A 57,671-nucleotide genomic window follows, 5' to 3' on the forward strand; every position below is an offset into this window, starting at 1 on the left:
CAAACCTGAAAGACGATGTAGTGTAAACACTCATCAAGGGCTCGTAGGCCTTATGCACCAGGTCGATATATCTTGTATAGACAACAATATAAAGACCCGGATTTAATAACAAAAATTAATCTTGATAATAAATCATTGCAAACGTAAAAGGGCTTTTGTTTGTTATTCTTTATACCACAGGGTTTCGCGGCGCTAATGACGATAAATGTACATTATGTTCCATTCGCTCTGCTTCACCCTGTGCTTTTAAATATCGCCCTTTTGACCGTAGGGAATCCGTATGGACGGGCTGTACGTAAAGAGTTTATCCGATTTTTCAGCTGGACAATCTTTATTGTCGCTAGTAAAAATGCAAATGACTCGCAATCTAAAGGAGAAATCCTTACAATTAGTTTTCTACCACTATTTTCTGGGTCGCCTTCTCATAACCCGTTTCAATGGTGATATAATACATCCCGCCATTGACAATCTGTTCTATTTCCTTTGAATACGTATTTTCACCAACTTTCAAATTTTTAAGCGTCGTATTCTCTATTAGCCTACCATTTGCATCTTGAATGTTAATTGTAACATCTGAACTTTTTTTAAGATTAAATTTCACAATAAAGTTGCCATTATTTGGATTGGGATAAACCTGCATGTGAAGTGTACTCGTGCTTTGCTTATTCAACTCGTGAATGCCTACGGGAGAATTTTTAATAACATACACTTTAAATATCTGACTGCTTGCGCTGCTTTGAGTGCCGTCATTTGTAAAAAAGATATTAGCGGCTGTGCTGCTAATACCACCGTATATATACCCCACCAGGGTGGTGTCGGCAGTAAAATCATCCAATTTCAACACTTCATTATTGAATTGTGGTATGTTTGCAGCGGGAATAAATTCAGACCCTGCTCCGAGAAACGCAGGCATTTCAATAGGCAATTTATACTCGGCCATTGTGCCACTTGCGTCTCGTGTAACACGGGCAATGGTTTTTACAAAAGGAACATTGTCGTCCTGTACAAGCTCACCATCGCTTTCATAATATTGTGCAATACCACCAAAAAAGACGGTATGCATTTCATTATTTTCAGCACTATACAGCGGTATATGCGCACAATGGTAATGATTGTAGTATTGCGAAAAATCATTGTTAACCGTATATCCGTTAATGTCAATGTTTACACAATTTAGGAAAGGCAAGTCAGCATCTACTTGAAAAACGCCCGAAAACACCGTTAATCCTTCTTGTCCTGACGGCATAATTTGAGGCACAACATTTAAATCTCTTCTGTGCAAATTTGTAGCATCATAAATTAACGGCAGATGAGAAACTGAAAGGTTAACGCCATCATCTAAAATTGTAAATCTTCTGATAGAGTTAGAATAATTCTGAATAAAACCCGGACCATGATCTGGCCCCATTGGGTTGTATCTGCCCATAAATTTCTGACCGCCCGTTAGGTAAAATATGTCATTAATTTTACTGAGATATCCACCTGTAACTGCAAACATTGTATCTGTTATTTGGCGAAAGCCAGAAATGATTGAAGCCCCATTTACAATAGCGTTTATTACGTCAGGAACATGAACTGCGCTAAGCTTTGAGTATGTAATGTGATCGCCAGCGGTATTGCTGTAGCCGTAGCCACCAAGGATGTATAAATAATCTCCTTGCTGATAAAACTCCATATTGGTAGAGCTCAATTGTTCGCGCAAACCAGTTGGTAGTGACGCTAAAGGAGCCGACCATTTTTGTTGTGTTACAGGATCAACCACAGTGATCTGCGTATTAAGCCCGGCCACATCAAAAGCAGCAAAGGGTTGCCTGCGATGCAATCCATCCAGTCGACCACCAATGATTAACCACTTGCCATTATCCTGGCCAAAGGCATAAGCTTGCAAACCACCCAAGTCGGGTATATCCATTGGCTCGATGGCAATTTGAAAGGGTGGTGTTTGCGCATAGCTATTCGCAGTGAAGGCTATTAAAAGAAATGCTAAAATTTTAATTCTGATCATTTGATGTTTTTTAAATTAAAGAAGGCTATTCCAAGCCATACTACTGATATTGTCATTGCTATTGCGCCTACTAATACCAAGACTGGCGGAAGCCCTAAATACACTTCTGACAAAATGCCAAGTGGCATAAGCAGCCCTATTAAAGCCAACCACGAAATAGTTGTGACATGCTTTAATTTGTCGTTAAATCTGATGAGTAAATAACCAATAAGAATATTTAAAAAGGCGAATAAATTTCCGTGTACGTGAGCTAACCTGGTTTCAAAATGTTTTCCAAATGAATACGAGTTAACCCATTCTTCTTTTCCAGGCGCAAAATCTCTAAGGTAGATAAGTAAGAATCCAAAAGCCATAAAAAAACCCATTGAAAGAAACCCGATTGCGATGTTGTTCTTACCTTTCATGCTGTTTAGGTTTTTGGATTATTCAATTGTTAATGAACAATTTGTATAAAAGTAAACTTTGTATTTATCAACTTAGGTGACAAATATTACACAGCTCCTATTCTATTAAATGGAATCACATTTTTTTATTTGAATGCAGATATTTGATTTACCATTGAAATTAGGCTCTGTTGATTATCCACTTTTAAAACTTACTATTTCAGCCTAAAGCATACTTTGCTGTTTTGTACAATTTATTCTTTCTTCAAATTAACCGTTGGAATATTGACAATCTCGAAGGTAGCAGAAGCCAGAACGACTTTTCCATTGGTTTCCATAATTTTCTTGCCAATTTCTTCATTTAGAAGATTCTTAGTAAACCTTCTCTTTTTGTAATCGACTATGTATCGCAAGTTAAATTGAACCCAATTGTCAGTCATTGTGATAGCCAGAGTGGGATCAACCTGTGCATCTTCAATGTAATACTTTGCCACTACGTTTTTCCAGCCTGCCATTGACTCCTCAACGTAGCTAGCCAAATTTTTTTTGCGCTATTGAGATTACGATTGATTTGGCCAGATCAATATCTGAACCATATCTTATTGGCAGATTAAATTCGTCCCATACAAATGGAAAATCGTAGGAGTAGTTGTAAACCGGCCCTTTAAAAACAAATGCATTGCTTAATTTCACTATTCTGCCTGTGTAATTATCGCTGGAGACCCACTCGCCAATTTCCATCATGGTTGTGTATATACTGTCAATGGCAATTACATCACCTTTTATACCGTTAATTTCAATTCTTTCTCCGGGCTTATAGACTTTAACAAAAAAGATATAGAAAGATCCTGCTATACTTAAGACTAGCTCTTGGAGCGTAATGGTTATACCCGCAGTAAGTAAGCCAATAGCAAGCCCAATATCTTTAATACTTCCGGTAAAATAAGTAACCGTAATGAGTGCCACAATTATGTAACCAATTATTTCAATTGCCTTCTGAGACTTGTATTTTACTTCGTTGCTCGGAAAGCTCCTTTTCAACCATCTTTTTATCACCACAATAAGGATAAAAACCAATACAATCCATACCAAATACTTTATGACATTTGCTGAAATTGGATGATCTATGAACCATTTTTCTAAATTTTCCATCAATTTTTGTTTGGTTAATATTCCGCTACGGTTAACTTTTACCATGCGCTGATTTGAATGGTTGGACTAATCACAAGATCATTGTTTCAAATTTAACTCAATTTTCGTGACAACTCTAAATTATCCGAAAGCATTTATTCAATCTTTCTTTGAACTCCCAACCCAAAAAAATGCCTCATAGATTTAGTGAATTCGGGAAATTCGTCGAATTCTTTTGTCAGTCCAAAATAATTGGAATACTGAGGTGATATCGCCACCTTATCTGATTTATTGAGATCGTATGCAATCCTTCCACGCAGTCCAAAATAGGCTTTGGCATTATACCTTTTGTTCTTGTCATTTAAATCGTAACTAAACCCGTTTGTACCAATACTCCAGCCACTAGAAGTTCCTACAATATTTTCACTAATCAGCGCTCCAGCTTCAAAACCAACGTTTATATCTATCCTGTCTATAATTCTGAAATTCAAGGGGAACACGCCCACCGAAATGATTGACTTATCAATTTCAGCCTTTGATGTAACTCCTCCACCAAGTCCGCCATCTCTTACGTTAATGGAGCCGCCATACTGTTCGTAACCTAGAGTAAATCTCCATTTCACGGTATCTATTCTAATGTTTTCTATTGCAATCTGAAATGAATAACCATACTGGGAATCATAAGCTGAATTGAAATGACCCTCATCTTTCTCATAATCAAAGAATTTGTTTTTATTCATCCCTCCTATCAATTCCACGTTTTGAGAAAATAAAGTGAGATTGAATAGTATAAGAAAGATTGTAAATATCGGCTTCATTTGTCAATGAATTAAGTGTTTATTCGTCTGCTTCTTGTAGGTTTTATTCTGAATTCGTTCGGGTCTTTAATTTCGTTCTTCAAATACAATTTCAAATTTGATTCCATCAAGATCCTTAAAAAAGAGGGCATAGTAATTTTCTCCATGCTGGGGATAAAACTGCGGTGGGTTCACAATTATAGCTCCGGCTTCCTTAATTTTAGGAAATATTTGGTCTATCTCTTCACGAGAACTCGCCTTAAAGGCCAGATGATGCAGAGATCCCGGTTTTCTTCGATGCACAGTCTCGCTTTTAAAAACTTCTCTTGGAGAGTTAATGGCGAATATCAATAAAGGATGAGAATATTCAATAACATTGAAATCATGTTCCGCTACTGTCCCTTTTGATTTTCGATTTAAATCAAAACCCAAAACAGGCATTAATTTGTCATAAAACGATTCGGCAAGATTGAGATTTTTTACAGTAATCTGGATATGGTCTATAATGGGTTTCATTTTTTATTTATTCTTTCTAACACACAACCAAAGCCTTTTAAAATATCACTTATTCCTTGCAGTTTCAATCCTAAATTATTTTTAGCTGTGTTTTTCTTTCAATAAATTAAAACAAAATTTTAACAGACTCAAAATATTCTCTCCGCATTTATCATAAGCGAAAAACCGAAGCTAATCTGCTTCAGCGGTCACAGCTGCCGGTTCACAAGGCTATATGACGAAAGATTAGCTCACCTCTCAAAATAATCAATTGGATTCAAATAAAACATTTTTTCCAGCCCTGACGATCAGAATCCATTCTCCAAACGTATGGAACTGGCGTGAGAATTGAATAGTGAAGATGTGGAGGTTTTCCAGCGGCATTTCCGGTTGCACCTACTGAACCGATTAATGACTTCATATTAACGAAAGACAAGCGAGACGTTTTAATTTCATCTAAATGGGCATAATAATGCAAGCGCCACTTTGGACCCAGAATCAAAACAAAATTGCCACCCAAACTTATTTTTCCGGAATGCAAAACTAACCCATAAGTAGCAGTGTGAATCGCAGTTCCTTTTTTTGCAAAAATATCTACTCCGTTGTGCGTAATGGATTTCCCCCAGGGATAAAACCAAAATGATTGAGTGTGGTAGCTTGATTTACCAGCGCCATCTACAGGCATTTTTAAATTCTGCGGAAGCAGGAAACCGATGATTAAAACGGTAAGTAAGCTAATTAAAATTTTCTTTCTTTTTTTCAATTTGATTGGGCTATGGGTTGTCTTCTACAGGGGTTTAGTCAGAAGATGTCTCCTTTGGAGACTAATTTTCTCTACTTTTTATACTTTGCGTACACGCCATAAGATCCTATTGCCGAGATTAACAAACAAGTGCAGGTAATGATAAGAATGTACTTTGATTTATTGTATGCCCATGAAAAATTGGAATAATCAAACGAGAAAAAGAGGGCGCAAAATAAGCCGGTAACTGCGAAAACAATAATAATTTTTGCGACTTTAAATAAATCCATCTATTGGTATTGTATTATTAAGACTGGATGTAGTATCAATAAGAAGTGATAACCATTGGCTCTTGATGCTCACTATTCTTACCGCATCACTATGTGAATGTCCATGCCTATCTTACCCAACTATTTAATAAATCTCAATCCAACGGATAAATCAAAACGGCTTATATTCTCGTATTCTCCTTCTTCTAATTTTATTGTTTGCTTATTTGTGCCATCGCTAAAGACATATTCTGACAGCGTACCGGCGAGTAATGAAACTTGAAAGCCCAGAGCAAAATTTTCTGACAAGCCGATATCATAACCAATATCAAGGCCAAAACCGACTGTATTCCCAGTCATTTTAAAACTGTCAATGACTACTTTGTCATTTACATAATCCATATATCCAATTGATATAGAAAATAGTAAAGCATTCTTTTTATTATAGTTTAATGTCCTTACCGAAAATGACGGACCAATAAATGAGATCTTTATAGCATCGCTCATTTTACCATAAGTTATATTGCCATCAACATCCTCCACATAAATTTCATCTAAACTATATGAAGATTTAAAAACGTAATACTTAGCGCCAAAACCCAATGATTCACTGAAAAAAAAGCTCGCATCGCCGCCTAAATGGTTGCCCGATTTTAATTCTTTAATGTAATCTCTAAATTCTGAAGGAACTTTATCCGAAATCTTTCCAGTCATATAGCTGAAACCTCCATTTACAGCAATTCTAAACTGGGGATAATCCTTATAGCTCTCGAGCTTTTCTTTGGGAACCTCGCTGGTTATATAATAATCAACCTGATGATGTAGTACTTGAGAAGTGGGCAATAAGGTGTTTCTTATTTCATCTTTATGTTTGAAAGTAAAATATATATTCTCTGCTTTTATTTTAGTTATCTTACAATTGATGGAATCACCGTCGTTTGTTACAATTAAATCTTGTGAATAAGAAATACTTACAGCATAAAGCGACAGGAATATAAGGAGTAGAATTTTCATTGATTCTTGGCATTAAACGATTCGAATTCTGTTTTTCCGGTTTTAAAGTCAATCAAGTCCAGTTGTGGTTTGCCCACAAATGCGCCCATCGCGATTCCACAGCGCAAATAGTATGTTCTTCCCATTTCAAAATCAACTGGTACTTCAGATTTTGATTCGGTTTTTGCCCAGAGCATATTCATACCGTCTTTCTTAATGTGAAGGGTTGTTTTAAAATTATTTTGTACTCGGCAAATTACGGAATCTCCCAGATGTAAATCGTAACTCACTAATGAACCGGCACCTCCGTAGCGATAGACGTTTAAAATTGCATAGTCAACATCCAAAATGGGTTCTTGCAATTCTTTCGCTACAAAATCAGTATCTGTTTTCAGTATGCGTGCGGTAATTCTATGGCAAGTGCTTCCCAGCGCTGATGGTAGTCTGTGTTCAATTATCTTTATTGCATTGCCTCCAGCCTTTCTTGCCGCTAGTTTTGCTTTGTTGATTACGATGTCGTAGCCGCACTTTGTGCTAAACCCGGTATCGGTAATTTTTACCTCTCCAATGTATTCAGAATTTTCGGGCTCTTGCTGGCTCAATCCAATTACTATTACCTCATCTCTGTAATCAAGTGCTGGTAGGGTCTTCGTTAAACTTGTTGAAACCTTGGGATTGCAGGAACTTAAAAGAATTAGTACTGTGATAAACAGTAAACGGTTTAAATATTTCATTATTGATAAAAGTTTATCTGTTCGCTTATTTCATTTCGTAGATGTGAGCATTTGCAGAAAATTCATCATAAATCCGCAAATTCAGACGCCACATTTTACTATCACTATAAAAGTTGATCTTCAGATTGCCAAATATAGCCAAAAATTTAAATTTACAATTTCCTGTTGGAAACTGTAATTATGAAATAAAGGGGAGGTGTATTATGCTCGCGTGTGAGGACGGACGCCGGCATCGCCACCTTTTACAGCGGGTTTGCAGTGCGTGGCTGCGATACAGCGACCAGAGGAAGCTCGTTTCGCAGACTTACGCAATGCACTCGGTGAAAGGTGGGATAAGGCGGTAGGCCGACCCCGGGATTAAATTAAGATGAATTTCATGACTGGAAAATGGAAGTTGATATTCGCGAATTACATTGAAAACCACAGAGCCCGGGGGCACACCCGAAAAAGATAACCGAAATAGATATGTAAGCCTTGCTTGGCAAACGCTGCTGCAAAAACCTTGTTTTTAGTTTATCACAAAGCCAATCATGAAGCCCACTCTGTGCAAATCGGCCGAGCCGGTGAAGGAATGAATATCTGAAAAAGGGAAGGCATAAGACGCCTCGCTGAGATGGATATAGCGGTAGGTAAGATTGAGCAGAAAAGCGAAATGCGGGCCGGTATATGCCGCAAAACCTATGCGACCGCCTATAAAACCGCCTTTCTCATAGTTGTATTGGTAGTAGTTGCCACCGTATTGTTCGTTTTGAAGTGGAATCAAAAACCCGCCATTGATACCCACCAAGGGACTAAAACTTCCTTCCGAAATGTGGTAGCTATAGTCTGCATAAATGGGCGCATACCAGCTGCCTACATGATTTTCGAGACCCAGCCCAATACCCGCATGATGGCCGTTTAGCTTGTATCCGTTTACCAAATTAAAGGCAAAGGTAATTTGGGTATTGTTGTTTTGGCTATTGCCAAACTGCGGGCCTGCGAGGGTATTGTTGTAGTAGCCCTTTGATTTGATATCAAAATTCTTCTTGATTATGCTTGCTTCGCCTACATTTAAGCTGAGTATATTTTCGGCTTTTACGCTTATTATTCTACCGTCGAGAAGTTGTATGGTAGCATGATCTTCTGGTATGTATTCGGTGATATTTCCTTTGAAAAAGGAGCCATCTTTGAGGTTGATAATGTCGTAGGCTTCCTGGGCGCTAACTAAGGTGGCGATGAAGAAAAGGAATAGTGTAAATATCAGTTTCATAGATCGTTAGTTTACGGGAATGAGGCTTAGTTCTTCAATATTCAGCGGATCGGAGTAATCGTACTGGTAAATGCCTTCTTTTGCCGACATGATGAGCACATCGTTATACGGAATGACATCAAAAGTATTGATTTGCTGATAATGCGAAATGAGGTGATCTGTAATGGTCATATCATCTGCTGCATCAAACACTTTAAGGCCGGCGCTGCCATCGCAAATAAACAAGGTGTTTCCATCTATTCCCAGGCCGTGGGGATTGGTGAGATTGTATTCTGCGAGTAAAGCCGGAGCATTGTAATCGGAAATATCAATTACCATCAGTTGGTTTATAAATCCCTGACAGGCGGTGCCGCTGCGGACGGTTACATAAGCTCTATTGTCTTGAACCACCACCGGATCGCAGGCGGTAAGGTGCGAAATGGCGCTCACATATTCGGGCGTAGAGGGATTGTTGAGATTAAAAATCATCATTCCCGACGAGGTGCCCAAAAAGAGGTGATTGTTGTAAGGAAAAATCGTTTCGGCATTCCATCCCACCGGAGTTACAGAGCTCTGCTGAGGGCAAAGATCGGAGCCCAGATTAAATGATGTAATTGACGCAGGACGAAGCACGTAAAGGAAATTTCCGGTAACGGTGAATTGCGCCATGCTTCCGCCAATACCAGTAGAGCTACCTATATTAACGGCTGCATCATTAATGGCCCCCATTCCAGTTCCAATTGCTGTTTCAAAATCATTATTGAAATTTATTGATTCATACCCTACGGCATCGCGGCTAATTTCTTTTTGAGACCAACTAACAATCACCCCTTTTGCAGGATCTATTCCCGTAAAGGGAAGATCGTCCTGATAACCCTTTATTAAAGTCCAATTGTCAAAATCGAATGCATCAGCAATGCGACATTGCAAATCAGGCTGGGCAGGATCGCTTATATCGAATGAAAGTAAATCGTAATACGAATCTACGTAAAGGGCATTGTTAAAAACGGCTAGGTCAACGCATCCCGGGATGGTTAAAAATGCCAGGTTTTGCGGTGCGGCGGGGTTGGCATTATTTAAAATATGCACCCCTACTCCTCTTTCTACAATGAAAAGATAATCCTGATAGATATAAATTTTTCCCGGTTCAGATAAGTCACGCGGATTTTCTGCGGCTATGTCCATAGCTCTCCAGTCGTCCAGATTCATATATTCAGGCACATTGGCGGTGTAAGATTCGGTAAATTTGTCGTTGCAAGAACTCAATGCGCCGAGCGCTATGGCCATTATAAGCAGGAGAGAATTGTTTTTCATGGTTTAAGATTGTTGTGTACTATGATGATGCAGGTTTTTAAAAAATGGTTGCATGGATTTTTGATTTCAGATTGATGATTTCAGATTGATGATTTATGATTTGAGATTTATGATTTGAGAATTGTGGTTTGAAATTTTTGATTTCAGGTTTTTGATTTCAGGTTTATGATTTCAGATTTATGATTTGAGAATTTTGGTTTGAGAATTGTGGTTTGAAATTTATGATTTTGAGATTTACAAATAAGCAAACCAACAATCAAAAAGAAATAAGCGCTCCAAACCGCATCCCTGGCCAAAGGTTTTGCTGGCTGTAAAAATTGCTACCGGTTATGGAATAATACCGCATGAGCGACCCTTCGGCAAAAAGGCCGAGATGCTTAGTGAACTTAAAACTCATTCCAAGACCAGCATATAAGTTAGCCTGATTGCCTTTTGGTTCATCGCTCACACTGCGGCTTTCGGTAGTTTGACCATCAAAAAAAGTCTCCGTAGTTTTTTGCCAAATCAATAAATCTATAGCATTGCCGGCGGTTGTGTAGGCCGTGAATTTGGGTTTATCGACAAAATTAAATTTGAGATAAACCGGAATAGAAAGGTATTTCGATTCTGTCTCCTTGGCTAGTGTTTGAAGTCCATACTTACTTTCAGCTGTGGTTTGCATGCGCAAATAGCCGAGGCCTAAACCGGCAGAGAGGCGTTTCCAAAATTTAATTTCTCCATTTACACCGTAATAAATAGGTGTTGAGTATGTTAGAGACGTTGGAACTGAACTGTCGGCAGTGCCAATTTCACTCCCCGGACTGAAGCCAGAAGCCACATCAAAGTTATTTGCTTCAGCCATATCCATGTCGCCGCTTCCGGCAAATGCGAGTTGAGAACCGGCGAGTATCGCAAATTGATTTTCTGAAGTTGTCTCGGTTCCGTCATAAAACGGAGAGCTTTTTTGTTTTTTATGATCGGCAGATAGATTTGCGGGTTCCACAGTTTTTATTTCGCCGGCTAAAGCTGCCGTGAGAACTGGAAAGTCTATTTCCGGATCTATTCCAATTATTTTCGTGGGCAATATTCTTTTAACACGAGTGGGCGTTTTGGAAGTATTTCCATTCACCAGCCCATTTTCGGGAATAGTCAATTCCGTTTCTCGTCCGGCTATTTTTTTATCGGCTAAGCTTACTTGGCCGGTACTTCCAGAATGGGCGTTATCTGGTCTGCTATTGCTTTTTTCGCTTTTAGGTTTGTTTGTGGCGGTTGTTATTGAGGTATTCGCTTCCGCGGATGTTGAATTTGATTCGATATTGTTAGTTTCCGACCCAATAGATTCGGTGTCCGGTTTGGCAGTTTCAGAATCTTTTTTCACATCCATTCTTGTTTCGGAGTGCTTACCGGCAATCTGGCTTTGATTTTCAGGCGCATTAAATTGCAGAAAAGCGAAATATCCAAACAGCAAAACTGCAGCCGCGGCTCCATACCACCACCAGCCAGCAAAGCGCTTGCGGGATGACGGTCGCAGAGTAGCTTCTATTCCACGCCAAACATTCCGTGAAGGTGAAACGGAGTGTGCTGAAAATTTCTCACCCAAAAATCCGACGCCACTTCCCGAAGGAATACGCGCCGAGATAGCATCCCAATTGGTATCGTCAACGGGATAAGAAAAGTCTTCAAACTTCTTGTTCAGATTGCTATTTTGAGATTGCTCTTTCACTTATTATATTTTCTTTTTCAATCATTTCTCTTAGTATTGCTTTGCTGCGGCTGTATTGCGATTTGCTAGTTCCCTCGCTAATGCCCAGTTTGCTTGCTATTTCGTGGTGCTTAAAACCCTCAATGGCGTAGAGGTTAAAAACGGTTCTGAAACCAATAGGCAGGCGCTGTAAAATAGCCATCAATTCATCGGCAGCCATTCGGCTCAATACATCTTCGCTTACTTCGCGCAGGTGCAGGTCTGTATCTTCCACATGCAAAAACTGCACATTTTTACTTTCGCGGTAGCGCTGCAGAGCAATATTTATCATAATCCGCCGCATCCATCCGCCCAGAGCGCCCTGCCCTGTATATGAATTAAGGTGGTGATATACTTTTATAAAACCATCTTGAAGAATATCTTCGGCATCGGCCACGCAGGAACTATACCGCATACAAATCCCCATCATCTGTGGAGCATACAGTTGATACAGTTTCTTTTGGGCGCTATAATCGCCATCTATACACGCCTCTACCAGCGCTTTGTCATCCATTGGCTTTCGATATTCTTCGTATGTCGTCTATAAAATTTGCTTTCTGCACGCAGTTTTATTCAGATGATAGTTCGCTAACTAACCAAGATATTGATGCATACCCGCAGACTCTATCCACAATCTTTATAAATATACTAAGTTAATGATGCAGATGAGAATGAAAGGGTTGCACGGACGGGGTAAAATTTTAGAGGAATATTATTGAATTACCTATTTGCCATTTTCTTAGTTTGCTCATAGCAGTTTGAATAGCTTGCGTTTTTACATTTTAAAATGAGCATTATTCAAGTCATGTCCATTTTAATTTATTGCTAATGTCTTCGTTTTTAGCACTATTCGCTAGATGCACATTATTGCTGGCAATAGTTATTTATTGAAAACCAAATCCCAGGTAGAAAGGGCTTGCTTCTCAATTCCATCCTCATTAATAATACCTGTGCTTATCCATAATTTCCCCAAATCTTTAACTTCTTCCGGAAAGGATTCCCATAATTCATTATAATCTCTATGCGCCCACCAGATTATATACTTGTAGTCATTTTCCTGCGCATTTATTAGCAAGGTTTCTAAGTATTCATTTTGTTCATACTGGCTTCCCAGAATATATATATTTAATGACTCAACGCTTAGCGTTTCTGATAAATGGCTTGTTTCGGCAAATGCTATAGGTTTATTGATTTTCTGATGCAAGAAATCGAAAGCCTCCTGAAAGTCATCTTTAGTTTTTAAACCTTTGAAGAAGGGATAAAAACTTATAGTCACAAATCCCAGAGAGTTAGCGTAATCAGCTATTTCAGCAATGTACTGCGCAGAGTCTGGCACATCTGGTTGATAAAAATTGTGCAATGTAACCGACTCAGAAAGGATTAGTGACGGAAACTCCTGCATTATTCTTGCCCTTATATTAGCCATAAGTAGCTTATATGAATCCCATTTTTCAGGCGCATTTTTAAATAACTCGTTCACTTCAATGGCCATTACAAGGTAATCGGGATTTAATTGATTGGTAATATATTTAAGATGCTCAAAATAGGCATCCTCAATATGAGCGTCATTGATTGCAGTATAATTTGGAATTGTTCCATCAAAATCAAATGCAAGTTCATCTCTCGAACTATTTAATAAACTCACCGATACCGTCAATTTAGCATTTGGAATTTTTCGTGAAGCTTTGGATTCGATCTCATTAATAAATTCTGCTGGTAAAGGCAAACCGTTAATCCAGGCATCCCAAGGGATGCTGGAATCAATATGCTCAGAATATACATCACCGTTATTGCTCATAAACTGATAAGTTGCATCAACAGACTCAACAGTAGGTGCATATGGCCAGGTACTAAATCCCATCTCAAAACTGCGCGATGTGTACTCACTGAAAAAACTACTTTTGGAAGAGTCCTTTGGCTGATTGTCCTTCTCCTTCTTGCAACCGATGAAGAAAAATGTCATGGTTAGTACCAAAAGTAAATGTATTCTATTTTCGTTCATTGTTGCGGTAATTGTAGCAATTAGAGCCAACGGCCAGCGGGACTTTCTTATAAACTTTGATTATATAAAGCTACATAAAAATTTTAAGATTGGATGAGTAAAACCCGTATCAATACTATGGAACATATCTGCTGTTTTGGCAGTTGGTGTGTTTTTGAAACTAATTTAGATAGGTTCTGATTTCAGGTATTTGATCATTATCTTCGGCTAAGGCATCTTCTATAATAAGTGAAGTTTCACTCAACTCAATGATTTTCCAATATTCAACTACAGAACCTCTCCCTTCACCAGAAAATTTGTATTTCATTCTCAACACAGTTAAATCATCAATAATTTTCCATGTGTCACCTACTTTATTTAAGTCATTTTCAAAACAATTTAAAACACCATCTTCATAATTGAATTTGGTGGCGTCTTCAAATAATAATATGTCATCCAAATCACAATCGTTAGTAATATCTACACCACCTTGTGTTCTTGATGTTAAATGCCAATTCTTTTTGGTTAAAAGCTCCAAATCTTCAAAATCGTCAGTTTTATTACATCCCGTTAAGAGTGGTAAAGTTATTAGTGACAAGAAAACAAACCAATTTTCTAAAAATGGTTTGTTGCGAATTAAAGTTCTTTTTTCTCTATTCATGGCGTATTACTTTTAGAATCAAATGTATGTCGCTTTCTGGTATTGTGCACGACACCCTACAGCGAGTATAAATTTAGAGCCGACTTTCGAAGGGTTAACTTTCAATTTACTGTAGTGTTTGTTGCTTGAAAGATAATCAATTTTGGAGGTATGGCCATTATAATGCTTATATAATGTGGCCAGTCGTGCTTATTTTCCGACGGCCTCTAATTTGCTTTTATATTAGCTTTTAATTCATCGAAAGTTATATTTTGAGTTTCAGAACTAACTGATTCTTCATTCAACGATGTGCTTAAAATGAAGCTTAAATTTGCAGTTGTCTAAGATATTCGTTTCCAATCAATCCACAACCTATCGCGTTTAGGTATGGTTTCACTCAAGGTTCAAACATCCTATAAAGTTAGAGAATGAGTTTTATTTTTTCAATTTGCTACTTCAAATTTACGCTAGAAGCTAGGCACTAACAAAACGAGTACTCTTTACAATTTCAATAATTTATTCATGAGGTCAGGTAAAGAAATGGCGGTAACATCTTGATTCATTTTAAATGTGTCCTGGCCAGCATAAACAACAAATTTTTGGCTGGCTTTAATGTCATCACAGGCCACATAAAACCCTTTCGAAAGGCTTGGTGCTGAACTTCTTTTAATCTCTATCGCCCAGAGCTCGTCCATACCTAATTCAAGTACTAAATCGATTTCAGCACCTCCGCTGGTTTTATAAAAATACGGTTTTGTGGTACGAGGAATCACTGATAGAATATTTTCTACAACAAAGCCCTCCCAACTGCCCCCAACCACAGGATGGCTCAGTAAGTTGTTGTAGTCGGCAATATTCAACAAAGCGTGCACAACCCCTGTATCCCTTACAAAAACTTTGGGTGCTTTGACCAATCTCTTGCCAATATTAAAAAGATAAGGCTGTAGCCTTCGTACCAGCAATAAATCCACCATCAGATCAAGGTACCTTCCAATGGTAAGGCTACTTACCTCTAAGCTACGAGCCAGTAACGATGCGTTAAGTATTGTACCTTGTCTATGAGCCAGCATAGTCCAAAACCGCTCCAGTGTCTGTGCGGGAATCCGTGGCCCCAATTGCGGAATATCTCGCTCCAAATAAGTTTTTATGAAATCTTGTCGCCAGGTCAAACTATCGCGGTCAGTCACGGATAATAAACTTTCAGGAAACCCACCACGAGTCCATAGCAGATTCGTTTTTTCCATACTGTTTCCGGCGTATTCCAATACATTTATCGGAAAAAGTTCCAGATATGAAATCCGCCCGGCAAGCGACTCTCCCGATTGCTGTATCAAATCTATGGATGCAGATCCTAAAAAGAGAAATTGCCCCTTCTTGTTCCCTTTCCGTCTTTCTTTATCGATGATGCCTCTGAGCTGAAGAAATATTTCAGGCAAGCGTTGAACTTCATCAAGTATGATTAGTTTGCCGCTATTTTCTGCCTGAAATATGGCGATATCCCTAACCTTGATTAGATCCAGGCTGTTTTCAAGATCCAAATATACCGAAGAGTCTTTCTCAGCTACGTAAAGAGCCAGTGTGGTTTTGCCGACCTGCCGCGGACCCAAAAGTGCCACTGAGGAGCTTCGGTTTAGGGCGATTTTTATTGCGTCTTCTAAAATACGTTTAATCATCCATGCAAATTTAACATTAAACTTTAAATATGCAAGGTTGTTTCTGTTTTATTGATCTATATTGTAACACTTTAGTTTTGTCTTAGCCTATATGCCATTACTAGGTTTCGCACCTGTTTACAACCAATAAATTAGATTTCGATCAATTATCCACAAGCAAAGAAAATTTCCTCTTATACACTGACTCAGCTCAGCAAACAGATTCGTGGCAAAAAAACATGTTATCATTTTTAAAATGAAATCAATCGACAACCAGAAATTCACAATTCGTAATTCGTAATTCGTAATTCGTAAACTTAACCTCTTGATTTCAATTTGGTTTCAATGTTTCTGGATACTTTAATTTTAAATAACTTATTGTTTCGCTCATCACCTCTTTTAGTACGTTGAGGTCTATATCCTCTACTTTTTTGATATAAATACAGGCCTTCCCTTTTCTGAATTTTCCGAGGTTTTGTACCAAGTGTTCGTGCTCTGCCATTCCGGTAAATACATACAGCGAAAATTCTTTTTTTCTTGGTGAAAACCCAACCAGTGGGCCTTCTCCCTCGTGTCCACTGTCGTATTTGTAATGGTAAGAACCATAGCCAATAATTGAAGGTCCCCACATCTTAGGTTTATATCCGGTGTGTTCCTGCATTATTTTCAAAAGAGCAAAGCTGTCTTCTCTCTTTTGTTCAGTATCTGCAAGTGCGTTTATAAATTCTTCAACACTCGCTGCCGTTTCCGATGTTTTATTCTTCGCCATTTTTTATAATTATATAGTTTTAGCAACCAAAGCGGTATATTTCCAATTAGACGGAATCAGGCAATTTTAGACCGGTTAAAACTCTAAACAAATTGAAATAATAGTTACAAAAACAATACGGTGTTCTTTTATTTGGTTGTTTTACCACCCATTTCAGTAAACACTTTGTCGACAGGCTCCCAAAGTTCGATTTTATTTCCTTCAGAATCCATAATGTGAACGAATTTTCCATATTCAAACGTTTCGATCTTATCTAATACAGTCACTCCGTTGGCATTTAGTTTTTCTACTAATCCCTCTATATTTTGAACGCGGTAGTTAATCATAAAGTCTTTTTTAGAAGGTGAAAAATAGTTACTTCCCTTTTTAAACGGACTCCATTGCAGATAATTTATTTCATCGGGTCGGTGCGTATTTCTGAATTCAAAGCTTGAGCCCCATTCATTCACGTCAAAACCCAAATTATCAGCATACCACTTCTTGATATCATTGGGGTTGTCTGAAAAAAAGAATATTCCACCAACGCCGGTTACCTTTGGAGTTGTGTAATCTGGCTTAATGCTATCTTTTTTTGCTTTTTTCGAATTTTCCATTTTTTGCATTTAATAGTTTTATGCTGTAGTGTTAATTAAAAACCGGATATATTATCATATTAAAACACGGTAATTCATTTGAGACATATTCCACAATTTTTGGCTGTCTGGAATGCATTTTCCATCTAAACTACTAATCTTATTCTGTTTTTCTTAATTGTACAAAGATTTTTAAGAACCTGGAATTCTTATTCGTGTTCGTTTAAAATTATCGTTTCGAAACACTCAATTACAGTCCTTATTCATTATTTCCCACGTCTGCCACTATGAGCACCACATTCCCTGTTTTCTGGCCGGATTCTACATATTTATAAGCCTCAACAATTTGCTCTAGCTTGTACTGCCTGTCAATTACCGGCGTATACGCTCCATTTTCTATTAGCGCTTTCAAAAAGTTTACAACCCCCTTGTCAAATGAAGGAATAGGAAAAAGCACTTTCTTACCACCGCCCAGTGGAGTTATTAGCGCCAGAAAAACGTTTTCTCCATTCTTGCCAAGTTCTGTAGATATATAAATGCCTTTTTTGGTGAGTAATGGTTTACATTGCTTAAATGAACTTTTGCCAACGGCATCAAAAACAAAATCAAACTTCTGTTCCGTTTTTGTAAAATCCGTGGAGGTGTAATCTATCACCGTATCGGCGCCAATCGATTTCACCAATTCCATATTTTGGGTGTTGCATACCGCCGTTACCGTCGCACCAAAATACCTAAGCAGCTGAACAGCCGCCGACCCGATTGCACCTGTAGCGCCATACACAAGCACTTGCTGGCCGCTTGCCACCCCTGCTGCACGAACGATGCTCAATGCGTAATGCGCTCCCTCTGTTATGGGTGCAGCCTGAGAATAGCTTATACTTTTGGGCATGGTAGCCACTGCATCTGTTTCAGCCAAAGTCATATACTCGGCGTGGCCGCCAAATTTTACATCATTATAGCCAAATACTTTATCGCCAGTTTCAAAAGAATTTACGTTTTTTCCAATGGCCTCTATCTCTCCGGCAAATTCGCATCCAAGTGTTTTGTATTTGGGTTTTAATAATCCGCTCCAAAATCTTGAAATAAAATATTCCGCACTCCGAAAACCACAATCTGTTCTATTTACTGTAGAGGCAAATACTTTGATTAATATTTCATTATCTCTGGGAACTGGCTTTTCAATCTCGGTTAGTTTCGCAACTTCCGGTGGTCCGTATTTGGTGTGTACAATGGCTCTCATGAATTGGCTAAAGCTTTTACCGCTAGATTTATTTACTGATTTACGATGTTAAAATGAATGAGAAAATGAGAAGATTTATTCATTGCAGTTTCATATTTCCAATCTCTGATGTTCATTGAGCTTACGAGTAAATCAAGACAAGGTATTATTTTTCTTCCTCCCACTTCAGTGGAACATCTGCAACAGATTGATCTACAATTGTTAACAACAGTTCTGCAAATGCCTTATCGTCAAGAGGCTCTTTTTGGTTTTTTAATAATTCCCAAAGGTTTTGAAAGGTCACAATGCCTCCGTTTTCGTAAATATTGGCAGCAGCCATATGCCACCGGCATTGATACCAGCCATAATTTTTAGGATATTGCTTGCCAATTAACTCATAATTTGCCTCGAGTTCATTTAAGGTGGTATATTTTAAATCCTCCTTATTTGTAGAATTCACCACCATGGTTGGAAAAACCGTTAATGCGGGCAACATTTCGGGTTCTTTTGTAGCTATATACGTATGCAGAAATATGTTGGCAAATAATTCTCCCATCCAATTGCGCTGCATTTTAAGGCCACCTTGTATATGAAATGCGTGCCCTAGTTCGTGAATTGCCAGCAAATCAAAAAAAGCTTGCATGGTTAATTCGCCCTTCTGATCTGAATAGGTGCTTGCAATTTCTTGAGAAAGTGATGGACGCAAGATGTCTAATGGCGGTATAAAGCTTTTCCAAAAGGTGTTGTCTTCAGAGGCTACTACAAGAAATTGTGGATCGTTGTAATGAGGCATTCCATACACCGGAAAATCGGTGTACTTGGGCCAATCGTCGGGCGACAATACCAATAAGGTAACGGCAGGTTTAAAATTAATAAGCGCATAGTAAAAAGAGATTACACTATCGCACCTTACGGCCATTGTTTCTGCCTGTACTTTGGCTCCAGTGCTGTAGTAGGTTTTTGTGCTATGACCTTCCAGACTATTTAGATTTTCAAACGTTTGGGCTTGTGCTGGAGATATAGCTATAAATAGCATTACACTTAGCATCAGAAAGATAGCTTCGCGGTGAATGATCTTTGTTTTCATGGGTTGGTTGGTTAAGGTTAGTCATTAAAAAGCAATTTTCATCCGAATGCAGCCCGTTTTCAAACGCGAAATACACGTATAAAACTCCATTGGGAATATTAATGCAGTAGATTATGATAAAAATATGAATAATATTGGCAGGTTGATTCTCCTGAAATAAAAAAGCATCAGATTTCTTATGTGGTTTGTTTTTGGCAATTTCAAATCTACACTTATATACTTCTGAAAAGTCAAAAAAAATGACAAGGGTCTCCAAGTTCGTCTATTGGTAAAAAGCGAAGCAATAACAAACACATTAAAAACTAACAAGAAGTGAGTAAATGCGTTAGCAATAGTAACTAGACGAAGTGGATAGAAAAAAAGCTGTAAAAATCTTCTTTTCGTCAGCCAAAAATTTTAAGCAGGATTTCTTTGTTGAGTGGTTTTTCTAGAAAATCTATAACGCGCGGATTTGAATTTGCTCGATTCATGTCGCTTGGGTCAATAGATGAGGAGAGGATGTAAATATTGTATTGATCCTTTATTGATGCATCGAAAAGCTCAAACGCTTTCAAGAACTCCCATCCTGATATTATAGGCATATTGATATCGAGTAAGAGAATTGTTTTTCCATTAGGAGAGTTAGGGCTTGTTTCAGATTTTATAAATTCCAATCCTTCTTCAGGAACAGTAAAATCGTCAATGTGCACTTCGTTAAATGATCTTTTCAGTAACACTTTATTGATGAAATTGTAATTCGGGTCATCGTCAACGAGGAGGAACCGTTTTGTTGCGTGTGTCATTCTATTTCAATTTCAGATTTAAATTGCAAATGCTATGGTAAATTCAGTTCCTTTATTGGGTTCACTTACAATTGTGATTTTCCCTCCGAGTGATTCTACTTGAGTTTTTACCATAAATAGTCCCATGCCTTTGCCTTCCATATGTGAATGAAAGCGCTTGTAGAGGCCGAAAATTTTATCGCCTTGTGTTTTCATATCAATGCCTAATCCGTTGTCTTTAAATATGAGCATTATTTTTCCATCTTCTTTTTTGCTTTTTATTTCAATCAGCGTCTGTTCATTTGGCTTACTGTATTTAATGCTATTGCTTATAAGGTTGTAAAAAATGCTGTACATATACACTTTGAGTGAGTAGATTTCATCCACTTCTGTAAAGTCTGATCTCATGCGTACGCGATGTTCGTCAACAAGGTTGCCAAAGCTTATTTTGACATCGTTAATAAGTTTTGAAAAGATGATCACTTCTTTTTTCTCGTTGACTTCACTTTTTACCTGCAAGATGCTGTTCATGTCTCTGATAACGGAATCGAGTGCAGTCACGGATTTAGAAAGACCCTGAAGAAGTTCTTTTTGCTCCAATAGATTGATGGTTTCATCCTGTAAAATTTCTGCGAAACCAATAATATTAGCTGTGGGGGCGCGAAGGTTGTGTGATACGATATAAGAAAACTGCTCGAGATCGCTATTGCGCTGAACAATATCAGAAATCATTTTTTCTTTTTGATGCTGTTCCTCTTTTTCTTTCGTAATGTCATAAACAAAACACGAAAGCCCAATAATGGTTTTGTTTGCCCAAATTGGGTAAATAGTGAAGCTGAAACAATTATAGACTTCGCCAGTAGTAAATTCTTTTTCAAATTTAACAGTTTCACCTTTTAGGGCTTTTGAATATATTTCATTCCAGCCTTTTGCTTCTTCGGGTTCTAATTTTTTGAGAAAACTCAATGTATTGTCACCTATTTTTAATTCTATACCGTATGTCTGTTGTACCAAATTGTAAAGGCTTTTGTTGAAAGCGATGTACTTTAATTCAGTGTCGAGCGAATAGATGGTAGCTTCTGTATTTTCTATAATGGCTTGCAGGTTCAATTGTGATATGCGCAATGCTTCTGCGGCTTTTTTACTTTCAGTAATATCCTGGCAAGTACCAATTGCAATTATAGGCGAACCCTGTTCATTTCTGGTAACGGACCAATTTTCTTCTACCCATTTTTCAATACCCTGCAAGGTAATAATTCGGTGTTCCACACAATTAGAACCGCTTTTGGAAAGTGAGTCCTGAAAGACTTTATCTATCATTTTTCTGTCTTCCGAATGAACAAAACTTTGAATGGGTGAATAGGATGGTTCAAAATTATTAGGATCTGTTCCATAAATACGGTGCATTTCTTCTGACCAGTTTACTTGCCACGTTTGCAAATCTGTTTCCCAACTGCCTACTTTGGCTTCTGACTGCGCTGTAACCAAACGTGTTCGTTCTATCTCTAATTCGGAAGCCAGTTTGCGGTACTTTTGCTCACTTTCTCTAATTTTTATCTCGGCATTTTTACGTTCCGTAATGTCTTGGAAACTACCATGTATCCTTAAACATTTCCCATTTAAAAATTCTCCTTCACCGATAGTACGCACCCATTTCTCGTTTCCTTTAAAAGTGATTATCTGCAATTCTTCATCCCATGGCGTGCCATTTTCTATACATTCCTGTACTTTTTGGCTAATGGTATCTCTATCAATACCTTCCTTAAAATAACTTATTCCCTCACCTAATATCGGAACATAATCTTTATCCACTTCACGTATTTCTTTTGTAATGTCTGACCAAAAAACGGTTTCGGTTACAATATCAATTTCCCAGCTACCAACTGCTGCGAGCCTGTTTGATTTTTCTAAAAGATCTTCTAAATGTTTCTTTTCGGTAATATCTGAAACCATTCCCAATGACCCTTTAAAATTTCCCGTTTCATCAAAAATGGGATTGGCCGACACCTTAGTGAGAACTCTTTTTCCGTTTTTAGAGATAAAACTATAGTCAAGATTTTCAGCTATTCCTTCTTTTCTTCTTATTAATGCAGTTAGCGCTTTTTCCTTTCCACCTTTATCCATAAAATAAAAATTCTCTTTCCCCATCATTTCGTCTTCAGCGTATTCAAGTATCTCGCACATCTTTTTATTTACAAAAGTTGTCCTGCATTTTTCATCGATTTGCCAAATTCCCTCGTTTGCCGTTTCTACAATTTGGCGGTATTGCTTCTCGCTTTTTTCTATTTCTTTCTGGGATATTATTTGTTCGGTAACGTTATTTATAAAAAAGAAAACGCCTTCTATATCTCCTTTGCCGTTTCTATAGGCCTGGTAAACGAAGTCGATATAGAAATCTGTCATTTCACCGTTTCCTTCTGTATCTACCTTGACCAAAATCTCATTGCCAGTGTACGATTCGCCGGTCTGGTACACCTGATCTAAAATCTCTACGAACCCTTGTTCTACGACTTCAGGAAGCGCTTCGGCCACTGTTTTTCCTACAATATCTTTTTTGCCGGTCAATTTTAAATAAAGTGGATTCGCCATTTCAAAAACATGATCGGGGCCTTTCAACATCCCAATAGCCGATGGAGCTTTTAAAAACATATCGTAAAACTGGTCTCTTTCATCTTCTATAGCCTTCTCCAATCTTTTTTTATCCGTTATATCCTTCGCTATGCAATACATTAACTGGAGTTTTTCATTCCAATTAACTGACCAAAGCAGCGGAACTACCCTTCCACTTTTGTGCACATACCTGTTTTCAAATATTGGAATCCGGATCCCGTTAAACATTTTTTCAGCTGCTTTGGAAGTCATATCCACATCTTGATCATACACAAGATTCATGAATTTGCTACCGATAAGCTCTTCAGGTGCATAACCCCAAACCTGTTGTGATGCAGCACTTACATTTACAAACTCTCCATGTACATTAACGGTACAAATAACATCTAAGGAAGAATCCAGTATTTTATTGAGATCAGTAAGTGTTTTTTGCAACTCGACGGAAGTAGTGCTGAGGTTATTTTCAGCTATCTTTCTTTCGGTAATATTTTGATGCGCGATAACAACTTTATGCGTATCGCCTCCAAAATTTTTGACGCTAAGTGTAAACCATCGCTTCTCATCAGGAGAATGACAGGGATATTCCATTTCAAAGTATGCCCTTTCTTCTTTAAAAACAGACTGAATGCCGGCTAATGCCTGCGCTGCATCACTATCTCCATTTTCGATGGATCGTTTGCAAACATCAAAGTAGTTGCTTCCTTTTGAGACTTGATCAAGTGCTGTTAGCCCATTTGCATATGCGAAATCATCCCATGCTTTATTAACGGCTATGAGGTTCCCGCTTTCATCTATAACGGTAATGTGTGAACTGAGGGAAGAAAGCACTCCCTTGTTGAATACTTCGCTTTCGTGCAGTAGCTGCTCCGCTCTGTTTTTCTCCATAGCATTTACTACTGCCTGCGGCAATCGATGCAAGCGGTCTTTGAGGATATAATCGTCAGCCCCGGCTTTCATTATTTCTACAGCATATTCATCAGATACAGTTGCTGTAACCAGTATGATAGGAATCTTTAGTCCTTGTCGCTTGATCATTTTTATAGCTTCTAATGAATCAAAGGAAGGAAGCGTGTGGTCGGAAATGATGATGTCAGGAGCAAATTCTTTAAGTGCCTTTTCAAAGGCTGTTTTATTGCCAACGACCAATTTCTCAAATTGAATATTGGCTTTTTTCAATTCTCTTTCTACCAATTCTGCGTCAGTAGGCGTGTCTTCGAGGTGAAGTATTTTTAATTTCGTTTTCAATTTTTCAGCAATTTTGTTTGTTTAAACAGGGGGTTGATTCTTAAGCAACCAATAAAAACCAAGGTCTGTTACTACTTTTGCAAACTCATCAAACTCAACAGGCTTTACAATGTAGCTGTTAGCACCAAGCGCATAGGCGCGCTCTATATCCGGATGCTCGTTGGAAGAAGTGAGTACCACTACAGGAATTGCTTTTGTGTGTTCGGTTGCCTTTATCTGTGTCAGAACTTCAAGCCCGTCCACTTTCGGCATTTTAAATCGAGCAGTATGACTTTTGGTTTTTTGCTAATGTCTCTGCCTTCAAACTTTCCTGTTCCAAAGAGAAACTCAAGTGCTTCAGCTCCGTTTTTAAGATGGATAAGTTTGTTGTTGAGATTGCTTTTGCGAAATGCACGAATGGCTAGCTCTGCATCGTTCTTATTATCTTCTATGAGCAGTATTTCGACTATATCATTTTCCATGATTAATTGCTTTAAACTATTCGTTTTCAAATGTTTGTTCACCCATGTCGGGTAAACTGAAAAAGAAGTTTGCTCCTTCATCCTCTTTCCCTTCTGCCCATACCTTTCCATCGTGCTTCTGAATAATGCGCTGTACGATTGCAAGCCCTACACCTGTGCCCGAAAATTCATCATCGGAATGAAGTCGCTGAAACACCCCGAAAAGTTTATTTACATAGTGCATATCGAAGCCTACCCCATTGTCGCTAATAGAATAAATAAGTTCCCCATTTTTACGCTCCGATTTTATTTCTATCAGCGGGTTTTCTTTTTTAGACGAATATTTAATCGCGTTTGAAAGAAGGTTGGTAAATACGTGCTGCAATAAATTATAGTCTGCAACTGCGGGAAGCAGATTGCTAAACTTTATTTTGGCGCTATGTGTAGTACTTTGAGTGATTTCTGAAACCACAGTTTCTACCAGCTGATTTATATCTACTCTTGACTTTGTTATTCCTTTTCTACCCAACCTGGAAAATGTAAGAAGGTCGTCTATCAGCACACCCATTTTTTTTGCATTGCTTCTCACTTCACCCAACAATCGTTTTCCTTCGCCATCAAGCACGGTATCGTAATCTTCTTCCAGCATTTGTGCGTACCCATTTATGGCACGAAGTGGTGTGCGTAAATCATGCGATACCGAATATGAAAATGATTCTAAATCTTCGGTGCGCTCTTTTACCCGCTGTTCCAATTCGTCAACCTCTTTGTTAGAATCTATCAATTCAACGGCTCTCTTTTTCTTTTCCTCTTTTTGAAAAACGAGTTCTTTGTTTGCAATGATTAGTTCTGCTGCCCGTTTTTCTTTTTCCTCTTTTTGAAAAGTGAGTTCTTTGCTGGCGATGACGAATTCAGCCGCGCGTTTCCCTTTACCCTCGTTTTGAAAAGCCAGTTCTTTAATAGCAATGACGAGTTCTGCTGCGCGTTTCTCTTTTTCCTCGTTTTGAAAAGAGAGTTCTTTGTTGGCAATGACGAGTTCTGCTGCGCGTTTCTCTTTTTCCTCGTTTTGAAAAGAGAGTTCTTTATTGGCAATGACGAGTTCTGCTGCGCGTTTCTCTTTTTCTACGTTTTGAAAAGCGAGTTCTTTATTGGCAACGACGAGTTCTGCCGCGCGTTTCTCTTTTTCCTCATTTTGAAAAGCGAGTTCTTTATTGGCAACGACGAGTTCTGCCGCGCGTTTCCCTTTTTCCTCGTTTTGGAATACGAGTTCTTTGTTGGCAAAGATGAGTTCTACTGATTTTGCTTTTTGACCCATTCTGTTTTTTTATTATTCTTTCTGTTTTAAGAACTGGACTTGGTACCCAATGAATAAATGAAGTGTGATATACGCTATGTGATTGCCATACTTAACTTCTTACGAAGATTTTGAATTAACGTTAAGTGTGTTTTCTATGATGCTCCAAAGGTCGTCATTAAAGATAACATTTTGGTTTTAAAAAGGTTTGGTGGTGAAAGGATAACAAGCAATAGGTCAGACCGAGTATTGACATTATTGCCGAATAATAACAAAATTAGTTGGTCTCTATATAAAATGGTTTCCTTTTAATTGATCGCCTTTAAGTGGTTGTTGCCACGTCGGCTAAATTGTTCTTAAAACTCTTAAAGGCAGATGGTTTCCGAAATTCTAGGAATTTCAATCTTACAGGCGATTGTGGAGACATATTGCGCAATTCTAAATATTATTCATATCAGTGTGCAGGGTGCATTTTCAGACAGTTTGTTTCTGGCGAATCAAATGCTGCTGCCTAAAGTTCTTCTTCCTTTCTAAGGTTTAATGTTGCGGCTATATGTTCATCACATCAACTGGTGATTTGTGTAGCCATTACATTTTATAATGTAACAACTCTTTGATTAAACAGTATTATGATATTAATAGCAAATAAAGTTAAAATAGCAACATATGAAATTAATATCATTTGCTTTTTTAATCCTCCTTTTGTATCCCACTTATTCGAACGGGCAGGTACAAAACAATGGCAACTTGAGAATGCATGAAGGGTCTGACATAGGGTTTTTTGGAGATTTCACAAATAATGGAGTTTTCACCAATAATCGAGGTACGCTTAATGTTGTAGGTTCAAATTCTCAAAAATTTAACGGAACGAGTATAATTCATGCCAACAACTTAGTTATTAACAAAGCAAGCAATTCACTACAGCTAGACAATGAATTGCAAATTGCTGGCGTCCTCAATTTCACAAAAGGCCTAATACTTACTGATCGCGTAGATATTGACACTGAATTTGTCAACTTTCTGGATGGAGCTACCTATACCGGTGCTAGCAACACAAGCCATATTGATGGCGTTATTCGCAAAACCGGAAAAGATGCATTTGTTTTTCCTACCGGGGACAATACTCTTTTGAGAACAATAGGCATTTTAGCCTCAGGCGCTGACACCAATCACTTTACGGCGTATTATATCGAAGATAATCCCGACGGGCTCTACAGCAGGGCTTCGCTCGCTGCTGGTTTAGACCATGTTAGCGCTTGCGAATATTGGACATTAAACCGAACTGGGGGTAATTCTGAAGTACCGGTAACATTATCCTGGGCTTCTAATTCGTGTGGTGTCGATTACTTGTGCGATTTGGTGGTTTCGCAATGGGATGGAAACAAATGGACATCTGCAGGAAATGGAGGCGCCACCGGTACTGCAATGTCAGGAACCTTGATATCAGGGAAAGATTGCTCAGCTTCGACTTCTGTAAAAGGCTTTGGCCCCTATACCCTAGGCTCAATTTCCAGTTTTAACCCATTACCTATTACCCTGGTTTCATTTGAGGCTCAAGTTTGTGGAAACTCGGTTTGTTTATCGTGGCAAACAGCATCAGAATTCAATAACGATTTTTTTACTGTAGAAAAATCAGATGATGCATTGATCTGGAAAAAAGTTGAAGACGTAATGGGTGCAGGAAACTCACACACTATTTTAAATTATAAGACCATCGATAATTATCCTTTTGCTGGTCTTTCCTACTATAGGCTAAAGCAAACCGATTTTAATGGCAACTTTCTGTATTCTTCAGTAGAATCTGTTCATTTTAAAAACCACGGTGATAAGGGGTTGATAATTTACCCGAACCCGGCTAGAGATAATACGACAATAAAAGGCCTCTTATGTGAAGTATGGAAGATTCATATTTATAATTTAATTGGACAGGAAGTCACCCCTTATGTGAATATCACAAGGAGTAGTGAGTCAAGTTTACAACTTGATATTTCACGTCTAAAACCGGGAATTTACCATGTAAAAACTGACAACACTTTTAGTTCATTCATCAAGCAATAGCGATGGATTATCTCAACTTCTGTTGCACAAATAAAAAAACGCAATGATTAGCAAAAATTTTATTAATACCTCACTGTCATGAAATTCTTACCCGTTTTATTCTTGCTTTTTTTAACTCTTGGGGCACAAGCTCAAGTAAAAATAGGTGATGATCCAAACACCATTAATCCGGCCTCAATTTTAGAGATAGCGGATACAACGCGTGGTGTTTTGATACCACGAATGACCACTACTCAACGTGATTCTATTTCATCTCCGCCGGATGGGTTACAAGTTTACAACATCACAACCAACACCATGGACGTATACCGCAGTGATAATTGGGCGTCAACAGCATATACCAAGCCCGATGATAGGCTCGTGTATGTCTATTCGCTGGCAGATCTTCCAGCTCCATCTGGCAGTACCATAACGCTCGATGCCAACTCTATGTATATTTTTAAAGGTATTGTTGATATCACGCCTTACTATCTGGAATTGAATGGTGCCAATTTGCGGGGCATTGATCCCGCACGTGATGGAGTGACATCAGCCGTTGGCGGCGCCATCCTTAGAAGTACGGATGTATCCGTGTTTATGCAAGATCTGGTTGTAATTCCCTTAAGTGGCAGTACGAAGGCTTACGATTTTAGAGATGCCACAAAAACGAAGTTTTGCAACCTGTTTTCGGGTAATTCAGTGGTTGAAATCGGTATCCCCAGCTTGGGTGTTGGTCAGATTAGTGGCTTTAAAGCCGCAACGATCGTCAAAAACTACTGGAGCTGCTCTGACGGTTTAAAAGTAACCGGCAACATGGGTAAATTTGCCTGCGCTTTCACTTTTATTACCAATGTTACTTCAGGTGCAGGGATTGAATTTTTGGGAACCTTGGTGATTGATGACATTGACCTTTCCAACAACTACTTTGTTTATAATGGACAATCAGGAGTGAAACTCAATGCTGGGGCTGTAGTTGACCGTGGTCGCATGACAACGAATATGTTCAGAGATGTTGCAACGCCTTTAATGGGTCTAGACTCTTATACTGCTGGATGGAGCATGAGACAAAACACCAATATACCAGACTCCAGAGCGTTTAGTTTTATTTACTTTTCGGGTAATTCAACTGTTACATCTTTACCGAGCGCTTACCCTTTTTTTTATAAAATTGCCGGAGCTACCACCACAATTGACGAAAAGCGGTTTTCAGCAAGCGATAATAAAATTACATACAATGGTGTAGATCCTTTATCAGGAAAAGTTTCGATAGTCATTAGTGCAAAAGCGCCAGCAAATAATTCTGATTTTTCAATTGGTCTTGGCAAAAATGCAGCTGCGCTAATAGCACCTGTATCATCTATGGCCGCTGCATCTAATGGGCAATCATTTCAAATTATTTTGAATGCCGAAGTGGATTTAGTTTCTGGCGACTATCTCGAAGTTTATATTACGAGAAATAATAATAATACCTCGTCAATTAAAGTTGAGGAGTTGCAGTTTAGAGTAACTGATTAGAGTTTTTTAGCTCTGTATTATAGCCGTTTGTTAGTCTTCAGAAAATACTAAATGTTGAGTCACTGATTATTTCTGAAACCATATAACTATGGTTATGAATAGGGTTACCCATTCAAGTCGCATAAAATATAATTCACCCCTCATTCTTTGCAGTTTATTATCACCCTTTTACGTACGCACTCCCCTCCTATCGCAGGGCTTTAGACTGTCACTTTCTCTAATACACAAGGGTTTTCACGTCGCTTCATATTGTTGCACCCTGTGCTATTGAATGGCGCCCTTTCGACTAAAAGGAGTACACATGTAGACCGAAGAGAATTCGTATGGACAGGCTGTCAGTCGTTGATTTGGAAAAATGCAATCACTTCCGTAAGCGCTCCCCTAAATTTCTGCATTTAAAACCATAAAATATGCTACTTTTCTGACATGAAAAGCCCATTCGCTTTGTTTCTGATTTGGTTGATACCGGGCGGAGTTTTTGCTCAGGATGCATCGCTCGTACCCCAAGACCTTCATGAATTTCAGACACTTAAAAGCGATAGTGGCCGGTGTGTGGCACTTATTCATGCCTGCTTTAACAGTTCACGTGCCGCACCTGCTGAAGGAGTTGGTTATGGCAAGAAGGCCATAGTACTAGCTACGGAAGGCGATTTTGAAAAATTGCTTGCCGATGCGCACAACAGTATTGGGCAATGTTACGATACTTATGGAAAAGCCGATAGCGCAATGTTTCATTTCAAAACATCCTTAACCTTGCTTGAAAAATCAGGTTATAAATGTGATATTGCTGCTGTTTACGCAAATATCGGAACAGCCCATCGCCGCATAGGTGAATATACTAAGGCACTTAAGTCTTTCACAAAGTGCCTTGAAATTCAGGAGGATTGCGGAGAACTCGCGAACAGGGGAATGGTGCTTCAGTCGATTGGGTCGAGCTATAATTCACTACAGAATTATGATAAAGCCATCGAATACTTTGATGCCGCCATAGCCATGGAGGAAGCCCATGGAATTGAAAGTCGTCTTGGGCCTATCTACCAAAGCAAAGCCAATTCTTATCTGGGTCTGAAACGTTTGGATGAGGCAACCCGTCTAACAAAAATGGCCATTCTGAGTTTTGCGAAAAGTGGAAATGAATACAACTTGGCATATTCATTTGAAAGCTTAGCTCATATTCAGTTAGAGCAGGAAAAATTAGATAGTGCCATTTATTACGGCACCCGGGCATTAACTATTTTTCAGGGAATGAACGCAACCATTGACATTGTGTACGAGCAGATTTTTATATCAGAACTATTACTCAAAGCCAAAGATTATCAAACAGCAAAATCTAAATTGCTCGAAATACTTCCTATCACAGTATCAGAAAATCTCCCACATGACCGTATGTCCGTGATGGAACTTTTATCAAAGGTTTATGCCGAAATGGGCGATTATAAGTTGGCTTACGAATACCAGTTTAAACAAATGGCTCTCAAAGACAGCCTGAATGTGGATGAGCAAAAAACCGAAATGACGGCTTTGGTCAACAAGTTTGAAACCGATAAGCGGGATAAACAGATAGCACTTGAGCAGGCGCAGAAGGCGCAGATTCAAGCGGAAAGTGATCGTCAAAAGCAACAGAAGTACTTTTTATTGATAGGTGTAATTCTTCTTAGCCTTCTTATAATGGTATTGATAAACAGATATTTGCAAAAGCAAAAAAATGCACGGGAATTGGCTCTTGTAAATGTGCAAATGGGAAAAGAAAAGGCACGAGCCGAACGGAGTGAAAGAATGAAACAAGAGTTTCTTTCAAATATGTCTCACGAAATAAGAACCCCTTTAAATGCCATTAATGGACTTTCGCATTTGCTACTTGATCAGCAACACGACACAAAAACGCAGGAGTTTCTTCAGGCAATTAATCATTCGGGAGAACACCTTATGGTGATTCTAAATGATATTTTGGATGTGGCCAAAGTCGAAGCAGGAAAACTCGACATTCTTCAAAATCCAATCTGTCTCACCGAGGAATTGAAGATGGTGTACACCATTTACCACGAAAAAGCTGCCGAAAAGGGACTATCCCTTACTGTATTTGTGGATGACACGATACCTGATTTATTGCTGGGAGATGCCGCTCGGCTCTCACAAGTACTCGGAAACCTGGTGAGCAATGCGATAAAATTTACCAAAAGCGGAAGGATTGAAGTGCGTGTTGAGAATTCCGGAAACAATACCTTTCTTTTTTCTGTAGAGGATTCGGGAGTTGGGATTTCTGCCGAAAATGTAAAGCGAATTTTTGAGAGTTTTGAGCAGGTCACGAGTACAAATTTCAGTCAGGTAGGTGGTACCGGATTAGGCCTTACCATAGCCCGGAAATTGGTTGAATTAATGGGTGGTAACTTGCACCTAAAAACGGAACCGGGCAAGGGTTCCCAATTTTATTTCAGCCTAAAGCTTGTGCCTGATGATGGAGTATCTGAAAAGATTCCTGAAATTCAAGAGATAGTAGATAAGACGTTTCATATCATTGTGGCTGAAGACAATGAATACAATTTTTGGGTCACCCAAGGGGTTCTTCAAAAGCACTTTCCGAATGCAGCCATTTACCGCGCCAAAACAGGAAATGAGGTTTTAGATCTTTTGGATGAAGATGAGTACGATTTAATAATCATGGATGTTCAAATGCCTGAACTCGATGGCTTGAAAACCACCGAATTGCTTAGACAAAGACGGATTGAAATTCCGGTGCTTGGCCTCACAGCAAGCGTTTTAAAAGAAGAACAGGAAAAATGCCTGACGGCAGGAATGAATGGATTCGTTCAAAAACCGTTTAAAGCAGAGGTAATAACTGGTATTTTATGGCAACTGCTTCAGCCTCATCACCAACCAAAAGTGGGCATTGCTGATGACAGGTCAAAACGAAATGATGACCAGTTCTTGAAGTACATGCCAGAGAATCTGATTAAATTTGAAGAAGGCTTTAAAAAGAAGGAATTGGCAACCATTAAATCAGTTTCTCATCAAATGCGCCCACTGAGCATAGATAGCGGAATGAAAGAGCTGAATGCTACATTGATTGAACTGGAAAATGCCAACCTTTGGGATGCTGAAGTGGAGCGTGAAATCGAAACAGTAATAACGATCATTCGCGCTAAACTGAACCAAACCACTAAAAACACCGAATAAGATGGCGTTAAAAAGTGTAATAATTGATGACGATGCATATATAAGAGAAGAATTGAAAACCATGATTTCAGCTTCTTTTAGTGATGATATCAAACTACTTGGCACATTTTCAGAACCCCGATTAGGCCTTGATTTTATTCGGAAAAACGATGTGGATTTGATCTTTCTCGACATTTTTATGCCCGGTATGTCTGGCTTTGATCTCTTAGATAATCTTGGCAACACCAATGCAGCGATCATCTTTATCACCTCATTTAATGGTTATGCCATTCGGGCCATAAAATATAGTGCTTTAGATTACCTGCTGAAGCCTGTTAAAAGTGAAGAGCTGCGCGCCGCTATCAACCGACTTAACGAAAAAACGGAACGTCAGTTCCTGAATACCCGAATTTCTAATTTGCAACACAATCTTTTGGCAGAGAATGACGCGTCTATGCAGCTGGTTTTGGGGTCAAAACAAGGCGAACATCGATTTTCATTGAATGATATTATTCGCTGCGAAGCAGACTCAAACTATACACTCATTCACCTAAAGGCAAATAAAAAGTTTCTGGCTTCTAAAACATTGGGCGAGATTGAAGATATGCTTTCAGAATCCCGGTTTCTTAGGGTGCATAAATCTCACTTGGTAAATCCCGAATTTATTGATCATATTACGACCTCCAACGAATTGGTTTTGAATGAAGAAAGCCGTATACCCATTTCCCGAAGACGGGCAAGCGAAGTGAAGAATTTCTTAAAGAAATGATGATTTAAATGCCTTCTGAATTAGTTAAAATAAAAACCCCGGCTTTCACCGGGGCTTCGAATTCAAACTAAAACGAAAGGTTTTGGTTAAAGCTTTATCCATTTTTTGGCTCCAAATTGGCCATTGTCGAATTCAATGCGCATAAAATAAGTTCCTTTTGCTTCTGAACTCAAATCAACCGAGTGATTCTTTTCAGAAGTTTTGAGTTTCTCTGAATGAACAATCCTGCCTGCAATATCTATCACCTGGAGTGATATGGGATTTTCTGTTCCATGAAATTCTAGAATAAAAAATTCGCTTCCCGGATTGGGATAGAGAAGAAAACCGGCAGCTTCTTTTTCTTCGATGGTTGTAACAAGTACTTCCACACAATCTGAGACGGAAACACAATCTCCATTGGTGATTTCCAGAGAATAAGAACCACTTTCGGTCACCACATAAGTTGGCCCGGTGGCTTCGTCAATAAATTCCTCTGTGTTGCAATCTATCCAGCGAAAATCTCCGTCATATAGAGAAACCAGGGTGTTGCCATCCAGTGAGATTTCCGCAATATTCTGTACAATGGTCAATTGCAGCGTTACCACCGTATCCTGAAGGTCAATAACATACGTATCACTTTGGTCGAATGTCTGGCCATAAGCCGTATATTCATTGCATGCTGTGACAGTCTCGGTTACCTGCACAGCCGGCAAAGTTACTTTTGAAATGTAAATATTGTCGGCACCGCCTGAAGGGACAGAGCGGGCACTTACAACTAAGAATTTCCCGTCGGTGTACACCACATTAAAGTCTGAGTAAAAGGGCGCAAAAATATTGGTCAGCGCAATTACGCCGGCAGGATCCCACACCAAATCTCCATCAGTTGTTACCTTCTGCGCCATAAATCCGGGAGAGGCTTTGTGAGCGATGCACATGGTATTATTTTCGTCTAAGTCAAATTCAGGGTTTGGAATGTAGGTGTTTAAATCTGCCACTTCCACACCATTTTCTTCCCAAAGAATAACACCGTTTGTAGTGAATTTTTGTGCGTAAATAGCAGAATTGCCCACTACTCCCGGCCGGCTGTCGGCCCACGTGATATAGTAATTGCTTCCTGATTTTTTCCAATAAAAGTTATGTTGATTTCCATCAGCCACACAGATTAGCTTGGTAGTTGCATTCCAGCCTAAGGAGCCATTGGCTGCCAATAAACGACGGGCATAAAGATTTGTACTCGTTCCTTCCGGCCCACTGCCCTGCCAGACAAAAGTGATTCCGGTATTGTCGCCGATGCCACTGTATTGATAATTTAAACCTTGTGAGCCGGCGATAACGGATGTCCAAGCAGTCCATTGATTTACAAGATCGCTTTCGCCTGCTACAAGCATACATTTCATACCTGCACCTGACCCGTTTCCGTTGTTGTGATACACATATAAGCCTCCATTGTTATCAGACGAAATCCCAAAACCGCCAAAACCAGTCATAGAGGTGGGAACTGTTCCGCCATAAGGCCAAAGAAGATCACCATCTCCGTCGAATTTGGAGATTCTCAAAACATTTGCTCCGCCAATAACAGTGGCTTGTGAGGCGAGATAGTAAATTCCTGCCGACTCAACAAAAGCTATATTTGAAATACCATTTGTATAGTTTGAATCACCACGCAGTTTTAAAGTAGTTGACCATACAAAATCACCATTTACATTGAGTCGCTGCACAAAAACTCCATTGCCTGTATTGATCGCGCTGTATTGAACACTCCAGCCAATTAGAAATTGTCCATTTGCAACTGAAAGAATTCGGAAGATGTTGATCTGTCCATCATTATTTATAATCTCTTTTCCTCCTGACTCCCATTGGGGAACCCCTTGCTCGTTGTAATGTTGTCCGTATACATCCCATTGATTATTTCCGGTGCGGGCATCAAGCCAAAAGGTATAAATTCCTCCGGACCCATCGGCAAAAGATTGAACGCCTTTTTGGATACCCGTTTCCGTGCAAACGGCAATTGGTGCGGCCGGATCTGAATTCCATTGTCCAAAAGCGGAGCCGGATAGTAGTGTCAGCAAAATTCCAGTGTATTGTAAAATTGTTTTCATTTGACTTGTTTTTCGTTTAAGATTGATTGAATTCGAGAACCAATTTACCTGATGATAATGGAAGGCTCCTGACTTTTTGAGTTAACGCAACCCATATTGAGCGAACGGTAAAATGAAGATTAGTTGGTTTTTATATTATTGAAGCTATCCACATACTTCACAGAATTTGAAGTGAGATGCTTGTAATAGAGAAATCAAAACTTTGTCAATTTCAAAAATTCGATTGCTTGACCCCCACTCTATTTCCACTTATTCGCGGAAGCTTTTTTCATTTTCAATTTCTGCTTTAACCCTTTTTGTAATATCTGTTTTGGGATTGCTGAAAACGAATATGGTGGTTCTGTACTCTCTAGCCAGCGGGTTTTCTACCGAATCTGCTTTAGAGCCAGTTAGAAAGTAGGGCGTGGTGCGGATTAGTTCTTCATCGGCATCGTTATATTCTTTAACGCGAATTAAATTGTAAATATCCGTTTCGAATGTAAACCAGTTTATATAATCTGCATTAAACGAAAGTGCGCTGATTTTTTTATTTTTAGAATAGTAGTTTATGGCTCCTGCCTGGCCATAGTTATCGCATAATATGAGTGTGTGCTGCTTATTCGGTAATTCATTGTGAGCATCATCAACCTTCTCAGCTAGCTCCTGCCAGCCAAGCATATCGGCAAAATCTTGTGGCAGAGCATGGTTCTTACCATCTTCCCAGAGCAACAGACCCAAATCCCTGTACGCTGATTCTCTTTGGAGAATGTAATCAGGACTTTTTATGGAAAACACCTTATCAAACAAGAGGATATACAACACAATTGGAATGGCTAGAAGAACAGGTTTTAAAAATCGCGCACGCCCTGCACTTAATACATTGCCAAGAAAAACTACACCAAAAGAAATATAAATCGGATACAGCCCAACGGCATAATAACTTTTTGCCTTAAACCAGGTAAATGCAGCAAGAGTAAAGATGAGCGACCAGAAAAACAGACGAAATTTTTTATAAGGTGCATAAAACAAAAAGGCGTATAGCGAAGCAAGAATAGCCGGCAGAGCCCCGATAAAAAAGTAAGATTGCTCTTTAAGAAAATCTATTCTACTCACATTCACCAATTGTTTGGCTGCCAATTCTTTGAGATGATGAAAAACAGGAAATTCATTTTGATATTGCCAGATGAGATTTGGTAGAATGAGTAACATACCCAACGCCAGCGCAAAATAGAACTCCTTTTTTGCAAAAACCTTTCGGTGATAGGTAAGCAGTACCGCCGGAAAAAGGCCAATGAGCAAGAAAGCAATATTGTACTTATTTAAAAAACCCAATGCAAAAACAAGGCTACCGGCATAGAGCCATTTTACATTTTGAGAATTGATGTATTTGATGAGTACAAAATAAAAAGCTGTCCAGCAGAGAATATCTAATGAATTGGGCTGAAAAAGAAAGTTTAAGCGTACCAAAGCCGAAAGCAATAAACAGGTCGCTCCTAAAATCAAAGCGTATAAATTGCCTTTTAATTCTTCAATGGTTTTCCAGGCCAGCCAAATAGTGAGCGCCCCAAAAAGAGCCGGGAAAAACTTTATCCAAAACACACCGTTGCCGAGTATTTTTATAATGAAGGCAATCCACGAGGTAACCGGTGGCAGTGATTGAAAACCCCAGGCTAAATGATTGGCTTGATCTAAATGGAGATATTCATCGCGCTGGAGATCGTAGATGGGATTGTAAAGGATATACTGCATCAGGAATTTCAGCAATATAAAGCCTATTAAAATAGAGGTCTTTTTGGTCATTGAAGGAAGTGGTTAGTCTCGGAATGGTCTATTGGTCTGGTTGATTTTTTATAGAAGCAAATGTATCAGATTCAAAAATAAATCAAAATTTAAGAACATTCTTTTTACAGACGCATATAATTACTTTTCCGTGGGGCGAATCGACTATAAATCCATACTTCTAGATTTTGGATCTGCGATTAAAAATAGTAACTCAGCACCGAAAAATTGCATGTTCATCTCGCGGCTAACCCTCCAGTCCATCAAAATCTTGTTCTTTAAGCTCGATTATTTCATCTGTTTCACCATCTCTCAAGATCCAATCGGTGTAGAGATCAGAGAGTTTAATTATCAATATTATCCTCTTTTTTTTATCTGGGTTTTTTTCTAATAAACCTAAAATAATTGTTCGACCACTTGAGAAATGCGTTGTTGCCGCATTAGGACAGAGATTATTTGTCCATTTAGAATTGTAGAAACAGATAAAGTGGCCAGTAAGATTAATAATGTTATTTTCATTGTTTTGTCATTCAAGATTTAATTTTATTTCTGACCTTGCAAATGAAGCACCTACTGCCTTATACATCTTTGGAAGCGGTAAATTTTAGTCTTTCTCCTTGAATGAATTCTGCTATTGTTGTTGGTTCTCTACCCGTTATATTTTTAAAGCTGTCAGAAATTTCAGGCTCCTTTTGAAGTCTGGGTAAAAAATGAAGAATTGTCATTACCAGCGCAAAGCCCCTTTCAAGTTTTTCCTTACTCTTTTTAAAGTAAAAGAGTATCGGGTTTATATTTTTAAAAGTGATTTTTACACCTGTCAATGCGCTCATTAAATCAGTTACTTCCTTAAAGCTCTTATTTTCTGATCCTGTAACTTCATAAGCCTTGTTCTGATATTTATCAAAAGAGTTTATCAGTATCGCAGTGGCCTCTCCAATATTTTTGACGTCAATCCAGTTAAATTTCGCTTTTCCTGAAGGAAGGGTTATTGTTTTGCTAATCAATATTTCCGGTAGCAATGTAGTTGTCAAGTTTTGCATGAAGTAACCCGGGCGAACAAAAATGTAATTGAATTGAAATGATTTAATAAGTCGCTCAATTTTGTTATGAGGAATAACCCTACTTTTTTCGGCTCCCTGTACCGAAAGAAAAACAATATTCTTTACGCCGTTTTCCTTAGCTGATTCTAAAAGAGGCTTGAAGTATGCTGCAACTTGGGAGATATGTGGGGGTCTTAGAAGAAATAGAATTTCTATGTCTTTGAATGCTGAATGAAATGTATGGGTAGCTTCAATGTCAAACTGCCTAAAACTTAGGTTAGCGTTTTCAGGGATTTTTCTTCTGGCACTCTCAACATTTCGAACGGCTGCAATAATTTCAATATTTGTATTTAATCTGCTTAGATAGTGAATTACTTCTTTTCCAATATTACCGGTGGCACCTGTTATGAGTATTTGCTTCATTTTCATATAGTGCGACCTGTCGTATCTATAACACGCACAAAGTACCACTAATTCTCTTTAATTTTCAAATTCAACAAATAGTCAGTACACCTTCTATTTCTTAATGCGATCACTTAATGCGATCAAAGGTCATTTTTGGGAGAATTTGGTGGCTAGAGTTGATGGCAACATGTAGGCGGTCATTTATTCTTATACAATTCAGTGATCTTATTAAAATCCATTAAATCATCAATTTGATAGAAATAATTCAATTGCCATTTTTGAGTTTGTGTTGCTTGTTTACTTTTCGCTATATCCCAATTGGGGTAAACCCGAAATGCTCTTTTCCCTTCTTTCTTATCGGTTGAGATTATTCCCTTTTTTATAAGCAGCGATTTTGGAAAAACAAATTGACCAAACTCCTTTTCAGTCCGAACGTTGACAGTGAATAAATCAAATCGATCGGTTTCATGAAAAGGTTCAATCGGCCCTTTACCATTTCGCTTCCAGAACGTTACAAATTGCCCGATTTTTTTAGGGGTAATTTTGGCGTTTCTGCTTATGATATGGCGCCCGCTTAATTCATATTGGCAGGCATCATATTCTTTACTTTCCTTTTCTGGTCCGAAATCGGATATTTCAAACCCACATTTCTGGAAAACCTCTGTTCTGATCTTGTACAGGTTAGCGTTCATTTATTCTATTTCGGTTCTTTTTATGAACCTGATTATCTTAACAGTATTTCGAACGGTTCGCCTTAATTTTTGAATTGTGCCGCGTTCACATTTCTCGGTTCAAAGGTGAAATAACTATTGACTTATGCCTTGTGAAACAATCACTTGGCTGGGTTTAATTTCATTTGTAAGTATTTTCTATATTGTGGGTCTGACAGTGCCATTTTCATGCTTTCATCTTCCTGATTGTTAAGATCCTGCAAAGTATAATTCCCCAAGCCATGGGTCTTCATAGTGTTCAATCTCTCATTATAATTTTCTTCAAATTGCTCAATATCGCGGGTGGTCATGCCTATACTGTTATAAAGATCGCTCCTGTCAGCATTCAATTTCGACGCATAAACAGAATCGGTTAATGTTTCGTTTAATGCATTGTCGTCTTTACGTCGGTTTAATACTTCTTCATAATCGCGCAGGGTATCACTATCGTCATAGATTTCAACTTCACGATGTTCTTCCCTTTTCACCTCCCTTTCCGTGGGATTATTACATGAAGAAATTGCAATTAAACTAAGGGCGAGTATCGAGATTATACTTGTTTTCATAATTTTTTGTTGTTTGGTGAATGTACTTTTCATCTAGCTGTACATTGCTCAAAAATAGTTCCATATCGTTTTTGGCAATTAGCCAGGATTTTCAAAGGCAATAATGTAGATAATTCTACCGCATGGGGTTAATTTTCACCAAAAGATATGCAGAAATTCTTATTTTTTTTCGATTTTACCTTTTCATTATTATTGGATATGACGTAATATCTTGATAACAAACCAGTTCGTTATAGGCATTTACCAAGCCTTCAATTCCGCGAGCAACATTTTACAGTATTATTATTGGTCGGGAAATTGCAAAACATTAAGAACTGCAAATTTTTATTGAATTGATATGACTAAATCAAAATCAGCAAATTTTAGACTCACACATTTGCCAAAATTATTAAAGCAAACTTTTGTGGAATGGAATGGAGATAATCCGTGGCGCTTGAGTGCCATAGTAGCCTATTATGCCGTATTATCGCTACCCGGCCTGGTGGTTGTGATTATTAATACAGTAGGTGCTATTTGGGGAGTTGAGATTGTACAGGGAAGGCTAACCGATGAAATGTCTGCCGCTATTGGGCCTGGCGCGGCAGAGTCTGTTAAAGAAATAATTGAAAGCACTCAGGGAGGCGAAAAAAGTTTGATTTCAACCATTATCGGTGTAGCGACGCTTATTTTTGGAGCTACCGGAGTGTTTTATCATTTACAACTCTCTATAAATAAAGTCTGGGATTTACGCCAGGATGATAATGCCGGAATTAAAAAAGTAGTTATAGACCGGCTAATGGGTTTTGGATTTGTGCTAGTTGTAGGATTTTTGCTATTAATAAGTTTTGTGCTTTCTACCGCATTAGCCGTTTTAAACGGATATCTTGAAAGGATTTTTTCAGACTTTTCAGTTTATATAGCCATAGCAACTAGCGAAATTTTATCACTTGGGGTCGTTACCGTATTATTCGCGCTGCTTTATAAATTTCTTCCCGATGCTAAAATCCAATGGCGATCAGTATGGATAGGTGGTTTTCTTACGGCATTATTATTCACAATTGGTAAATATTTACTCGGTCTGTATTTTGGCTCTGCCGATCCGGGCTCCACCTACGGCGCGGCAGGTTCGATGGTCTTAATTTTACTTTGGGTTTCATATTCATGTCTCATCTTATTTTTCGGAGCCGAGTTTACTTGGGTATATGCAAATACTTACGGCCACAGCATTCAACCCAACGAGAAAGCGGTGTTTATTAATGAAAAGGATAGCAATGCTGACATGGAAGAGTCAGTAGCAACAGCAGATAAATTGGATCCCGACAAAAATGATTCAGCCTTATTTCTAAAGCTGAAAAGGAGGAATGAGAGAAGAAAACCAAATCAGAAGTAGTGCTTTGTGCTAATTTTTTTAGCGTCCAAAATTGTGTGTTGTGTGATGTATTTCTTTGCCATTATAAGAAAGCCATGGTAACCAATTTACACCACATTTTTGGGAATCATTTTACTCATTCTCTTAAAAGATTTATATTGTAAATCAGATACTTATCGAATGGTATAAGCCTTGCTATAAATTCGTTAATTAACCCCTTAAAGCAAACTTATGAAGTATTTAGCTCTAATAATGGCTCTGACCCTCGCTGGAATTGCCACTTCCGTGAATGGACAAACAGACAGAGATTATCAAAATTTGGAAAACTATGTAGACAGCGTAGAGAATAAAATGGGCAATAAAGCCGATGCCAATTGGGATAAAGTAGAAACCCGGTATGAAATGCTTAAAGCCAAAGTGGATGAAAAATCAGATGATTATAGTGATGAAATGGCTGACAAGTATGATAACCTTGAAGGTAGATATGAAGATTTCAAAAAAAATGCGCGTCAGAAATCAAACGATATAGAAGATCAAGCCGATAAACGCTTAACCAAAGCTGAAAAATGGCTCGCAGAAAACAAGGAAAAGACCAAAGACAATCTTGAAGATACCGGAGACGACTTAGAAGATGGCTGGGAAGATACTGAGGACTGGTTTAGCAAAAACTACGACAACCTAAAAGAAGGAACCCGCAAACGCTACGATGATCTGAAAGATAAGTTTGACAACGACTAAAGGATATGCATTTATCTGAATATTTAAAATGGTGTGGTAACAATTGGTGCTACACCATTTTTTGATTTTAAAATATGGCCAACCTCCATAATAAAATTCTTAAACCCCTACCCTATCAAAACCATATACTTACAACATGAAAAAGCAAGAAAATAAAAAACAACCCGATACGGATAAAATAGCCGACCTAAAAAAAGACTATAAAGATAAAACCGGAAAACCGCTTACCACTAATCAAGGTTTGAAAGTAAATGATACAAACAACTCATTAAAATCTGGAGAACGTGGGGCTACCCTGCTTGAAGATTTTCTACTGCGCGAGAAAATTACAAATTTTGACCATGAGCGCATTCCTGAAAGGGTGGTGCACGCCCGGGGAAGTGGAGCTCACGGACATTTTGAGCTGTATAAAAGCATGGATAAATATTCAAAAGCCGGCCTTTTTACAGATACCAATCGCAAAACTTCTGTTTTTGTGCGTTTCTCTACAGTAGCCGGTTCAAAAGGATCTGGCGATTTGGCAAGAGATGTGCGCGGTTTTGCAGTAAAATTTTACAATCCGGAAGGAACCTGGGATTTAGTGGGCAACAATATGCCAATATTTTTTATTCAGGACGCTATCAAGTTTCCGGATTTGATACATTCAGTAAAACCCGAACCGCACCGGGAAATTCCTCAGGCGGCTTCTGCCCACGATACTTTTTACGATTTTGTATCACTCTCTACCGAAACGCTGCACAATCACATATGGGTAATGAGCGACCGTGGTATTCCCCGCAGTTTTAGAATGATGGAAGGTTTTGGCATTCACACTTACCGACTGATTAATGAAGCAGGTAAATCGCATTTCGTGAAATTTCACTGGAAACCATTGCTTGGTGTGCATTCTGTAACCTGGGATGAAGCCGTGAAAATAAATGGTGCCGACTCTGACTTTCACCGCCGCGATCTTTGGGATGCCATCGACGCTGGCCATTTTCCAGAATGGGAATTAGGTTTTCAAATCGTGCCCGAAGAAGATGAGCACAAATACGACTTTGACCTTTTAGATCCTACCAAGCTAATTCCCGAAGAAATGGTACCTGTAATCAAAGTAGGTAAAATGACACTGAACAGAAATCCTGAAAATTTCTTTGCAGAAACAGAGCAAGTGGCATTTCTACCCGGACACATTGTACCAGGTATAGATTTTTCAAATGATCCATTACTGCAAGGCCGGTTATTTTCGTACCGCGATACACAATTGTCGCGTTTGGGAAGTCCTAATTTTCATCAAATACCTATAAACAGACCCATTGTAGAAACCCATAACAATGAGCGCGATGCCCACATGCAAACATCAATACCAAAAGGAAAAACAGCCTATTTTCCAAACAGTATAGGAGGTGGGTGCCCGCATTTGAGCAAAATTTCTGAAGGCGCGTTTCATACACATGAAGAGCGAATAGACGCTAAGAAGATCCGCACCCGAAGTGAAAGCTTTAGTGATCATTATTCTCAGCCAGCCCTGTTTTACCGCAGCCTGGCAGATTGGGAAAAGGATCACATAGCTGGCGCATATACATTTGAATTGGGTAAATGCACATATCCTCACATACAAGAACGCATGTTGTATCATATTAATCAAATAGATGAGACATTGGCTAAGAAGGTAGCTGAAGGATTGGGTTTGAAGATTCCTAAAAAAATAGATCAACCAGTAAATCAGGCCATAGGTGCTGATGCCGATGTAGAAAAACACCAACCCGGCAAGAAGAAAATCTATTTGGAAAAAGATCCGGCCCTTAGTCAGGCCAATACACGGTTTGAAAGCATTGCGACCCGGCAGGTTGCGGTACTGGTTGCAGACGGTTTTGACATGAAGGCTTACAAAAGCATGAAAAATGCGCTTGAAAAAGATGGCGCTATGCCTAAAGTTATTGCCCCCCATGGCGGCACCATAAAATGCGACCAAAAAATGGATCACAAGGTAGATGCAGCAATTGCCACCACAGAAAGCGTACTTTTTGATGCGGTGTATATTCCCGGAGGAAAAAAAGCTGTAGATGCACTACTGAAAGAAGCCAAGTTTACCAAGTTCGTGAATGAAGCTTTTAAGCATTGCAAAGCAATAGCCGCAGATGGTGACGGAGAGCGATTACTGGATAATACTTTTGTAAAAGAGAATAAAAAGGATAATGCCATACTTATCAATGCCAAACCCGAAGCATTTAAAAAGGCTATAGCCAAACACAGAAACTGGGACAGAATGGAAATAGCGAAGAATATACCGGTTTAAGCTTTCGGTATAAATACCCTTTTCTATAAATCATTAGTATATGAAAAACCCCTGAACTTATTTCAGGGGTTTTTCTTTTGGATGATTATAGCTGAAAGCCAAAAGTTAAGTATGCCCATCTTTTGAAGCCTACAGCTAAAAGCAGGTGGCTATTTCCCCACTTAATTCTCCCTCGAGGCCAGAGACTCAGGACTTGCGCCTATCTCTCAACTAAATTATTCCGCATCGAGCCGCTTTATGTAAGCCTTCATTTCTGCTATTTCCTTTTCCTGAGCTGCTATAATTCCGTCGGCGAGTTTTCTTACTTCCGGGTCAGTAATATTAGCCCAATTACTGGTAAGTAGACAATTAACAAAACCGTAGGACTGACATTCCGGAGCCACAAAATCATGACGCATCATTGGCCGCAGCATTGCAACTTCGTGAAGCGGTTTCAGGACTGCAGGAACTCCGTGCGGATGAAACAAATCAATGCAGCGAAGAGAGATTGCAATGAAAAACTAACTTAATAAAATCACAAACAAATTACTCGCTTTTCTTCCTGTCCTTCTCCATAAACGATTTCACCAAATCTTCATCACTTTGGTCAATATTTTCCAATCGCGCAGAGGCTTGCTCTGCCCATTTATCGCCGGGATATCTCTCAATCACGATGTGATAAGCTTCTTTGGCTTGCTCTTTTTGCTTTAAATCTTCATCGTAGGTAAATGCCATTAAAAAGGCCACTTCCGGATTTCTTTCGTAATCGGGATAGTCTGCAAGAATTTTATCGTAGAGTTTTATTGCTTTTACCGGAAGGTTTACCGCACGACTTATTGCTGCCGACTTATAAAGATATTCAGGAGTTTTCTTTTTGTCGCCAATAAATTTCTGGGTGTACTCATTGTAAGCTGCCATCAATTCGGCTGTTGGGGCATTATCCAAATCGGCATTTTCGTCATAAACAATTTTCTCCAGACTATCTATTTTGGCCATAAGCCGCTTGCTGTCTTGCACATTTGAAAGTAAATCGCTTTTCACAGATTCATCTTCTGTAGTACCGCAAGATAATAACAGGGTGCCTAAAAACAGGGCAAGTATATAAGTCAGTTTATTCATCGCTTTTTAGCTTTTAGTATTGGAAACTTCATTTTATAATTCACGTCAACTTCTCCTCTGGAAATACCTTGAAGTTTTCTTTTGAGCATTCTCTTTTTTAATGGATTGAGCAGATCGGTAAACAAGATACCATCGATATGATCATACTCATGCTGAATAATGCGTGCGGCATAACCGTCAAATTCCTTCTCTTGATAGTGCCAGTTGCGGTCGTAATATTGAATGCGTATAGTAGATTCGCGGTTTACATCCTCACGGATATTGGGAATACTTAGGCACCCCTCCTGAAAAAGCCATTCATCGCCTGCTCTATCAACTATTTGCGCGTTGATAAATACCTCTTTAAAATCTTTGACTTTCAAAGCTTCGGGGTCATCTTCATCTTCGCCGAAAGGCGAAGCATCAACAATAAAAAGCCGAATTGACTTTCCTATTTGAGGCGCTGCCAGCCCTACACCACTAGCATTGTACATGGTCTCAAACATGTTGTCTATTAACTTATCGAGCTCGGAATAATCTTTGGAAATGTCTGCGGCTTCCATTTTTAAAACTGTATCGCCGTATGCTAATATTGGTAAAATCATAATCTGCAAAAGTAATCAGAAGAATCAATCTCTAAAATCATTCTTGCTGTTTTACACATTAATTAATGAATATTTAATGGTTTTAGGTTCTATATTTTCTCTAACGATGCGATACATCCGCTTTTAAAGCCTCTCTCCCTACAGAATATTCTTTGCCTAAGAGATAATTTATACGGTCTATCAGCGCATCGATTTGCTCGAGATCCAGATCGTTTGCAATATATTTTTCGGCAGAGAAAATCATGCTCTGCATATATTTGGTAAGTAGGTTTTGATATTCTTGCTTATCCCTATCGGCGTAAGCGAGATTCTTTAGACTCTCAAGGATTTTAAGCATGATAGTGGCATCCGATTTCCCATACTCGCGAATTGGTGTAAGGTTAATGAAGAGTAGCTCTTCAAGCGTAGGCTCACGAAAAAAGATGAGCAGCTTGCCATCATCATCCGTTATATAATTTTTTTCATTCAAAGCCATTTTCTCAATAAAAAGAATGGACAACATATCTAGCGACTTAATGGCCGTAGCCGGATCGTTAATTCCGGGGCTCAGCGCTTTTACGGCTATCTCAGATATTTGCTTAAAGCCAAACAAATAGTGATCTGCCACATGCTCTTCGATATAAAAAATAAAACAACTGCGAATGGAATCTGCTGTTTCCACATCAATTTCTTTGCTCACCTTCACCATTGGGTAACCTGATACAAAAAAGAAACCCGGATTTTCGGTGATTTTTACTGTTATATCTTGTAGGCGGCAGATTTTGGCCAGACTTTTTAACTGAATTTGCTTCATATAACCACTGCCAGTTGCGTATATTGAGAACCAACCATCGGTATTTGGCATTTCGGCTGGCTTTTCAGGCATGCCTGAATGGCGGATTTGATGCAGCGTTTTCTTAAAAATGCGTTCTAGAACGTTATCAACTTGTATTGATTTGCTAATGGAGTCTATGAAATATACAAACATTCCGAGACAGGTGATTGCAAAAATCATGGCAAGCAAAATTCCTAGCGTTGGAATCTGATATTCGGCCGTTTCAGATTGGATATTCACGATGAGAATAAGGCAGTAAATGATTGTACCTAAGTACATCCCCAATACCACTTGATGCGATTTTTTAGTAATCAATCCGGGTATTACTCGGGGCGACAATGTTGAAGAGGCTCTGTTGAGCACAAGCATAACCATAGAAAAACTGAATACCATAAGCGAGAAAATACTTCCTGTAACAGTTCCCAAAATCAATCGGGCATTGTCTAAACCCTGCACCAACATGGGTTTTAATCCTTTTTTTAATTCAATAACAAAAGGAATATACTCAATTTGCATGATGAATAAGGAAAAGAGCAGAAATGCGACTGAAATAATAGCTGGGTAAAAGGCTATGCTGTTTACAATCTGAATATAAATTCTTCTAAAGAAGCGTGTAATCCAATTCATTTATATCTGGTAGGTGCTGAAGCTTTAAGAACAGAGATACAGCGATTATGTTGATTAAAAGTAAACTAAATTGATGAATATCCCTAAGCTCATAGCCACTGCACCAGAACCAGATGGTTACTAGAGCACGACGATCTGATTAATGAGGCCTGTTATAGTCTTGCCGAAGTTTGTAACTTTGCGGCACAAGAATATTCCATGTCAGAAGATATTAAGAACCCGCCCCGGGAAAAGCGCACCGTTTCCAAAGAGATCCTCTTAAAAGCATGGGAGCTGATGAATACAGCCAATGCAATGACGGTGCTTTTTGAAAAAAACAAGGAAGTTACTGCAAAGTATGTTCACGCCACAAGCCGCGGTCATGAAGCCATTCAGCTGGCTTGTGGAATGCAATTAAAGCCTCAAGATTTTGTTTATCCTTATTACCGCGATGATTCAATTTTGCTCGGCATTGGCATTACGCCTAAAGAGCTGATGTTGCAGTTACTAGCTAAAAAAACAGATCCGTTTTCTGGAGGCCGCACCTATTATTCACATCCGAGCTTGCGCCGGGAAGGAATGCCAAAAATTCCACACAACTCAAGCGCCACGGGTATGCAAGCTATTCCCAGCGCCGGTGCAGCACTTGGAATTCAGTACCGTGAAAAATTTGAATTGGACGAGAGCACCGACGAGAAACCAATTGTAGTTTGTTCTATTGGCGATGCTGCAATGACCGAAGGTGAAATAAGTGAAGCATTGCAAATGGCCGCACTGAAACAGCTGCCCTATATTTTTCTCGTTCAGGATAATGAATGGGACATTTCTGCCAGCGCAGATGAAGTGAGAGCAAATGATGCCGCATGGTACGCGCGAGGTTTCAAAGGAATTGAAGTGCGCTCTATCGATGGAACTGATTTCGAAACTTGCTGGAATACTATAAATGATGTTTTTACGATGGTAAGGAAAGATCGTCGCCCGTTTTTGATTCACGCAAAAGTGCCTCTGCTAAACCACCACACTTCGGGAGTGCGCAAAGAAACGTACCGCGATGACTTAGATGAGCATAAAAAAAGGGATCCGCTTCCAAAGTTGGAGAGCTTTCTTTCAAAAATTGGTTTTGAGTCTGACGAGCTGGAAGAAATTGTTTCGAGAGCTACAAAAAATGTAGAAAACGATTATCAGGCTGCATTAAACGATCCTGATCCAAAACCTGAAGACCTTTTTACATTCGATTTTGCTCCTACTCCGATAACGGAAGAAAAAGGAAACCGCGCACCAAAAGATGCAGAACTCACCCTCATGGTCGATTGTGCCTTATTTGCTGTTCAGGAAATTTTGGAAGACCATCCCGAAGCTCTTCTTTACGGGCAGGATGTTGGTAGGCGTTTGGGAGGTGTTTTTCGCGAAGCGGCTACCCTCGCTAAAAAATTTGGCGACGACCGTGTTTTCAATACGCCTATTATGGAGGCTTTCATTATTGGAAGTACGGTAGGTATGGCTGCCACTGGCTGTAAGCCGATTGTAGAAGTGCAGTTTGCAGATTATATCTGGCCGGGTCTCAACCAGCTTTTCACCGAGGTGAGCAGAAGTTATTATTTATCAGACGGAAAATGGCCTGCGAGTGCCGTAATACGCGTTCCTATTGGAGCATATGGAAGTGGTGGCCCTTACCACTCATCTAGTGTAGAGTCTGTTTTGAGTAACATCCGGGGCATTAAAGTGGTGTACCCAAGCTGCGGTGCCGATCTGAAAGGACTTTTGAAATCCGCTTATTACGACCCCAATCCCGTAGTAGTATTGGAGCATAAAGGTTTATACTGGAGTAAAATACCGGGTACATCTAAGGCTAAGTCTAAGTTACCGGATCGTGAGTATGTTATTCCAATCGGCAAAGGCAGAATAGTGTTGGAGGCTGATCAGAATGAAATTGAAGCCGGAAATTCGCTCGTGGTGGTAACATACGGAATGGGTGTTTATTGGGCTCAGTCAGCAGCTAAAGATTTTCCGGGAAGGATAGAAGTAATAGACCTTCGTTCGATTTCACCTTGGGATAAAGAATTGGTATTCAAAGCGGTAAGCACTCACGGTAAATGTTTGCTCGTAACGGAAGAGCCAATAGGATGTTCATTTGCCCGTGGTATCGCCGGCGACATTCAAGATGCTTGCTTTCAATTTCTCGATGCTCCGGTACGCACTATTGGATCAGAAGATTTGCCTGCTATTCCATTAAATTCAACTTTGGAGGAAGCTATGATTCCAAATGCAGACAAAGTAAAAGATGCGCTGAACAGTTTGTTTGATTACTAATTGTCAAACAATATTGGTAGATATGAGTTAAAGAAGGGAGTTAAGATTTTAATATTGTCTGAATGGAGCATAGTTAGTACTTTTGCACCGCGAAAAACCCAGAGATGTCACATTTCCATAAAGTAAAGATTAAAGATATTAGGCGTGAAACGAATGATTGCGTTTCTATTGCCCTCGATATTCCAGCCGAACTGAAAGATAATTTTGTTTACAAACAAGGTCAATATATCACCTTAAAATTAACTATTCGCGGTGAAGAACTTCGCCGTTCTTACTCTGCCTGCTCAAGTCCTGTAGCAGATTCTGATCTACGCATTGCTGTAAAAGCAGTTGAAAACGGAAAAGTAAGTACTTTTCTCAACAATGGAATTTCTGTAGGCCAGGAGCTGGAAGTAATGAACCCAATGGGAAATTTCTTTGTAGAAATGCCCTCCGATAAGGAACAACACTTCGTTGCCTTTGCTGCCGGTAGTGGAATCACTCCTATTCTTTCGCTTCTAAAAACGGCTCTGGCGGTTAATGAAACAAATAAGTTCAGCCTCTTTTACGGAAATAAAAGTACTGATGATATTATTTTCAAACAGGAGCTTAACGAGCTGGTAGTCAAATACGAAAACCGCCTTCAGGTACACCATATTCTAAGTCGCGAAAAGACTGCAGACAAATTATTTGAAGGAAGAATATCACCTGAAAAATGTCTGGATCTTCTCATGAATTTTGAAGAAATTCAAAATGCTGATGCTTACTTTCTATGTGGTCCTTATGATATGACAATGGGTTTGAAAGACAAACTTATTGAATTCGGAATACCTAAGGAAAAAGTTCACTTCGAGCTTTTCACCACTGTTGAAAAAGAAACTGGCCCTGAAATAGGTGAAAGCCCTTCAACTTCTACAGACACCAAAGTTACAATTGTGCTTGATGGAGAAGAAACAGAGTTAACGATTAGCGGCAACGAATCTGTTCTTGACGCCGCCCTTGATGCGGGTCTTGACGCTCCATATGCTTGTACCGGTGGTTCTTGTTGCACGTGCAGAGCCAAACTTATGGAAGGCTCTGTAAAAATGGATGTGAATTATGCGCTTACTGATCAGGAAGTTGAAAATGGATATATTCTTACCTGCCAGTCTCACCCCACATCGCCCAAGATTGTGGTAGATTACGACGAGCCGTAATTAATTTTGCTCTATTCTACCAGTCATCGACTTTTCAGGGACTATTTCCATAAAGAAATAAACAACCTCTACAATCGAGCCGAAAAATATGAGCAGAAGTATCCAAATTACTTTCATGGTAATACTTATGTACTTATTGGTACCGGCATGAACCAGGTAAAATATCAGCACACCGCAGCTCAATACCCCGAGCACAATTGCCATAATAATAAATTTCCCTATCGAAAGCATCAATAGCTGTTCTATCTCTGCTTCGTTTCCACCTATAATTACGGGCAAGAATGTCGAAAAAAACCAAATCAGCGCAAATAGCCCTATAAACAGTTGTGCAATAGTGAGTATTCCGATGATGATTTTACCTGTTTGTGATATTTTCATGGATCTTATGTCTTTTATGAGTCAAATATATTTATCAAGACAGGCTTTTCATTCAATTTTGTTTAGAGCGGCATAAAAATGTGATTAACGGAAAAATCACCTGCTCGAATTGATTCTAATACTTATTTTCGCGACGTATGAGAAAGGGATTTTTATTCGCTCCGGCAGACATTGCTCCACTGGCCATTTTCCGGATATTGATGGGGCTGCTTATGGCCGCCGAAGGTTTTGGCGCAATTCTTACCGGATGGGTGCGTCAGAATTATGTTGAAAGAGATTTTACTTTTAATTTTATGGGATTTGACTTTCTTCAAATGCTTGTTGGCCCCCAGGCCTATGTTCTATTCGCGCTCCTCGGCGTATTCGGTCTTTGTATCGCACTTGGATTTAGGTACAAATTTGCAATTATAGGTTTTACCATTCTTTGGGCATGCGCCTATTTTGGACAAAAAACCAGTTACAACAATCACTACTATTTGCTTTTGCTCGTGTGCTTCCTGTTTATTCTCGTTCCAGCGCACAGGTATGCTTCCGCAGATGTAAAATCGGGAAGAGTTCAACAATCCCAAGTTACGCCTTATTGGACTATTTGGGTCTTTAAATTTCTATTGCTCATTGTCTATTTTTACGCAGCTATTGCCAAAATTTATCCCGACTGGATTGAGGGTAAGGCAGTTGAGATTTTTCTTACTGGCAAAAAAGATTGGCCACTGTTGGGAATGGTTGCCGACAAAACCTGGTTTTTTCTTCTGCTTTCTTATGGTGGTATCGTGTTTGATCTTTTGGTAATTCCTGCTCTGTGGTTCAAACCCACCAGAAAAATTGCTTTTGTGATATCCATTTTCTTCCATCTCTTTAATTCGGTGGTTTTTCATATTGGCATTTTTCCATACATGATGCTCATTACGTCAGTTTTATTCTTCGAGCCCGCTTTTATAAGAAAGATGTTTTTCAGAAACTCGATAGATATTTCGCATCTCAAAGTTGCAAATTACCTCAATAATAAATTGGTTTACAGCCTGCTTATACCATTTTTTGCAGGAATGATCCTGCTTCCACTCCGCCCGTTTTACTTTCCCGGCTCTTCTCATTGGACAGAAGAAGGACACCGACTCTCGTGGCATATGATGCTCAGATCAAAATACGGAACAATTTACTATGAAGTAAAGCGCAGTGATACAGGAAAAACGGAAAGGATAAATCCTGAAGATAGAATGTGGAATAAATCTGCCCGCAAACTTGCTACTCGACCCGACATGGCCTGGCAGTATGCTCAGAGATTAAAACGCGAATACAATGATATAGGAGTTGAAGTAGAGGTTTACGCTTTCGCGAATGCCAGCTTAAACGGGCGTGAACTCAAGCCACTAATTGACTCTAAAACAGATTTGGCAGCCGTAAAATGGAGAACTTTTTCTCACAATGAATGGATACTGTTGCATCCAGATCTTTAGAGAATATTCTAATTTAGAGGGTTATTCCACTTTCTTAAAACCGAGTAATTCCTCATCGTTCTTGAAAAAATGCATTCTCTCCTCTTCTATTTTTACCTTGTTTGTAGAATTTAATGCTTCCACAAAAATGCTTTCGTCTTTGCCCGGACAGGCCATCTTAGTCATGGGGCCCATTGTTATTTCCACACCTCCATCCAGCACTTTAAATCTCGCACTGTATTGATTGCAACCTGTTGATCCACTAAAAGTGCTGCTATCATTAAAAATTATGCTCGGCGATCCCCGCATATAGTCAATGTCGCTGATGGTATCGCCGTGCATGGTTTCTACCATCCAAGTACCACCGGGGATTTTATTCTCAGCCTGTACTTCTTTTTTATTCTTGCACGAATTCACTCCCGGAAAAGCAAGGATTGCTAAAATCGCGATTGCTAGAAAATTTCTCATAAAAAAAAACCGGCATAAGAGCCGGCTCAAATTTGCTAATATTTTTTATTCTTTCAGCAATTTAGATTTTTCAACCCAGTTCTTAAACTGTTCGCGTTGGCTATCAGTTAATAGCTTTTGCACATTTTCTTGGTACTGCATTTTGTAGTTTTCCATTGCCGCAACTACCTTATCCGTTTTGTTTTCAACTTTATCAAATCGGGATTGCTGCTCTACAAGCGTATAATTCTGGCGATAGATAGCAATTTCCTGATCATCAGTTAAATCAAGTGCAGCGACCATTTTGGTGGTTTCAGCTTTAGCCATTTTCTCAATCTCTTTTGAGCTTTGGGCATTCACGTAAGTATAAGAGAACAATACAAGAGTAAGTAAGAGTAATTTAGATTTCATGATTGATTTTGAATTAATTATTAATTGATTTCGCGTTTTCAGATCACTAATTTAATATAAGTTATTGACATATGGCAATCTCTGTGAATTGATGACGTAAAGAAAAACTTATAGATGCACAAAATTGTCGAAAAGATTGAATTTAATATAAAATTGGGTGGCAAAATGGAATTTTTAACTTTGCGCAAAATTTGGGATTGAAAAATACAGTTAAAAGACTTTTACAGCGGCTGCTCGGCTTTAATACCTATCTTAAAATCTTTGCACGATATAAAATTGCTACTCTCAAAAGTGATAAAAAGGAGGGCGATTTCTTTGCGTTTATGTCTTTACTTAAGAATGAAGGACTGATTCTAGATATTGGGGCCAACCTGGGAATTATGACCTGGCACTTGCTAAAGGATTTCTCCAATGCAGAAATCTGGGCGTTTGAGCCCATTCCCGAAAACAATAAAATACTTCACGCTGTTACTGAAAAGTGTCAACACCAACGCTTCCGGATTTTTGATTGTGCACTAGGAGATAAACCAGGCATAGCTAAAATGGTTCTGCCTAATGTTTCGAAGGTCAAAATGCAGGGGCTTAGCCATATTGTACACGAATCTATTGGTGAATTTAATCAGGGCGATTTCTATGAAGTTGAAATTGATACCCTTGATAATTTAATTGACAGCACCAAGAAAGTTCAGGGAATTAAGCTCGATGTTGAGAATTTTGAATACTTCGTACTGAAAGGTGGAGAAGAATTAATAGAACGTGACAAGCCAATTATTTACACCGAACTTTGGGTTAATGAAAACCGCGAAAAATGCCTGAATTTTATTAAAACAAAGGGCTACGCCGTCAAAGTGCACGTGGGCAATAAATTAATTGATTTTTCTCCTGAAACTTATTCTGGTCAAAATTTCTTTTTTATACCCAATTAGCGATTCTTCATTTATCAGGGTACTTTATTAAACCAGGGCAATAATTTAGGTCCCGGTTTAAACCGCTTCACAAAGTTTAATCTGATATTTGATATGCCATAATCAGCATTGAGCAAGCGGCTATCGGTACTTGTGGTGATATTGTTGTAAACAATACTCAACCCCAAATACCAATTATTGTCGTTGTAACCGAAAGCAAATCGAGCGAATGCACCAAAATCTCCTTGAAAATCGGTTCTCGTTCCTTTATCGGGATGATAAGCCGTATTATATCCCATTCCATAGTTCACCGTAAGCGATGCCATAGCAAAAAACTTTTTGGCAATGACCAAATTATAAGCATAACCGATGGTAGGTCCGGCTTTTAAAAATCCGATTTTTTCGTAGCCCTTCATTTCCACAAATACTGAATCATCAATAAACGATGGTACCAACGCACTATCGGCATTCACCAAGCCGTAATACGCCTCGGCACCTGCCAGAAAAGACCCCGATGACTTAAGCTGCCGCTCGTTTTGAATCAGCGAAGAGCGGTAAGAAAATTTTTTATTATTGAAGACATATAGACCTGACAAGCCAAAAATTTGCACATAGATATCGGGTCGCACATAATAAGGATCGCGATAGTTTTGGTTGAGTGTAAGAGTGTTCTCTAAATACATCCCTTTATAAAACTGGCCAAAGAAATCGATAACGAGCTTGCGCGTGTACACATGCGACTGCAAATCGAGATACCGCGTTTTACCCTGTCCTTCGTCTGGATTGAGAATCCTGAAACCATAAGCCAGATTGAGTGTAAAAGATTTTACCGTTGCACCAATCCCAAAGTTCAACGAAGTATTCGGCTGGTAATCAAGATCAGTGCTTTCCTGATTGTCTGTAAGTGCCAGACTAGTAGCTTTTTGAGATAAATATACTCGTGTGGTAATTAATTCGGGATACGACTCTATATAAAGTGAATCAAAGTCAATCGAGCCGTTAGGCGCATATCCCCCTTCAAGAGATTGTGCACCTAAAAAATGAACGGAAGCCATAAGCCCTGTAAAAATAACTGCTTTTAAAAATCGTGGAAACCGCATAGTAAAATAGTTCATGGCAAATTTGCATAAAAATCTTAAAGATGAGCTAGGTGAGATTGGATTTTGCGCTCCTTAAAAACTGAAAAGACAATTTGCTGACGGTTTTCATAAAAAAAACCCGGATTACAAGTTTCTGGGTTAAACTTTCAAATTCTGGTATTACTTTCGCGCCTATGCGGATTATCAAAATGTACTTAAAAAGTTACAGTGGTTTAACTACACCTGCATGGATGCTTGCCCTTGTTTTGTTGATAAACCGTAGCGGATCAATGGTATTGCCGTTTTTGAGTTTGTACTTGAAAGATGAACTCAATTTAAGCATTGAAGACGTGGCTTTTATTCTCACTATGTTTGGTTTTGGTTCGCTGGTTGGTTCCTATCTCGGTGGTCACTTAACCGACAAAATTGGAACCTTCGCTGTGCAGTTTTGGTCATTGATTCTAACAGCGGTGGGTTTCGTTCTGATAGCTCATTTGCGATCTGTAACAGAACTAGCCATCGGATTTTTTGCTATTACTGTAATCTCAGACTCGTTTAGACCTGCAAATGCTGCCGCAGTTGCTAAACACGCCAAGCCCGAAAATCTTACTCGTGCTTATTCGCTAAATCGGATGGCTATAAACCTGGGCTTTGCAATAGGCCCTGCCGCCGGTGGTTTGCTTGCCGCCATTAGTTACGATTGGTTATTCTATGTAGATGCAGTTTCCTGTGCCTTGGCGGCAATTGTATTTGCATTATATTTTTATAAAAGGCGATTCAAAAAAGCAATAATTTTAAATCAGACGGAAATGACAACAGCGAAATCGCCTTTTAAGGATTTCCGTTTTGTGCTTTTTACCATTCTTACAGTTGGCTATGGCGTGGTATTCTTTCAATTTTTATTTACGCTTCCTGTTTATTACCGCGATTATTATCTGCTTTCTGAAAGCGCAATAGGCTGGCTGCTGGCGTTAAACGGTTTTGTGGTTTTTGCTCTTGAAATGCCCCTGGTTTATATTTTTGGAAAGCGGTTTGCTTTGAGATCCACTATCCTTAACGGTTGCCTGCTGTTGGTAGCTTCATTTATGTTTTTAAATCTGGCCGATGGAATAATTATCTTAATCATTGCTATGGTTTTTCTGAGCGTATCAGAAATTCTTGTTATGCCATTTCTTACCACCTACACAGCAAATCGTGGTGGTGAAGCATCGCGGGGTAAGTATTTGGGAATGTATAGTATGGGTTATTCGGTATCGTTTATTGTGGCACCCGCTCTGGGTCTATTTATGATTAAGAATTACGATTTTCACGGTTTATGGTGGCTCGTATCTGCATTATGTGTTTTGGTGGGAATAGGTTTTTATTACCTCATTCCCACCGGAAAGCTAAAAACTGAAGCGGCAAAGATAATCGACGAATCTGAAAGACAAAACAGCTTATAGGTTATTGGCTTCTAACCATTTAAGCCCCTCAATTCTTCCTATTTCAAATAATTTTTCACTATTGGTAAAATCGAATAGTTGAAATTCGCTGTTGAGTTCAGGCCGTATTAATGAATCGCATTCTGCCATTCCTATACGGCTATTGTTGTTGAGCATAATGTAGAACACCTCTATAGCGACATTTTTCATGTTTTTGAGATCGGAGGTGAAATTCCCAAAGTTCACTTCAACACCCAATACCTTGTCGCAATAATTCTTACAAGCTAATGCCGGGAGATTGTCAATTACTCCACCATCAATATATTTGTCTTCATTTATTTCGACGGGAGCAAATAAAACGGGTATACTCGCCGAGGCAATAACAGGTTGGTGTAAAGATCCTGAATTAAAGATTACAATTTCATGTCGGCTTAAATTTGTAGCAGCAACAGAGAAAGGAAGATTCAACTCTTCAAAAGTTTGAGGCAGATGTTTCTGGAGTACTTTTTTTAGATAACTCATTTCGAGGAAGCC

50 protein-coding genes and 1 pseudogene (1 of these 51 running past the window's edge) are annotated in these 57,671 nt (G+C 39.0%); 12 read left to right on the forward strand and 39 right to left on the reverse strand.

Going from position 1 to position 57,671, the window contains the following annotated elements:
• Nucleotides 1-388 precede the first annotated feature (388 nt).
• The 25 genes from G3O08_RS12745 to G3O08_RS12855 all read right to left on the reverse strand — a co-directional run bounded on the left by G3O08_RS12745 (nt 389) and on the right by G3O08_RS12855 (nt 26,102).
• Nucleotides 389-2,005 (reverse strand): T9SS type A sorting domain-containing protein, encoded by a 1,617-nt coding sequence (locus G3O08_RS12745; RefSeq protein ID WP_163285769.1) that lies wholly within the window; start codon nt 2,003-2,005, stop codon nt 389-391.
• Complete coding sequence (locus G3O08_RS12750; protein ID WP_163285770.1) at nt 2,002-2,409, reverse strand: hypothetical protein; 408 nt, start codon at nt 2,407-2,409, stop codon at nt 2,002-2,004. Before G3O08_RS12750 ends, G3O08_RS12745 begins: the two co-directional genes overlap by 4 nt.
• Nucleotides 2,410-2,642: 233 nt before the next feature.
• A complete protein-coding gene (locus G3O08_RS21735; protein ID WP_317164070.1) occupies nt 2,643-2,927 on the reverse strand; it encodes a hypothetical protein in 285 nt (94 codons plus the stop codon).
• Complete coding sequence (locus tag G3O08_RS12755; RefSeq protein ID WP_317164071.1) at nt 2,920-3,540, reverse strand: mechanosensitive ion channel domain-containing protein; 621 nt, start codon at nt 3,538-3,540, stop codon at nt 2,920-2,922. The genes G3O08_RS21735 and G3O08_RS12755 overlap by 8 nt, the downstream gene beginning before the upstream one ends.
• Nucleotides 3,541-3,674: 134 nt before the next feature.
• A complete protein-coding gene (locus G3O08_RS12760; RefSeq protein ID WP_163285771.1) occupies nt 3,675-4,337 on the reverse strand; it encodes a hypothetical protein in 663 nt (220 codons plus the stop codon).
• Between the two features lie 66 nt (nt 4,338-4,403).
• Nucleotides 4,404-4,832 carry a VOC family protein gene (locus G3O08_RS12765; protein WP_163285772.1) on the reverse strand — a complete coding sequence of 143 codons (429 nt, stop codon included), beginning with the start codon at nt 4,830-4,832 and terminating at the stop codon, nt 4,404-4,406.
• 256 nt (nt 4,833-5,088) lie between these two features.
• Nucleotides 5,089-5,574 carry a M23 family metallopeptidase gene (locus tag G3O08_RS12770; RefSeq protein ID WP_204336872.1) on the reverse strand — a complete coding sequence of 162 codons (486 nt, stop codon included), beginning with the start codon at nt 5,572-5,574 and terminating at the stop codon, nt 5,089-5,091.
• A 389-nt stretch (nt 5,575-5,963) separates the two neighbouring features.
• Nucleotides 5,964-6,836, reverse strand: coding sequence for a hypothetical protein (locus tag G3O08_RS12775; RefSeq protein ID WP_163285773.1), 873 nt, complete (start codon nt 6,834-6,836; stop codon nt 5,964-5,966).
• On the reverse strand, nt 6,833-7,549 hold the full coding sequence (locus G3O08_RS12780; RefSeq protein ID WP_163285774.1) for a hypothetical protein: 717 nt from the start codon (nt 7,547-7,549) through the stop codon (nt 6,833-6,835). Before G3O08_RS12780 ends, G3O08_RS12775 begins: the two co-directional genes overlap by 4 nt.
• A gap of 508 nt (nt 7,550-8,057) precedes the next feature.
• Entirely contained in the window at nt 8,058-8,798 is a 741-nt protein-coding gene (locus tag G3O08_RS12785) for a hypothetical protein (protein WP_163285775.1), read from the reverse strand.
• Nucleotides 8,799-8,804: 6 nt separating this feature from the next.
• Complete coding sequence (locus G3O08_RS12790) at nt 8,805-10,091, reverse strand: LVIVD repeat-containing protein (RefSeq protein WP_163285776.1); 1,287 nt, start codon at nt 10,089-10,091, stop codon at nt 8,805-8,807.
• A 256-nt stretch (nt 10,092-10,347) separates the two neighbouring features.
• Entirely contained in the window at nt 10,348-11,793 is a 1,446-nt protein-coding gene (locus G3O08_RS21740) for an outer membrane beta-barrel protein (protein WP_163285777.1), read from the reverse strand.
• Nucleotides 11,771-12,325 (reverse strand): RNA polymerase sigma factor, encoded by a 555-nt coding sequence (locus G3O08_RS12800; RefSeq protein ID WP_163285778.1) that lies wholly within the window; start codon nt 12,323-12,325, stop codon nt 11,771-11,773. The genes G3O08_RS21740 and G3O08_RS12800 overlap by 23 nt, the downstream gene beginning before the upstream one ends.
• 366 nt (nt 12,326-12,691) lie before the next feature.
• Nucleotides 12,692-13,774: a hypothetical protein gene (locus G3O08_RS12805; protein WP_204336873.1), complete on the reverse strand. Its 1,083-nt coding sequence runs from the start codon at nt 13,772-13,774 to the stop codon at nt 12,692-12,694.
• A 199-nt stretch (nt 13,775-13,973) separates the two neighbouring features.
• The gene (locus G3O08_RS12810; protein ID WP_163285779.1) at nt 13,974-14,453 is read right to left on the reverse strand and encodes a hypothetical protein; all 480 of its coding nucleotides are present in this window, start codon (nt 14,451-14,453) and stop codon (nt 13,974-13,976) included.
• Between the two features lie 479 nt (nt 14,454-14,932).
• Nucleotides 14,933-16,105, reverse strand: coding sequence for an ATP-binding protein (locus G3O08_RS12815; protein WP_163285780.1), 1,173 nt, complete (start codon nt 16,103-16,105; stop codon nt 14,933-14,935).
• A gap of 310 nt (nt 16,106-16,415) precedes the next feature.
• The gene (locus G3O08_RS12820; protein WP_163285781.1) at nt 16,416-16,853 is read right to left on the reverse strand and encodes a DUF1801 domain-containing protein; all 438 of its coding nucleotides are present in this window, start codon (nt 16,851-16,853) and stop codon (nt 16,416-16,418) included.
• Nucleotides 16,854-16,981: 128 nt separating this feature from the next.
• A complete protein-coding gene (locus G3O08_RS12825; protein WP_163285782.1) occupies nt 16,982-17,446 on the reverse strand; it encodes a VOC family protein in 465 nt (154 codons plus the stop codon).
• Between the two features lie 238 nt (nt 17,447-17,684).
• Complete coding sequence (locus tag G3O08_RS12830; RefSeq protein WP_163285783.1) at nt 17,685-18,665, reverse strand: NAD(P)-dependent alcohol dehydrogenase; 981 nt, start codon at nt 18,663-18,665, stop codon at nt 17,685-17,687.
• A 145-nt stretch (nt 18,666-18,810) separates the two neighbouring features.
• Nucleotides 18,811-19,731, reverse strand: a complete 921-nt coding sequence (locus tag G3O08_RS12835; protein WP_163285784.1) for a hypothetical protein — start codon at nt 19,729-19,731, stop codon at nt 18,811-18,813.
• Between the two features lie 383 nt (nt 19,732-20,114).
• The gene (locus G3O08_RS12840) at nt 20,115-20,513 is read right to left on the reverse strand and encodes a response regulator (protein ID WP_163285785.1); all 399 of its coding nucleotides are present in this window, start codon (nt 20,511-20,513) and stop codon (nt 20,115-20,117) included.
• 18 nt (nt 20,514-20,531) lie between these two features.
• The gene (locus G3O08_RS12845; protein ID WP_163285786.1) at nt 20,532-24,347 is read right to left on the reverse strand and encodes a PAS domain S-box protein; all 3,816 of its coding nucleotides are present in this window, start codon (nt 24,345-24,347) and stop codon (nt 20,532-20,534) included.
• A gap of 21 nt (nt 24,348-24,368) precedes the next feature.
• Nucleotides 24,369-24,590 carry a response regulator gene (locus G3O08_RS21205; protein ID WP_317164072.1) on the reverse strand — a complete coding sequence of 74 codons (222 nt, stop codon included), beginning with the start codon at nt 24,588-24,590 and terminating at the stop codon, nt 24,369-24,371.
• Nucleotides 24,569-24,808 (reverse strand): response regulator, encoded by a 240-nt coding sequence (locus G3O08_RS21210; RefSeq protein ID WP_239541207.1) that lies wholly within the window; start codon nt 24,806-24,808, stop codon nt 24,569-24,571. Before G3O08_RS21210 ends, G3O08_RS21205 begins: the two co-directional genes overlap by 22 nt.
• A 16-nt stretch (nt 24,809-24,824) precedes the next feature.
• A complete protein-coding gene (locus G3O08_RS12855) occupies nt 24,825-26,102 on the reverse strand; it encodes a sensor histidine kinase (RefSeq protein WP_239541209.1) in 1,278 nt (425 codons plus the stop codon).
• Between the two features lie 645 nt (nt 26,103-26,747).
• Here G3O08_RS12855 and G3O08_RS12860 point away from each other — a divergent pair.
• From G3O08_RS12860 to G3O08_RS12875, 4 genes are all read left to right on the forward strand, one after another.
• Complete coding sequence (locus G3O08_RS12860) at nt 26,748-28,139, forward strand: T9SS type A sorting domain-containing protein (protein ID WP_163285787.1); 1,392 nt, start codon at nt 26,748-26,750, stop codon at nt 28,137-28,139.
• A gap of 78 nt (nt 28,140-28,217) precedes the next feature.
• On the forward strand, nt 28,218-29,633 hold the full coding sequence (locus tag G3O08_RS12865) for a hypothetical protein (RefSeq protein WP_163285788.1): 1,416 nt from the start codon (nt 28,218-28,220) through the stop codon (nt 29,631-29,633).
• 426 nt (nt 29,634-30,059) lie between these two features.
• On the forward strand, nt 30,060-32,807 hold the full coding sequence (locus G3O08_RS12870; protein ID WP_163285789.1) for an ATP-binding protein: 2,748 nt from the start codon (nt 30,060-30,062) through the stop codon (nt 32,805-32,807).
• 1 nt (nt 32,808) lies between these two features.
• Complete coding sequence (locus tag G3O08_RS12875) at nt 32,809-33,555, forward strand: LytR/AlgR family response regulator transcription factor (RefSeq protein ID WP_163285790.1); 747 nt, start codon at nt 32,809-32,811, stop codon at nt 33,553-33,555.
• An 86-nt stretch (nt 33,556-33,641) separates the two neighbouring features.
• Here G3O08_RS12875 and G3O08_RS12880 read toward each other — a convergent pair whose 3' ends face one another.
• The 5 genes from G3O08_RS12880 to G3O08_RS12900 all read right to left on the reverse strand — a co-directional run bounded on the left by G3O08_RS12880 (nt 33,642) and on the right by G3O08_RS12900 (nt 40,112).
• Nucleotides 33,642-35,633, reverse strand: a complete 1,992-nt coding sequence (locus G3O08_RS12880) for a T9SS type A sorting domain-containing protein (protein ID WP_163285791.1) — start codon at nt 35,631-35,633, stop codon at nt 33,642-33,644.
• Nucleotides 35,634-35,882: 249 nt separating this feature from the next.
• A complete protein-coding gene (locus G3O08_RS12885; RefSeq protein WP_163285792.1) occupies nt 35,883-37,412 on the reverse strand; it encodes a glycosyltransferase family 39 protein in 1,530 nt (509 codons plus the stop codon).
• Nucleotides 37,413-37,969: 557 nt separating this feature from the next.
• Nucleotides 37,970-38,854 carry an NmrA family NAD(P)-binding protein gene (locus tag G3O08_RS12890; protein WP_163285793.1) on the reverse strand — a complete coding sequence of 295 codons (885 nt, stop codon included), beginning with the start codon at nt 38,852-38,854 and terminating at the stop codon, nt 37,970-37,972.
• Between the two features lie 179 nt (nt 38,855-39,033).
• Nucleotides 39,034-39,528, reverse strand: a complete 495-nt coding sequence (locus G3O08_RS12895) for a MepB family protein (RefSeq protein WP_163285794.1) — start codon at nt 39,526-39,528, stop codon at nt 39,034-39,036.
• A gap of 140 nt (nt 39,529-39,668) precedes the next feature.
• Nucleotides 39,669-40,112: a hypothetical protein gene (locus tag G3O08_RS12900; protein ID WP_163285795.1), complete on the reverse strand. Its 444-nt coding sequence runs from the start codon at nt 40,110-40,112 to the stop codon at nt 39,669-39,671.
• A gap of 337 nt (nt 40,113-40,449) precedes the next feature.
• On the opposite strand from G3O08_RS12900, the gene G3O08_RS12905 reads away from it, so the two are divergent.
• The 3 genes from G3O08_RS12905 to G3O08_RS12915 all read left to right on the forward strand — a co-directional run bounded on the left by G3O08_RS12905 (nt 40,450) and on the right by G3O08_RS12915 (nt 44,476).
• On the forward strand, nt 40,450-41,481 hold the full coding sequence (locus tag G3O08_RS12905; RefSeq protein WP_163285796.1) for a YihY/virulence factor BrkB family protein: 1,032 nt from the start codon (nt 40,450-40,452) through the stop codon (nt 41,479-41,481).
• Between the two features lie 210 nt (nt 41,482-41,691).
• Nucleotides 41,692-42,198, forward strand: a complete 507-nt coding sequence (locus G3O08_RS12910; RefSeq protein WP_163285797.1) for a hypothetical protein — start codon at nt 41,692-41,694, stop codon at nt 42,196-42,198.
• A 136-nt stretch (nt 42,199-42,334) separates the two neighbouring features.
• A complete protein-coding gene (locus tag G3O08_RS12915) occupies nt 42,335-44,476 on the forward strand; it encodes a catalase (protein ID WP_163285798.1) in 2,142 nt (713 codons plus the stop codon).
• A 215-nt stretch (nt 44,477-44,691) separates the two neighbouring features.
• On the opposite strand, the pseudogene G3O08_RS12920 reads toward G3O08_RS12915, so the two are convergent.
• The 4 genes and pseudogenes from G3O08_RS12920 to G3O08_RS12935 form a co-directional block, all read right to left on the reverse strand.
• Nucleotides 44,692-44,820 (reverse strand): annotated as a pseudogene (locus tag G3O08_RS12920) (DUF305 domain-containing protein); the annotation flags it as partial.
• 181 nt (nt 44,821-45,001) lie between these two features.
• Complete coding sequence (locus G3O08_RS12925; protein ID WP_163285799.1) at nt 45,002-45,574, reverse strand: tetratricopeptide repeat protein; 573 nt, start codon at nt 45,572-45,574, stop codon at nt 45,002-45,004.
• Nucleotides 45,571-46,158, reverse strand: a complete 588-nt coding sequence (def, locus tag G3O08_RS12930) for a peptide deformylase (RefSeq protein ID WP_163285800.1) — start codon at nt 46,156-46,158, stop codon at nt 45,571-45,573. Before def ends, G3O08_RS12925 begins: the two co-directional genes overlap by 4 nt.
• A 100-nt stretch (nt 46,159-46,258) precedes the next feature.
• Nucleotides 46,259-47,599, reverse strand: coding sequence for a DUF2254 domain-containing protein (locus tag G3O08_RS12935; RefSeq protein ID WP_163285801.1), 1,341 nt, complete (start codon nt 47,597-47,599; stop codon nt 46,259-46,261).
• Between the two features lie 198 nt (nt 47,600-47,797).
• Here G3O08_RS12935 and G3O08_RS12940 point away from each other — a divergent pair, with 198 nt between their 5' ends.
• Both G3O08_RS12940 and G3O08_RS12945 read left to right on the forward strand, forming a co-directional pair.
• Complete coding sequence (locus tag G3O08_RS12940) at nt 47,798-49,888, forward strand: alpha-ketoacid dehydrogenase subunit alpha/beta (RefSeq protein WP_163285802.1); 2,091 nt, start codon at nt 47,798-47,800, stop codon at nt 49,886-49,888.
• A 104-nt stretch (nt 49,889-49,992) separates the two neighbouring features.
• Complete coding sequence (locus G3O08_RS12945) at nt 49,993-51,063, forward strand: 2Fe-2S iron-sulfur cluster-binding protein (RefSeq protein ID WP_163285803.1); 1,071 nt, start codon at nt 49,993-49,995, stop codon at nt 51,061-51,063.
• Here G3O08_RS12945 and G3O08_RS12950 read toward each other — a convergent pair whose 3' ends face one another.
• A complete protein-coding gene (locus G3O08_RS12950; protein ID WP_163285804.1) occupies nt 51,064-51,441 on the reverse strand; it encodes a hypothetical protein in 378 nt (125 codons plus the stop codon).
• Nucleotides 51,442-51,578: 137 nt separating this feature from the next.
• Between G3O08_RS12950 and G3O08_RS12955 the strand changes: the two genes are divergently transcribed.
• Nucleotides 51,579-52,895: an HTTM domain-containing protein gene (locus G3O08_RS12955; protein ID WP_163285805.1), complete on the forward strand. Its 1,317-nt coding sequence runs from the start codon at nt 51,579-51,581 to the stop codon at nt 52,893-52,895.
• A 21-nt stretch (nt 52,896-52,916) separates the two neighbouring features.
• Here the strand turns inward: G3O08_RS12955 and G3O08_RS12960 are convergent, their stop codons facing one another.
• Both G3O08_RS12960 and G3O08_RS12965 read right to left on the reverse strand, forming a co-directional pair.
• On the reverse strand, nt 52,917-53,342 hold the full coding sequence (locus G3O08_RS12960; protein WP_163285806.1) for an META domain-containing protein: 426 nt from the start codon (nt 53,340-53,342) through the stop codon (nt 52,917-52,919).
• Nucleotides 53,343-53,387: 45 nt separating this feature from the next.
• Nucleotides 53,388-53,732, reverse strand: a complete 345-nt coding sequence (locus G3O08_RS12965; protein ID WP_163285807.1) for a hypothetical protein — start codon at nt 53,730-53,732, stop codon at nt 53,388-53,390.
• Between the two features lie 197 nt (nt 53,733-53,929).
• On the opposite strand from G3O08_RS12965, the gene G3O08_RS12970 reads away from it, so the two are divergent.
• Nucleotides 53,930-54,658 carry an FkbM family methyltransferase gene (locus G3O08_RS12970; protein ID WP_163285808.1) on the forward strand — a complete coding sequence of 243 codons (729 nt, stop codon included), beginning with the start codon at nt 53,930-53,932 and terminating at the stop codon, nt 54,656-54,658.
• A gap of 14 nt (nt 54,659-54,672) precedes the next feature.
• On the opposite strand, the gene G3O08_RS12975 is transcribed toward G3O08_RS12970, so the two are convergent.
• A complete protein-coding gene (locus G3O08_RS12975; protein ID WP_163285809.1) occupies nt 54,673-55,752 on the reverse strand; it encodes a DUF4421 domain-containing protein in 1,080 nt (359 codons plus the stop codon).
• A gap of 173 nt (nt 55,753-55,925) precedes the next feature.
• Here G3O08_RS12975 and G3O08_RS12980 point away from each other — a divergent pair, with 173 nt between their 5' ends.
• The gene (locus G3O08_RS12980) at nt 55,926-57,158 is read left to right on the forward strand and encodes an MDR family MFS transporter (RefSeq protein ID WP_163285810.1); all 1,233 of its coding nucleotides are present in this window, start codon (nt 55,926-55,928) and stop codon (nt 57,156-57,158) included.
• Here the strand turns inward: G3O08_RS12980 and G3O08_RS12985 are convergent.
• A protein-coding gene (locus G3O08_RS12985; RefSeq protein WP_163285811.1) for a patatin-like phospholipase family protein crosses the window boundary here: on the reverse strand, nt 57,153-57,671 show its 3' portion. Its footprint extends 240 nt past the window's final position; 519 of the gene's 759 nt are visible here — the last part of the coding sequence; its start codon lies beyond the right edge, outside the window — the gene reads right to left on this strand; the stop codon is at nt 57,153-57,155. The two genes, G3O08_RS12980 and G3O08_RS12985, sit on opposite strands and share 6 nt — an antisense overlap.

The sequence above is a fragment of the Cryomorpha ignava genome (assembly GCF_010686655.1).
GTDB classification, from domain to species: Bacteria; Bacteroidota; Bacteroidia; order Flavobacteriales_D; family Cryomorphaceae; genus Cryomorpha; species Cryomorpha ignava.

Coding starts and splice junctions, on each gene's coding strand:
- G3O08_RS12830 (WP_163285783.1), bottom strand. CDS start 18,665: ATGAGAGCCATTGTACACACCAAATACGGACCACCGGAAGTTGCGAAA.
- G3O08_RS12755 (WP_317164071.1), bottom strand. CDS start 3,540: ATGGAAAATTTAGAAAAATGGTTCATAGATCATCCAATTTCAGCAAAT.
- G3O08_RS12940 (WP_163285802.1), top strand. CDS start 47,798: ATGTCAGAAGATATTAAGAACCCGCCCCGGGAAAAGCGCACCGTTTCC.
- G3O08_RS12840 (WP_163285785.1), bottom strand. CDS start 20,513: ATGACACACGCAACAAAACGGTTCCTCCTCGTTGACGATGACCCGAAT.
- G3O08_RS12825 (WP_163285782.1), bottom strand. CDS start 17,446: ATGGAAAATTCGAAAAAAGCAAAAAAAGATAGCATTAAGCCAGATTAC.
- G3O08_RS12870 (WP_163285789.1), top strand. CDS start 30,060: ATGAAAAGCCCATTCGCTTTGTTTCTGATTTGGTTGATACCGGGCGGA.
- G3O08_RS12790 (WP_163285776.1), bottom strand. CDS start 10,091: ATGAAAAACAATTCTCTCCTGCTTATAATGGCCATAGCGCTCGGCGCA.
- G3O08_RS12975 (WP_163285809.1), bottom strand. CDS start 55,752: ATGAACTATTTTACTATGCGGTTTCCACGATTTTTAAAAGCAGTTATT.
- G3O08_RS12855 (WP_239541209.1), bottom strand. CDS start 26,102: ATGGGTCAAAAAGCAAAATCAGTAGAACTCATCTTTGCCAACAAAGAA.
- G3O08_RS21210 (WP_239541207.1), bottom strand. CDS start 24,808: ATGGAAAATGATATAGTCGAAATACTGCTCATAGAAGATAATAAGAAC.
- G3O08_RS12875 (WP_163285790.1), top strand. CDS start 32,809: ATGGCGTTAAAAAGTGTAATAATTGATGACGATGCATATATAAGAGAA.
- G3O08_RS12915 (WP_163285798.1), top strand. CDS start 42,335: ATGAAAAAGCAAGAAAATAAAAAACAACCCGATACGGATAAAATAGCC.
- G3O08_RS12775 (WP_163285773.1), bottom strand. CDS start 6,836: ATGAAAATTCTACTCCTTATATTCCTGTCGCTTTATGCTGTAAGTATT.
- G3O08_RS12750 (WP_163285770.1), bottom strand. CDS start 2,409: ATGAAAGGTAAGAACAACATCGCAATCGGGTTTCTTTCAATGGGTTTT.
- G3O08_RS12955 (WP_163285805.1), top strand. CDS start 51,579: ATGAGAAAGGGATTTTTATTCGCTCCGGCAGACATTGCTCCACTGGCC.
- G3O08_RS12935 (WP_163285801.1), bottom strand. CDS start 47,599: ATGAATTGGATTACACGCTTCTTTAGAAGAATTTATATTCAGATTGTA.
- G3O08_RS12780 (WP_163285774.1), bottom strand. CDS start 7,549: ATGAAATATTTAAACCGTTTACTGTTTATCACAGTACTAATTCTTTTA.
- G3O08_RS12865 (WP_163285788.1), top strand. CDS start 28,218: ATGAAATTCTTACCCGTTTTATTCTTGCTTTTTTTAACTCTTGGGGCA.
- G3O08_RS12815 (WP_163285780.1), bottom strand. CDS start 16,105: ATGATTAAACGTATTTTAGAAGACGCAATAAAAATCGCCCTAAACCGA.
- G3O08_RS12785 (WP_163285775.1), bottom strand. CDS start 8,798: ATGAAACTGATATTTACACTATTCCTTTTCTTCATCGCCACCTTAGTT.
- G3O08_RS12745 (WP_163285769.1), bottom strand. CDS start 2,005: ATGATCAGAATTAAAATTTTAGCATTTCTTTTAATAGCCTTCACTGCG.
- G3O08_RS12820 (WP_163285781.1), bottom strand. CDS start 16,853: ATGGCGAAGAATAAAACATCGGAAACGGCAGCGAGTGTTGAAGAATTT.
- G3O08_RS12885 (WP_163285792.1), bottom strand. CDS start 37,412: ATGACCAAAAAGACCTCTATTTTAATAGGCTTTATATTGCTGAAATTC.
- G3O08_RS12810 (WP_163285779.1), bottom strand. CDS start 14,453: ATGAATAGAGAAAAAAGAACTTTAATTCGCAACAAACCATTTTTAGAA.
- G3O08_RS12905 (WP_163285796.1), top strand. CDS start 40,450: ATGACTAAATCAAAATCAGCAAATTTTAGACTCACACATTTGCCAAAA.
- G3O08_RS12765 (WP_163285772.1), bottom strand. CDS start 4,832: ATGAAACCCATTATAGACCATATCCAGATTACTGTAAAAAATCTCAAT.
- G3O08_RS12945 (WP_163285803.1), top strand. CDS start 49,993: ATGTCACATTTCCATAAAGTAAAGATTAAAGATATTAGGCGTGAAACG.
- G3O08_RS12805 (WP_204336873.1), bottom strand. CDS start 13,774: ATGACATTTTTCTTCATCGGTTGCAAGAAGGAGAAGGACAATCAGCCA.
- G3O08_RS12900 (WP_163285795.1), bottom strand. CDS start 40,112: ATGAAAACAAGTATAATCTCGATACTCGCCCTTAGTTTAATTGCAATT.
- G3O08_RS12965 (WP_163285807.1), bottom strand. CDS start 53,732: ATGAAATCTAAATTACTCTTACTTACTCTTGTATTGTTCTCTTATACT.
- def (WP_163285800.1), bottom strand. CDS start 46,158: ATGATTTTACCAATATTAGCATACGGCGATACAGTTTTAAAAATGGAA.
- G3O08_RS12880 (WP_163285791.1), bottom strand. CDS start 35,633: ATGAAAACAATTTTACAATACACTGGAATTTTGCTGACACTACTATCC.
- G3O08_RS12890 (WP_163285793.1), bottom strand. CDS start 38,854: ATGAAGCAAATACTCATAACAGGTGCCACCGGTAATATTGGAAAAGAA.
- G3O08_RS12800 (WP_163285778.1), bottom strand. CDS start 12,325: ATGGATGACAAAGCGCTGGTAGAGGCGTGTATAGATGGCGATTATAGC.
- G3O08_RS12760 (WP_163285771.1), bottom strand. CDS start 4,337: ATGAAGCCGATATTTACAATCTTTCTTATACTATTCAATCTCACTTTA.
- G3O08_RS12860 (WP_163285787.1), top strand. CDS start 26,748: ATGAAATTAATATCATTTGCTTTTTTAATCCTCCTTTTGTATCCCACT.
- G3O08_RS12835 (WP_163285784.1), bottom strand. CDS start 19,731: ATGAAAACAAAGATCATTCACCGCGAAGCTATCTTTCTGATGCTAAGT.
- G3O08_RS12950 (WP_163285804.1), bottom strand. CDS start 51,441: ATGAAAATATCACAAACAGGTAAAATCATCATCGGAATACTCACTATT.
- G3O08_RS12925 (WP_163285799.1), bottom strand. CDS start 45,574: ATGAATAAACTGACTTATATACTTGCCCTGTTTTTAGGCACCCTGTTA.
- G3O08_RS12980 (WP_163285810.1), top strand. CDS start 55,926: ATGTACTTAAAAAGTTACAGTGGTTTAACTACACCTGCATGGATGCTT.
- G3O08_RS12910 (WP_163285797.1), top strand. CDS start 41,692: ATGAAGTATTTAGCTCTAATAATGGCTCTGACCCTCGCTGGAATTGCC.
- G3O08_RS12960 (WP_163285806.1), bottom strand. CDS start 53,342: ATGAGAAATTTTCTAGCAATCGCGATTTTAGCAATCCTTGCTTTTCCG.
- G3O08_RS12895 (WP_163285794.1), bottom strand. CDS start 39,528: ATGAACGCTAACCTGTACAAGATCAGAACAGAGGTTTTCCAGAAATGT.